General features: G+C 67.0%; 39 protein-coding genes (2 of these 39 running past the window's edge). 15 read left to right on the top strand and 24 right to left on the bottom strand.

Annotation, left to right across the window (positions count from 1 at the left end; genetic code table 11):
- A protein-coding gene (locus ACVKN3_RS17220) for a tetratricopeptide repeat-containing diguanylate cyclase (RefSeq protein ID WP_354516795.1) crosses the window boundary here: on the top strand, positions 1-1,197 show its 3' portion. Its footprint begins 633 nt before the window's first position; 1,197 of the gene's 1,830 nt are visible here — the last part of the coding sequence; its start codon lies beyond the left edge, outside the window; the stop codon is at positions 1,195-1,197.
- Positions 1,194-2,975: a tetratricopeptide repeat-containing diguanylate cyclase gene (locus ACVKN3_RS17225; RefSeq protein ID WP_354516797.1), complete on the top strand. Its 1,782-nt coding sequence runs from the start codon at positions 1,194-1,196 to the stop codon at positions 2,973-2,975. Before ACVKN3_RS17220 ends, ACVKN3_RS17225 begins: the two co-directional genes overlap by 4 nt.
- Here the strand turns inward: ACVKN3_RS17225 and ACVKN3_RS17230 are convergent.
- The 4 genes from ACVKN3_RS17230 to paoA are packed head-to-tail and all read right to left on the bottom strand — an operon-like array spanning position 2,938 to position 7,505.
- Positions 2,938-3,717, bottom strand: coding sequence for a YkgJ family cysteine cluster protein (locus ACVKN3_RS17230; protein ID WP_285403287.1), 780 nt, complete (start codon positions 3,715-3,717; stop codon positions 2,938-2,940). The genes ACVKN3_RS17225 and ACVKN3_RS17230 overlap by 38 nt on opposite strands.
- Before the next feature lie 6 nt (positions 3,718-3,723).
- A complete protein-coding gene (paoC, locus tag ACVKN3_RS17235; RefSeq protein ID WP_354516799.1) occupies positions 3,724-5,922 on the bottom strand; it encodes an aldehyde oxidoreductase molybdenum-binding subunit PaoC in 2,199 nt (732 codons plus the stop codon).
- Between the two features lie 3 nt (positions 5,923-5,925).
- Positions 5,926-6,876 carry an FAD binding domain-containing protein gene (locus ACVKN3_RS17240; RefSeq protein ID WP_354516801.1) on the bottom strand — a complete coding sequence of 317 codons (951 nt, stop codon included), beginning with the start codon at positions 6,874-6,876 and terminating at the stop codon, positions 5,926-5,928.
- Positions 6,873-7,505, bottom strand: coding sequence for an aldehyde dehydrogenase iron-sulfur subunit PaoA (paoA, locus tag ACVKN3_RS17245; protein ID WP_354516881.1), 633 nt, complete (start codon positions 7,503-7,505; stop codon positions 6,873-6,875). The genes ACVKN3_RS17240 and paoA overlap by 4 nt, the downstream gene beginning before the upstream one ends.
- 255 nt (positions 7,506-7,760) lie before the next feature.
- Between paoA and ACVKN3_RS17250 the strand changes: the two genes are divergently transcribed.
- On the top strand, positions 7,761-8,528 hold the full coding sequence (locus tag ACVKN3_RS17250) for a DNA/RNA non-specific endonuclease (RefSeq protein WP_354516803.1): 768 nt from the start codon (positions 7,761-7,763) through the stop codon (positions 8,526-8,528).
- Positions 8,529-8,604: 76 nt separating this feature from the next.
- Here the strand turns inward: ACVKN3_RS17250 and ACVKN3_RS17255 are convergent, their stop codons facing one another.
- The 7 genes from ACVKN3_RS17255 to ACVKN3_RS17285 all read right to left on the bottom strand — a co-directional run bounded on the left by ACVKN3_RS17255 (position 8,605) and on the right by ACVKN3_RS17285 (position 24,396).
- A complete protein-coding gene (locus tag ACVKN3_RS17255) occupies positions 8,605-8,871 on the bottom strand; it encodes a DksA/TraR family C4-type zinc finger protein (protein ID WP_285403296.1) in 267 nt (88 codons plus the stop codon).
- On the bottom strand, positions 8,849-9,007 hold the full coding sequence (locus tag ACVKN3_RS17260) for a hypothetical protein (protein ID WP_354516805.1): 159 nt from the start codon (positions 9,005-9,007) through the stop codon (positions 8,849-8,851). Before ACVKN3_RS17260 ends, ACVKN3_RS17255 begins: the two co-directional genes overlap by 23 nt.
- A gap of 65 nt (positions 9,008-9,072) precedes the next feature.
- On the bottom strand, positions 9,073-10,755 hold the full coding sequence (locus tag ACVKN3_RS17265; RefSeq protein WP_354516807.1) for a ShlB/FhaC/HecB family hemolysin secretion/activation protein: 1,683 nt from the start codon (positions 10,753-10,755) through the stop codon (positions 9,073-9,075).
- Between the two features lie 53 nt (positions 10,756-10,808).
- On the bottom strand, positions 10,809-20,621 hold the full coding sequence (locus ACVKN3_RS17270) for a YDG domain-containing protein (RefSeq protein WP_354516809.1): 9,813 nt from the start codon (positions 20,619-20,621) through the stop codon (positions 10,809-10,811).
- A gap of 210 nt (positions 20,622-20,831) precedes the next feature.
- Positions 20,832-21,650, bottom strand: coding sequence for a copper resistance protein B (locus tag ACVKN3_RS17275; protein WP_354516811.1), 819 nt, complete (start codon positions 21,648-21,650; stop codon positions 20,832-20,834).
- Positions 21,647-23,335: a copper resistance system multicopper oxidase gene (locus ACVKN3_RS17280; RefSeq protein WP_354516813.1), complete on the bottom strand. Its 1,689-nt coding sequence runs from the start codon at positions 23,333-23,335 to the stop codon at positions 21,647-21,649. Before ACVKN3_RS17280 ends, ACVKN3_RS17275 begins: the two co-directional genes overlap by 4 nt.
- A gap of 92 nt (positions 23,336-23,427) precedes the next feature.
- Positions 23,428-24,396 carry a fimbrial protein gene (locus ACVKN3_RS17285; protein ID WP_354516815.1) on the bottom strand — a complete coding sequence of 323 codons (969 nt, stop codon included), beginning with the start codon at positions 24,394-24,396 and terminating at the stop codon, positions 23,428-23,430.
- Positions 24,397-24,534: 138 nt separating this feature from the next.
- On the opposite strand from ACVKN3_RS17285, the gene ligD reads away from it, so the two are divergent.
- Both ligD and ACVKN3_RS17295 read left to right on the top strand, forming a co-directional pair.
- A complete protein-coding gene (gene ligD / locus ACVKN3_RS17290) occupies positions 24,535-27,159 on the top strand; it encodes a DNA ligase D (RefSeq protein WP_354516817.1) in 2,625 nt (874 codons plus the stop codon).
- Positions 27,160-27,239: 80 nt separating this feature from the next.
- Entirely contained in the window at positions 27,240-28,136 is an 897-nt protein-coding gene (locus tag ACVKN3_RS17295; protein ID WP_285403312.1) for an acyltransferase, read from the top strand.
- A 27-nt stretch (positions 28,137-28,163) separates the two neighbouring features.
- Here the strand turns inward: ACVKN3_RS17295 and ACVKN3_RS17300 are convergent, their stop codons facing one another.
- The gene (locus ACVKN3_RS17300; RefSeq protein ID WP_354516819.1) at positions 28,164-29,249 is read right to left on the bottom strand and encodes a PepSY-associated TM helix domain-containing protein; all 1,086 of its coding nucleotides are present in this window, start codon (positions 29,247-29,249) and stop codon (positions 28,164-28,166) included.
- Positions 29,250-29,411: 162 nt separating this feature from the next.
- Between ACVKN3_RS17300 and ACVKN3_RS17305 the strand changes: the two genes are divergently transcribed.
- From ACVKN3_RS17305 to ACVKN3_RS17315, 3 genes are read left to right on the top strand one after another with little or no spacing between them, the layout of a single operon-like run.
- A complete protein-coding gene (locus tag ACVKN3_RS17305) occupies positions 29,412-29,909 on the top strand; it encodes a hypothetical protein (RefSeq protein ID WP_036138928.1) in 498 nt (165 codons plus the stop codon).
- Positions 29,910-29,929: 20 nt separating this feature from the next.
- Positions 29,930-30,760 (top strand): DUF72 domain-containing protein, encoded by an 831-nt coding sequence (locus ACVKN3_RS17310; RefSeq protein WP_354516821.1) that lies wholly within the window; start codon positions 29,930-29,932, stop codon positions 30,758-30,760.
- Between the two features lie 27 nt (positions 30,761-30,787).
- Positions 30,788-31,435, top strand: coding sequence for a DUF6348 family protein (locus tag ACVKN3_RS17315; RefSeq protein WP_285403319.1), 648 nt, complete (start codon positions 30,788-30,790; stop codon positions 31,433-31,435).
- On the opposite strand, the gene ACVKN3_RS17320 is transcribed toward ACVKN3_RS17315, so the two are convergent.
- Both ACVKN3_RS17320 and ACVKN3_RS17325 read right to left on the bottom strand, forming a co-directional pair.
- Positions 31,410-31,862, bottom strand: a complete 453-nt coding sequence (locus ACVKN3_RS17320) for a putative toxin-antitoxin system toxin component, PIN family (RefSeq protein WP_285403320.1) — start codon at positions 31,860-31,862, stop codon at positions 31,410-31,412. The genes ACVKN3_RS17315 and ACVKN3_RS17320 overlap by 26 nt on opposite strands.
- Before the next feature lie 4 nt (positions 31,863-31,866).
- Positions 31,867-32,874, bottom strand: coding sequence for an LLM class flavin-dependent oxidoreductase (locus ACVKN3_RS17325; protein ID WP_354516824.1), 1,008 nt, complete (start codon positions 32,872-32,874; stop codon positions 31,867-31,869).
- A 193-nt stretch (positions 32,875-33,067) separates the two neighbouring features.
- Here ACVKN3_RS17325 and ACVKN3_RS17330 point away from each other — a divergent pair, with 193 nt between their 5' ends.
- The gene (locus tag ACVKN3_RS17330) at positions 33,068-33,769 is read left to right on the top strand and encodes a pirin family protein (protein WP_354516826.1); all 702 of its coding nucleotides are present in this window, start codon (positions 33,068-33,070) and stop codon (positions 33,767-33,769) included.
- A 70-nt stretch (positions 33,770-33,839) separates the two neighbouring features.
- Here ACVKN3_RS17330 and ACVKN3_RS17335 read toward each other — a convergent pair whose 3' ends face one another.
- Positions 33,840-35,801 (bottom strand): LTA synthase family protein, encoded by a 1,962-nt coding sequence (locus ACVKN3_RS17335; protein ID WP_354516828.1) that lies wholly within the window; start codon positions 35,799-35,801, stop codon positions 33,840-33,842.
- Positions 35,802-36,047: 246 nt separating this feature from the next.
- On the opposite strand from ACVKN3_RS17335, the gene mprF reads away from it, so the two are divergent.
- The 3 genes from mprF to ACVKN3_RS17350 all read left to right on the top strand — a co-directional run bounded on the left by mprF (position 36,048) and on the right by ACVKN3_RS17350 (position 40,223).
- Positions 36,048-38,630: a bifunctional lysylphosphatidylglycerol flippase/synthetase MprF gene (gene mprF, locus ACVKN3_RS17340; protein WP_354516830.1), complete on the top strand. Its 2,583-nt coding sequence runs from the start codon at positions 36,048-36,050 to the stop codon at positions 38,628-38,630.
- A gap of 20 nt (positions 38,631-38,650) precedes the next feature.
- A complete protein-coding gene (locus ACVKN3_RS17345) occupies positions 38,651-39,427 on the top strand; it encodes an AcvB/VirJ family lysyl-phosphatidylglycerol hydrolase (RefSeq protein ID WP_354516832.1) in 777 nt (258 codons plus the stop codon).
- A gap of 628 nt (positions 39,428-40,055) precedes the next feature.
- Positions 40,056-40,223, top strand: a complete 168-nt coding sequence (locus ACVKN3_RS17350; RefSeq protein WP_285403330.1) for a hypothetical protein — start codon at positions 40,056-40,058, stop codon at positions 40,221-40,223.
- A gap of 61 nt (positions 40,224-40,284) precedes the next feature.
- Here the strand turns inward: ACVKN3_RS17350 and ACVKN3_RS17355 are convergent, their stop codons facing one another.
- The 6 genes from ACVKN3_RS17355 to ACVKN3_RS17380 all read right to left on the bottom strand — a co-directional run bounded on the left by ACVKN3_RS17355 (position 40,285) and on the right by ACVKN3_RS17380 (position 44,497).
- On the bottom strand, positions 40,285-40,587 hold the full coding sequence (locus ACVKN3_RS17355; RefSeq protein WP_354516834.1) for a hypothetical protein: 303 nt from the start codon (positions 40,585-40,587) through the stop codon (positions 40,285-40,287).
- 82 nt (positions 40,588-40,669) lie between these two features.
- Complete coding sequence (locus ACVKN3_RS17360) at positions 40,670-41,023, bottom strand: hypothetical protein (protein WP_354516836.1); 354 nt, start codon at positions 41,021-41,023, stop codon at positions 40,670-40,672.
- Positions 41,024-41,642: 619 nt separating this feature from the next.
- Complete coding sequence (locus ACVKN3_RS17365) at positions 41,643-41,951, bottom strand: hypothetical protein (RefSeq protein ID WP_354516838.1); 309 nt, start codon at positions 41,949-41,951, stop codon at positions 41,643-41,645.
- A gap of 723 nt (positions 41,952-42,674) precedes the next feature.
- The gene (locus ACVKN3_RS17370; protein WP_354516840.1) at positions 42,675-43,088 is read right to left on the bottom strand and encodes an SMI1/KNR4 family protein; all 414 of its coding nucleotides are present in this window, start codon (positions 43,086-43,088) and stop codon (positions 42,675-42,677) included.
- A 154-nt stretch (positions 43,089-43,242) separates the two neighbouring features.
- Positions 43,243-43,623, bottom strand: coding sequence for a hypothetical protein (locus tag ACVKN3_RS17375; protein ID WP_354516841.1), 381 nt, complete (start codon positions 43,621-43,623; stop codon positions 43,243-43,245).
- A gap of 100 nt (positions 43,624-43,723) precedes the next feature.
- The gene (locus ACVKN3_RS17380; RefSeq protein WP_354516842.1) at positions 43,724-44,497 is read right to left on the bottom strand and encodes a transporter; all 774 of its coding nucleotides are present in this window, start codon (positions 44,495-44,497) and stop codon (positions 43,724-43,726) included.
- A 201-nt stretch (positions 44,498-44,698) separates the two neighbouring features.
- Between ACVKN3_RS17380 and ACVKN3_RS17385 the strand changes: the two genes are divergently transcribed.
- The gene (locus ACVKN3_RS17385) at positions 44,699-44,881 is read left to right on the top strand and encodes a hypothetical protein (protein ID WP_285403341.1); all 183 of its coding nucleotides are present in this window, start codon (positions 44,699-44,701) and stop codon (positions 44,879-44,881) included.
- A complete protein-coding gene (locus ACVKN3_RS17390; RefSeq protein WP_354516844.1) occupies positions 44,844-45,698 on the top strand; it encodes a DUF6414 family protein in 855 nt (284 codons plus the stop codon). The genes ACVKN3_RS17385 and ACVKN3_RS17390 overlap by 38 nt, the downstream gene beginning before the upstream one ends.
- A 47-nt stretch (positions 45,699-45,745) precedes the next feature.
- Here ACVKN3_RS17390 and ACVKN3_RS17395 read toward each other — a convergent pair whose 3' ends face one another.
- A complete protein-coding gene (locus tag ACVKN3_RS17395) occupies positions 45,746-47,965 on the bottom strand; it encodes a glycoside hydrolase family 3 C-terminal domain-containing protein (RefSeq protein ID WP_354516846.1) in 2,220 nt (739 codons plus the stop codon).
- A gap of 131 nt (positions 47,966-48,096) precedes the next feature.
- Here ACVKN3_RS17395 and ACVKN3_RS17400 point away from each other — a divergent pair, with 131 nt between their 5' ends.
- The gene (locus tag ACVKN3_RS17400; protein ID WP_354516848.1) at positions 48,097-52,398 is read left to right on the top strand and encodes a DEAD/DEAH box helicase; all 4,302 of its coding nucleotides are present in this window, start codon (positions 48,097-48,099) and stop codon (positions 52,396-52,398) included.
- A 191-nt stretch (positions 52,399-52,589) separates the two neighbouring features.
- On the opposite strand, the gene ACVKN3_RS17405 is transcribed toward ACVKN3_RS17400, so the two are convergent.
- Complete coding sequence (locus ACVKN3_RS17405) at positions 52,590-54,866, bottom strand: family 20 glycosylhydrolase (RefSeq protein ID WP_354516850.1); 2,277 nt, start codon at positions 54,864-54,866, stop codon at positions 52,590-52,592.
- A 190-nt stretch (positions 54,867-55,056) separates the two neighbouring features.
- Positions 55,057-57,671: the 3' portion of a TonB-dependent receptor gene (locus ACVKN3_RS17410; RefSeq protein ID WP_354516851.1), read on the bottom strand. 118 nt of this gene lie beyond the right edge of the window; 2,615 of the gene's 2,733 nt are visible here — the last part of the coding sequence; the start codon falls outside the window, past its right edge — the gene reads right to left on this strand; the stop codon is at positions 55,057-55,059.

Genomic DNA, 57,671 nt, shown 5'->3' on the forward strand with positions numbered 1-57,671 from the left:
GAGCTGCTCAGCACGATCAGTACCTGCACGAACGACCATCAACCAGTGTTCGCGCATACCATGGCGCTTATCCTCATCGACCGCTTGCTTGAAGAGCACAGGCTGGACGATGCACTGGCGACGAACGAGCGGATCACGCCGGACGTACTGGCCACCGGCTATTACCAGCACGCGCTGAGCCTGGCCAGTCAGCGAGCGCAGATCTTCGAACAACTGGGCAAGTCGACCGATGCAAGGACCGCTGCACTGGATGCGGTGGCCATGAGCCATCCCGGTGATGTCAACGAAGCGCTCCGTATCTCCTATCGCGTGCTCTACACCATCGAAAAAGCACAAGGTCACCATGCCTCGGCACTGAATTACTACGAGCATTATGTCGTTCAGGACCAGGGATACCTCCGCGATGCCAATGTACGCAACGTCGCCTACGAAGCCGCCCGCCAGCACTTCCTCGCCGAAAAGCTCGAAACCGAAGGCCTCAGCAAGCAGAACAGCATCCTCCGCCTCCAGCAGGCGCTCGACGCCAAGGCCGTCGAAACCAGCCGGCTCTATATCGTAGTGCTCGGTTTGGCACTGCTGTCGATCGTGTTCTGGATGGTGCGCATCAAGCGGTCGCAGCTTCGCTTCAAGTGGTTGTCGGCGTGCGACGGTCTTACCGGCATCTTCCACCACCAGCATTTCATGACGGAAGCCGCGAGGGCGCTGCACGCCCTGGAAAGGCGCGGCGGCGCGGGTTGCCTGGTGTCGTTCGACCTCGACCATTTCAAGCAGGTCAACGATACGCATGGTCACGCCATCGGCGATGCGGTGCTGAAGCACGCGGTGGCGATTTGCCAGGCGCAGCTGCGTCGCCTGGATATCTTCGGGCGCCTGGGCGGAGAAGAGTTCGGCATCCTCCTGGTGGATGCGCCTTGCCTGCAGGGCTCGGTGATCGCCGGGCAGTTGCGTGCGGCGTTCGAGGCCTCGCCGCTGGTACTGGACGACCTCGTCGTTCCGTTTTCCGCCAGCATCGGGCTGGCCTGCACGGAGACGGTGGGCTACGACCTCTCGCAACTCTGTCGTGCTTCGGATGCCGCGCTCTACCAGGCGAAGCGCGCCGGTCGCAATCGGGTCGTGCTCGATGGCCACGCCGGCGACACCGGCAGCTTGCCGTTGCCCCTTCCCTTTCCCCATCCCACGCGCCACGGCATGGCATGACCCTGCGACGGGCATTCGCCACGCTGGCGTGGATGGGATGTTCGCTTTTCACCGCGGTATCGGCTGCGACGCCGGCGGCCGATGCTATCGACGCACGCCTGACGCACGCCGAGGCGATCCGCACGAAGGATCATCCACGCTTCCTGGCCATGCTGGGCGAGCTTCGGCAGGACGGCACGCATATGAACGCGGCGCAGTCCTGGCACCTGCGCTACATGGATGCATGGGAAAGCATGTTCGAAGGGCACTACCCCGAGTCCGAGGCCGTGTTCCGCGACGTCATCGTGCGCTCGGGCGACCCGGCCCTCCGCGCCAAGGCCACCGCGTTGCTGATGGACAACCTGGTGTTGCAAGGGCGCTATACCGACGCCTATGTGCAGGCGAACGAGGCCACCGACCTGTTGCCGGGCACCACCGATCCGCTGGCCCGCTTCACGCTGTTGTCCCATCTGTCGCAGACACTGAACTTCGCAGGGCAACACGACCTGGCCCTGAAATACGCACAGATGATGGTGCCAGCGACACCCGCCGGGGAAACGCCCTGTCCTGCACGCTATATGAAGGTGGCGGCGCTGGAAGGGCTCAGGCAACTCACGTCCCACAGCGACGAACTGACCGGCGCCATCGACGAGTGCACGAAGGACGGCCAGCCGGTCTTCGCCAACGCCCTGTCGCTGATCCTGGTGGACCGTTACCTGGACGAGCACGAACCGGCCAGGGCGATGGCGCTGCTCGACCGTATCGAGCCGGGCATCCGGGCCAGCACGTATTTCCCGGCGCTCGTGGCGGTGACCAAGCAACGCGCGCAGGCGTACCAGCAGCTGGGCAAGCTGGCTAAGGCACGTGAGTGGGCAAGCCGCGCCGTCGCGATGAGCCACCCCGGCGATGTCAACGAATGGCTGCGCGATGCCTACCAGGTGCTCTACGAGGTGGAGAAGGCCAGCGGCCATGCCGCTGCCGCCCTGGCGTACCACGAGCACTATGTCGCACAGGACCAGGGCTACCGGCGCGACGAGAGCGCGCGAACCCTCGCCTACGAGGCGGCGCGCCAGCACGTCGCCGCGCAACGCATGCAGGCTGCCAGCCTGCTCAGGGAAAACGAGATCCTGCGGCTGCAACGCGAGATGGACGGCAAGGCGCTGGAAACCGAGCGGCTGCGTATCGGGCTGCTGGTGCTCGTATTGCTGGGGGTGACCTGGGGGCTGGTGCGCTTGCGGCGCTCGCAACTCCGCTACAAACGGTTGTCGGCCCACGACGGACTGACGGATATCTTCATCCGCTCGCATTTCATCGCCGAGCTGAAGCGTAGCCTCGAGACCCTGAAACGGCGGTCCGTCCACGGTTGTTTCCTCGCGCTGGACCTGGATCATTTCAAGGCGGTGAACGACACGCATGGGCACGCCATCGGCGATGCCGCGCTGCGCCATGTCGTCACCGTATGCAAGAGCCAGCTGCGCTCGACCGACCTGTTCGGCCGGCTGGGTGGCGAGGAGTTTGGTATCTTCCTTCCCGGCACTACGCGGGAACGCGGCGGCGCCATCGCGGAGCGTATCCGCCTGGCGATCAACGCATCGCCGCTGACGTCGGAAGACGCCATCGTGTCCCTGTCGACCAGCATCGGCGTGGCCTGCACCGACGCCACCGGCTACGACCCCAAACGGCTCAGTCGCGCAGCGGACGACGCCCTCTACAGGGCAAAGCGGGAAGGCCGCAACCGGGTCGTCGTCGAGCCGGAGTCGCTCACGCCACCTCCGTCTCGAAGTACCCCAGGTAGCTGAGCCCCGCGGCGCCCATCGTGGCCGGCGTGGCGCACGACGAGCCCGAATCCAGCAACGCGCCCAGCGTCTGCGACCGGTTGCTCACCAGCTGCCAGGACATGTCGGTGGCCAGGCGCTCGTCGCCATCGCTGCCGAGGGTGTCGCTCAAGGCCGCCAGGGCCGCTTCACGCGACGGCGAGAAGATCACCATGCCCTCGTTGGACAACGCCGCCGTGGCGCAGCCCAGCGCGGCACACAGCTGGCGCTTGAGCACCGCGTCGTAGGCATCGGCATCCCGCGCGCAGACGATGGTGGCGGCCAGGTCCGCATTCGCCCAGCGGCCGTCGTCCGCAAGGATGGTGGTCTCGCCCTGCCACGCCTCGGGTGGGCAGAGCTTCACCGCCGGGTCCAGGCGGATGAACGGGTTCACCTCGGCCGGGTAGATCCGGCAGGTGGCGGGGCGCCGGTCGTAGATGCCACAACGCATGTCCGGTTGCAGGTTGGGGCACGGGCCGTCAAAGGAAGCCATCAGCGTGGCGATCACGCGCACCGGCAGGGTGCCGCTCATGGCCTCGAACGAGCGGCGCCGCTTGTGCATCGCGGGCAGGTTGTCCTCGGGAGGCTCGGACGGCCAGGGAATCGCCTCGCAGAACAGCTGCACGTCGTGCCCGTCGCGCAGCCAGCCCATGGCCTCCGCCAGGCTCAGCGGCAGACGCAGGCCATGGCAGCAGCGGCCGCACATCGTGCAATCGAACTGGACCATGCGGGGTCAGCCAACCGCCGGCAGGCGATCGAGCAGCTTGTCCAGCGTGACGGGGTAATCGCGCACACGCACACCGGTGGCGTTGTGCACGGCATTGGCGAGGGCCGCCGCCACGCCACACAGGCCCAGTTCCCCGACGCCCTTCGCTTTCATCGGCGAGGAGATGGGATCGGCTTCGTCGAGGAACACCACCTCCTGGTGCGGGATATCGGCATGCACCGGTACCTCGTAGCCGGCCAGGTCGTGATTGACGAAGAAGCCCAGGCGCTTGTCGACCACCAGCTCCTCCATCAAGGCCGCACCGACACCCATCGTCATGGCGCCGATGACCTGGCTGCGCGCGGACTTGGGGTTGAGGATGCGGCCGGCGGCACACACCGCCAGCATGCGCCGGACGCGGATCTCGCCGGTGGCGGCGTCCACGCCCACCTCGACGAAGTGCGCGCCGAAGGTGGACTGCTGGTACTTCTTGGCCAGGTTGCCGTATTCCATCTTGTCTTCGGCCACCAGTTCGCCGTCGCGTGCAGCCTGCGCCAACGGCAGGCTGCGGCCCCCGGCGGTGACCTTGCCGTCTTCGAACACGGCCGTGGCCGGATCCAGGCCCAGCTTGCCCGCAATGGCCTCGCGCAGTTTCACGCAGGCAGCGTAGACACCGGCGGTCGAGCTGTTGGCGCCCCATTGCCCACCGGAGCCGGCGGAGACCGGAAGCGAAGAATCGCCGAGCACCACCTTTACAGCCTCCAGCGGCAGCCCGAGCATCTCGGCCGCCGTGGCGGCGATGATCGTGTAGGTGCCCGTGCCGATGTCCGTCATGTCGGTTTCGACGGTGGCGTGGCCATCCGTACCCAGGCGCACCCGCGCGGCGGAGGTCATCACCAGGTTGTTGCGGATGGCGGCAGCCACGCCCATGCCCACCATCCAGCGGCCGTCGCGCAGGCTGCCCGGCGCCGTGCCACGCTTGCCCCAGCCGAACCGGTCGGCGCCGTCGCGCAGGCACTTCACCAACTGGCGCTGGGAGAACGGGCGCTGCGGATGTTCCGGGTCCACCTGGGTATCGTTGAGGATGCGGAACTGCACCGGGTCCATGTGCAGCTTCTCCGCCATCTCGTCGATGGCGATCTCCAGCGCCATCAGGCCGGACGCTTCGCCCGGCGCGCGCATGGCGTTGCCCTCGGGCAGGTCGAGCACGGCCAGCCGCGTGGCGGTCATGCGGTTGGCCCCGGCATAGAGCAGGCGGGTCTGCTGCACCGCCGTTTCCGGCCCGCCGCCGGGCAGGTCGCCGGACCAGCTTTCGTGGGCGATCGCCTGGATTTTCCCGGCGGTGTCGGTGCCGATACGGATACGCTGGATGGTGGCCGGGCGATGCGTGGTGTTGTTGAACATCACCGGGCGAGGCAACGTGACGGCCACGGCGCGCTTCGCCGCACGCGCGCCGAGCGCGGCCAGCAGGGCGTCGGCGCGCACGAACAGCTTGCCGCCGAAACCGCCACCGATGTAGGGCGAGATCAGCCGCACGTTTTCCTTCGGCATGCCCAGCGTGGTGGCCACGTCGCCCTTGCCCCAGGCGATCATCTGGTTGGATGTCCACAGGGTGAGCTTGTCGCCGTCCCACTTCGCGATGGATGCGTGCGGCTCCATCATGGCGTGCGCGTGGTCCGGCGTCGTGTAGATGGCATCCAGCGTCACTGGCGCCGCGGCGAACCCCGCCGCGAAGTCGCCGTGCGCGCTGTCCGCGTCGGCGTCGTCGGGCTTCACCGCGCCGGCCTTGACGGCCGCCAGGTCGAACTGTCCCGGCGTACGCACGTAGTCCACATGCACCAGCGACGCGGCCGCCCGCGCCTGCTCGAAGGTTTCCGCCACCACCACGGCCACGGCCTGGTGGTAGTGCTGGATCTCCGGGCCGCCGAGCAGCCGGGCGGTGTTGTACTTGCCCTTGCCCAGCTTGCCGGCATCCGCGGCGGTTACCACGGCCAGCACACCCGGCGCACCGCGCGCGGCCTGGGTATCGATGCCGGCGATGCGGCCACGCGCGATGGACGACGCCACGATGTAGCCGTAGGCATGGTCGGGCGTGGCAGCGTGCTGCTCGTACGCGTACGGCGCGGTGCCGGTGGTTTTCAACGGGCCGTCGATGCGGTCGTGCGGTTGGCCGACGACCTTCATGCGGTCGATGGGATTGGTAGTGGCGGGCGTGTCGAATTTCATGGCTCAGCCCTTTGCCTCGGCGAGTACCGCGCCGAGTGTGCGCTCGACCAGGGGAATCTTGAAAGCATTCTGTTCGGTCGGCGTGGCGCCGGCCAGCAGCTTCGCCGTAAACGCCTTGGCGCCCTGCGGCAGCGACGCCTCGGCCGCTTCCACCCGCCACGGCTTGTGCGCCACGCCACCCACGGCGACCCGCCCCGTACCGTCCTTCTGTACCACCGCGGCGACGGAGACCAGGGCAAACGCGTAAGACGCGCGGTCGCGTACCTTCTGGTAGATGTGCGTGCCGCCGGGCGGCCGGGGCAGGGTCACGGCGGTGATCAACTCGCCGGGCACCAGCGTGGTCTCGACCTGCGGCGTGCTGCCGGGCAGCGTGTGGAAATCCGCGATGGGAATCTGCCGGGTGGTGCCATTGGGCTGCACGGTCTCGACGCGCGCATCCAGCGCGCGCATGGCCACGGCCATGTCGCTGGGGTGCGTGGCGATGCACGAGGCGCTGCTGCCTATCACCGCATGCGAACGGCTGAAGCCGCCGATGGCCGCGCAACCGCTGCCGGGCAGGCGCTTGTTGCAGGCCTGGTTGGTGTCGTAGAAATAGGGGCAGCGCGTGCGCTGCAGCAGGTTGCCAGCCGTGGTGGCCTTGTTGCGCAGCTGGCCGGAGGCGCCGGCCACCAGCGCGCGGGTAAGCAGAGCGTAGTCGCGACGCACGCGGGCGTCCGCGGCCAGGTCGGTGTTGCGTACCAGCGCACCGATGCGCAGGCCGCCCTCCGGCGTGGCCGCGATGGCGGCCAGGTCCAGTCCGTTGACGTCGATGAGGTGCTCGGGCTGCTCGACCTCGATCTTCATCAGGTCCAGCAGGTTGGTGCCACCGGCGATGAAGCGGCTGTTGCGCTGGCGTACCGCGGCGGCCGCGGCGGCGGCCGGGCTGGTGGCGCGCTCGTAGGTAAAGGGTTTCATGCCTTGCTCCCGGCTACCTCGGCGATCGCCTCGACGATGTTCGAATAGGCACCACAGCGACAGATGTTGCCGCTCATGCGTTCGCGGATTTCCAGCGGGCTGGGGGTGGCACGCACGCCCAGGTCGCCGCTGACATGGCTGGGGATGTCGTCGCGGATCTCGTCCAGCACCGCCACGGCGCTGCAGATCTGGCCCGGCGTGCAATAGCCGCACTGGTAACCGTCGTGCCTGACGAAGGCCGCCTGCATCGGATGCAGGGCCTGCGGCGTGCCCAGGCCCTCGATCGTGGTGACCCGGGCGCCTTCGTGCATCACCGCCAGGCTGAGGCAGCTGTTGATCCGGCGGCCGTCGACGATCACGGTGCAGGCACCGCACTGCCCGTGATCACAGCCCTTCTTCGTGCCGGTGAGGTGCATGTGCTCGCGCAAGGCATCCAGCAGCGTGGTGCGCGTGTCCAGGGTAAGCGTCTGCGGCTTGCCGTTGACGTGCAGGGTAACCGTGGCGGTCACCGGGGGACGCGGCGCGGCAGGAGCCGCGGCCTTGGCGACCAGCGGCGGCACGGCGCCGGCGGAGGCCGTCGCGGCACTCAGCTTGAGGAAGCCGCGACGGGAAATCTTCAGTGTGTCTATCGTGTCCACTTGGGTGGGCCTGTAGTCTGCGTCGATGCGATCGACCGGGATGGCCTGCCTTGCCCGCCGAGGGTCCGGCGGAAGGTAACGCGGGATTCATAGCAAGAATCAAAGGAAACGGTGTGTGGATTTCATGAATACGAAGTGCGACCCAGGTCTCACTTCACGCCCGCGGGTGTCCCACTCCTGTCATGGATCGTGGCAACAATACCCGGGCTCGCGAGCAGGGGAACTGCCATTCGCTTGGGGAACATCATGCAAAACCGCTTTTTGAGTGCCGTTGCCGTCGTCATCTTCGCCGTCGCCGGCACGGTGCATGCGTCCGATACCGCCTGTCCGCAGTTCTTCCAGGGCCAGCAGGCCCCGGACCTGATCGACACTTCGCTGGCCGAGCGCACCACCGTGGTGTGCAACGACGCCTATGCGCTGATCGCCTCCGGCGTGACCAAGGGTCCGCTGTGGTCCGCGGAGCACCTGACCGCCACGCAGATCGCCAATGCCAAGAACACCCCGCGTACCGACGCTTTCCATCCGGAAACGGCCATTCCCGCGGAAGACCGCTCGCAGCTGGCCGACTACAAGGGCAGCGGCTACGACCGCGGCCACATGACCCCGTCGGGTGACGAGCCCAACGCCACCGCACAGCGCCAGAGTTTCTCGCTGGCCAACATGGTGCCGCAGGACCACCTGCTGAACACGGGCAAGTGGGAGCGCATCGAAACCAGCCTGCGCACCATGGTGACCAACGACGGCGAAGCCTGGGTCGTGACCGGCCCGGCCTTCGACGGCCCGACGCCCAGCACCATCGGCGCTGATGCGGTCATCGTCCCGAACTACACCTGGAAGGCGGTCTACATTCCGGCGGAAGGCGGTGCGGCCGTGTGGCGCTGCAGCAATGTCGATGCGACGGTGTGCACGGTGATGTCGGTCAAGGCGATCACGGACGAGACCGGTATCGACCCGTTCCCGGCCCTGAGTGCCGCGATCAAGCAGAAAGCCATCTCGCTGCCGCTGCCGAACTGACGTTCGTCGGGGAAACGGCCGTACCGGCCTGCCTGGGCGATCCATCGATCCGCCCGGGCAGGCCGACACCCAAACACTAACGCAACTGGCTGTCCTTGCTGCCGCGCCGGTTGTAGCCGGTGGCCACGGCCTCGCCGCGGTCGGCCTTCTCCTGACAGGCCACGCACAGGCGAACCCCGGGGATGGCCTTGCGCCGACCCTCGGGGATCGGCGCATCGCATTCCTCGCAGTGCGTCAGGCTGGGCCCTTTCGGCAGATGGCTGCGCGCCCGCTTGACCGCATCCTCCACGGTGGCGTCGATCTGGTCCTGTACGGCGGTATCACCCGCCCAGCCGGTCGCCATGGCGATTCTCCGGTTCGGGGCGGTGTTGTGGATCACCGGAGCCGGTGGTGACCGGTTCCTCCGGTGCGCCGGGCGTGCGGTGCTGGGGGTCGCCCGAACCCGTGGTGGGCTCGTCGTCGGGATCGCGCTGGTGCATGGCGGTGCTCCACGAGGCAGGACGCCCAGCAGACCACCTACCCCGTCAACAGCGCGTCCAGCCCGTCAGAAGCCCTTCTGCACCTGCACCCAGGCGCGGACATCGTGCGTCTGCCCGAGGATGGCCGGCCGCGCCCCGATCGGATGCGCCACATCGGCGCTGACCGACCACTGGTCGTCGCCCAGCCAGCGCAGGCCGAGGCCGGCATCCTGCATGTGCACGCTGTTGGTACCCGGCGCGAACGTATCCTTGTAAATCGACACACGGCCGCCGTCGACGAAGGCCAGGGCCACCCAGTTGCCCGGCGCGCCAATGTTCAGCGTACGACGATACTCAAGGTTGACCATCTGTCCCTGAGTACCGGCGAGCGCACCGGTATCGTAGCCGCGCACGTTGTTCGCGCCGCCGAGATAGAACTGCTCGGCCGTGTCGACATTCCGGTTGGCCCACTGGCCCTGGAAGCCGACGTACAGCGCGTTGTTCTCGGACAGCTGCTGCAACCGCGCGATGGAGAACGAATACTTCAGGTAATGACCCTTGGTCCGCGCACTCACCGCATCGACGAATTCGGCGAACGCGTCGTCGAAGCCGAGCATGCCGTACGTGGCGGCCAGGTTGAAGTTGGTCACGCCGTGGGCGTCGCGCTGGTCGCCGGCAAGCGTCGCCGTCCAGCCCTGTGTGTGCCGCCGGGTCCGCACCGCGACCACGTCCACCATGTCGTTGAGACGGCGACGGTCGTAACCCAGCTGGCCGTACAGATTGCCCTGGGCGCTGCGGATGAAGGGGTGGCTGACGAACACGCTGGCCACCTGGGCCGTGCCATGCGCGTCGAGCACACGCAGGTCGCCCTTGAGCTTGTAATCGAGCGTGGACACGGCGGCACCGACCACGGTGCCCTGGCCGTTGAGCAGGTAGCGATACCCCACGCGCCCGTAATTCATGTTGGCGCCGGCGCTCAGCGCAGTCAGGTCCAGCACGTCGCCCTGGTGGAGCAGGCTGTTGACGCTGAACGTACCGGTGGCACGCACGCGGCCCGTGTAACGGTTGCCGTAGTCGTCCAGGGCCACCAGGCCGGTGTAGCGCGGCCGGTCGTCGGTACGCACCGCCAGGTCGGACGTACCAGGCTGATCGCCGGGCCGCAGCACCGAGGTTTCCGTCACGCCGGGCACGTCGCCGAGCAGGAGCAGGCTGCGATCGAAACCGTGCGTGGAGATCGGCATGCCCGAGGTGAGCGGGTCGAGCGTGGCCTGCAACGGTGCGTCGTGCGTGCGACTGTGGTTTTCCAGCGTGACCTTGCCCAGCCGCGCTTCCTGCACCGCGATGCGCACGGTGCCGCCGGACAGCGTTTGCGCCGGCACATAGGCCACGCTCAGCGGGTAGCCTTTTTCGCGATAGGCGGCGGTGATCTTCGCCGCCAGCGCCTGCAGCTGGGACAGCGTGAGATCGCTGCCCTCACCGGTCGCTACCAGGGCATGCAGTTCGGCAGCGGGCAGCAGCGTGGCCCCAGTGACTTCGATGGTGGTGACGTGAAACGGGGCGCTGTCCGCGGTCGCCACGGCGGCGGCAGGCGCCACCTCGAGGCCGGTGTCGTTACCCCGGGCGGGCTGCGGCGCCGTGGGCACCTGCCGCAGCAGGTCGCCAGCCTGCGGTGCGCGGGACGACTGCGCATGAACGCCGCCGGCAAGGGCGAAGAGGATGCACGCGCCCAGGAGGTTCACGGTGCGCGAGGGAAGCAAAGCAGTGTTCATCGATTGACCGGTACGAAGGGGTTGAATGGGGTCGGCGGTGGCGGTGCGATCCATCAGTGCATCGCATCCGCCGGCAGGCGCACGCCGCCTTCCACCACCTGGAGGGAAAGACCGGGCGTGAAATCCGCACGCTGCACGTTCTTCTCCACGGGCTGGCGCGTCTTCTTGTGGTTGCCCGAGTACTGGCCGACGGTGACATTGGAGGCCACGCCATACGGGGTGGCGATGGACTCCGGGTTCAGCACCGCATCGATCTGGGTCAGCGCAGTGGCGGACGCACCCTGCGACGCGTTCTGGTGGACGCTCGCCTGGGTCTGGGTGGTGGTGTTGAACGCGTAGTTGCCACCATCCGCGCCGCTTGCGGCGATATCGCTCACCTGCACCGACTTGCCAAGGCCGACTGTCGGATCGGCGAACGTCGCGCTGCCCGCCGCGAAGCCCACCTGGTCGCCCGGCAGGATGCCGTCGGCACTCAGGCGCACCGTGTCGTTGCGGCTGCCGTCGAAGAACTTGTCAGTCCCCTGCGCGGCCACCGTCACCGACCGCTTCACGATGCTGGCAGTGGTGAGCGGATTGAAGGACAGCACGTAGTTACCGGCGTCGCCACCGTCGATGCGCCCCGCCACGGTTACCGACTTGCCGCTAGCGGCGTTCTTGTCGACGAACTGGCCCAGCGTGGACAGGCGCACATCGTCACCCGCCACCACGCCACCCAGCGAACCGCGGGTGATGGCTGAGGCGTTGCCGTCGTACACCTTGTCGTCGGCCGTGACCGCCGCCGTGATGCCCAGCGGCGTCACCGTGGCGACGTCGCGGCCACCGGCCAGCGTGTAGTTGTCCGCCAGCGTCGCGCCGTTACCGGTCAGCGCCAGCGTGCCCAGCGATGCCAGCGGACGGTCGGTGACCACGTTGCGACTGGCCAGCACGCCGCTGCCGGAGAGCGTAAGCGACTCACCGGCGATGCCGTCGAGCACGCCACGCTCGCCGAACATGCCCGCGCCTGCGCCGGCGGTGCCGTCGTAAACACGGTTGCCGGACAGGTCGAGCACGACCTTGCGGATATCGGCCATGGTGGTCGTGTTGGCGGTGAGCGCGTAGTTGCCCGCGTCGGCACCGGTCAACTGCGCACCCACGTCGACACGCTTGCCGTTACCGGCATTCTTGTCCACGAACTGCCCCTGGGTCACCAGGCCCAGGTCATCACCGGCCAGCGTGCCGCCGAAGGTGCCATGCGTCTGCGCGGCCGTGCCACCGTCATAGGTCTTGCCGTCGGCGGCGATGGTGCCGGTGATCGCCAGCGGCGTGATGTCGCCGGTCGTCACCGTCGCGGTGTTGATCGCGTAGTTGCCCGCGTCGGTACCCGAGGCGGCGATGCCGTCCACCGTCACTGCCTTGCCGTTACCGACGTTCTTCGTGTCGTAACGCGTACTGGTGGCCGAGAAGGCGACCTGATCGCCCGACACGATACCCGTGGACGACAACGCGGCCGTCGCCAGCGTGTTGGCGTCATAGACCTTGGTGGAGCCGGTAGCGTCGACGACGATCTGCTTCGGCGTGATCGTGGCCGTGTGCGTGCCACCCAGCAGCGTGTAGTTGCCGGCGAGCGCGCTCCCGTTGCCCTGCAGGCCCAGCGTGCCCAGCGAGGTCACCGCCTTCTGCGTGCCGACGTTCTTGTCGCCGACGGCACCGATGCCCGACAGGGTCAGCGTGTCGCCGTTGATCCCGGCCACCTGCGCGCCGGGCCCGAAGCTATCCGCCGCCACGGTAGTGGAGCCGTCGTAGATGCGCGTGCCCTGCAGGCTGATCACGTAGGGCGTGATGGACGCCGTGGTGGTGGAGGCCGCGTTCCAGAGGTAGTTGGCCGCATCGGCTCCGGATGCCGCGATGCCCGACGTGGTCACCGTCTTCCCCGTGGTCGCGTTGGCATCGCTGAAGCGGGCGCCCGTGCTGCTGAAGGTGACCACGTCGCCACCAAGTACGCCGGCCGGTGCCAGCACCGTGGTCGCGGTATCGGCGCCATCGTAGACCTTGTCCGCGGCGATCGTGTTCACCTGGATCGCCGCACGGGCGATCGATGCCGTCGTGGTGGCGTTGGAGGCGATCGTGTAATTGCCGAGATCGCCGCCGCCGAGCACACCGGACACCGTGACCGTCTTGCCGGTACCTGCGTTCTTGTCGGCGAAGCTGCCGCTCGTGCTGGTGTAGCGAAGATCGTCGCCGGCGACCACACCCGACAGGCTGCCGTGCGTGGTGGCCAGGGCCGTGGTGTCGTAGGTGCGGCCATCGGCGACGATGCTGCCGGTGATCGCCTTGGGCGTAATACTGGCCGTGTGCGTGCCGCCGACCAGGGTGTAGTTGGTCGCGATCGAGCCGCCGGTGCCGGCCAGCGCCAGCGTACCCAGCGACGTCAGCGGCCTGGTGTTGCCCACGTTCTTGTCGGCCACTGCACCGGTACCCGACAGCGCCAGCGCATCGCCGTTGAGGCCGAAGACCATGCCCTGGAAGGACAGCACCCCCGCGGCGATCGCGTTGGAGCCGTCGTACACGCGGCTACCGACGAGGTTGATGACCAGGGGCGTGATGTTGGCGGTGGTGGTCGAGGTGGCGTTCCAGGTGTAGTTGCCCGCGTCGGCGCCGCTGCCTGCGATACCGCCGGTGGTCACCGTCTTGCCGTTGGCGGCGTTGGCATCGCTGAAGCTGGCGCCGGTGCTGGTGAAGTCGACGACATCGCTGCCGAGCACACCGCTCTTGCCGAGCGAGGTGACGGCGCCGGACGTGCCGTCGTATACCTTGTTGCTGGCCGTGGTGCCGACGACGATGGCGGCCTTGGCGATCGATGCCGTCGTTGTCGTATTGGCCGTCACCACGTAGTTGTTGCGGTCGGCGCCGGTAAGCACGCCGGAGACATCGACCGTCTTGCCGGTGCCCGCGGCCTTGTCGAGGAAGCTTCCCGTCGTGGACGCATACGACAGGCTGTCGCCGGCAATCACGCCAGCCAGGCTGCCGTGCGTGGTGGCGTTCGTCGTCGTGTCGTAGGTGCGGCTGTCCGCCACGATGCTGCCGGCAATGGCCTTCGGCGTAATGGTGGCCGTGGTGGTAGCGGTGGTGTTGACGGTGTAGTTGGCCGCGTCGGTACCCGATGCGGAGACGCCGCCGACCGACACGGTCTTGCCGACGCTTGCGTTCTTGTCGCCGAACAGCGCCGTGCCGTACGCGAAGTTCACCGTATCGCCGCCGAACACGCCGCCGGAAGCCAGGGTAACCGTCGCATTGAGGCTGGCATCGTAGACCTTGTCCACCCCCGTGGCCGCCACTGTGAGCGCATACGGCGTGATGGTGAGGCGATCCACACCGCCGGTCAGCGTGTAGTTGCCGGCGCTGGCACCGCCGTTACCGGTCAGCGCGAGGGTGCCTAGCGACAACGTACCCGTGCCATTGGCGGCCAGGTTGTACGTGCCCACGTTCTTCGCATGGGTTACGCCGCTGCCGCTCAACGTCAGCGTCTCACCATTGGCACCAGTCACTATACCGTTGCTTCCGAACAACGAGGCCGCCGCGGTGGCGGTGCTGTCATAGACACGGGTACCGGTCAGGCCGATGACGAACGGCGTGATATTCGCGGCCGTCGTGGTCGAGGTGTTGGACAGGGTGTAATTGGCCGCATCACTTCCGTTCGCGACGATACCGGTCAGTGACACCGTCTTGCCCGTGCCTGCGTCCTTGCTGTCGAAGACGTTGGTGCCGGCGCTGAAACTGACGTTGTCGTTGGCAGCGAGGTCGTTGCTGTACAGCGTCGCGGCGGAGGCGGTGGTACCGTCGTACACCTTGGTGACGCCCGTCGCGGCCACGGCGATCGCCTTGGCCGTGATGTCGGCACGCACGGTGGTCGGCTGCGAGACGGTGTAGTTGCCCATGTCACCGCCAGCGAGGCCGATGGCGGTGGTCACGACCTTGTTCGTGCCGACGTTCTTCGTGTCGAACGTGCCCAGCCCCGTGTTGGTCATGCTGACATCGTCGCTGCCGAGCACGCCGTCCAGGTGCGAGCCCTGCAGGGCCGCGTTACGGTTGCCGTCGTAGATCTTGCTCGTCGCCGTCGTGCCGCTGATGGTCAGTGCCGCCTTGCTCACGGTGTAGCGGTCGACGCCGCCGGCCAGCGTGTAGTTGGAGGCGAGGCCGGCATTGTCGGCAAGCGTCAGTCCGCTGTTATCGAAACCGGCCCCGTTGCGGTACACACCCACATTCTTGCTGTTCAGCGCGCCAGCGCCGCCCAGTACCAGCGACTCGCCCGCCACCAGGTTGCCGAGTGCCAGGGTGCCCGCGGCCGCGGTCGTACCGGCGTCGTACACGCGGCTGCCGGTCAGCGTGAGCACGCGCGGCGTGATGTCGGCCGTGGTGGTCGCGGAGGTGTTGCCCAGCGTGTAGTTGCCGGCGTCGCCGCCGCCGGCGGTGATGCCGGACACGGTGACGGTGCGACCGTTGGCTACGTCCTTGCCATCGAAGGTGCTGGAGCTGCTGCCGAAGGTCACGCTGTCGCCGGCAACCACGCCGGACGAGGCCAGCGCCGTCGTCGCCGCGGTGCCGCCGTCGTACTGCTTGTTCTGCGCGATGGCCGTGGCCGTGATGCTCTTGAGCGTGATCGCTGCCGAGATCCCGGTGGGCTGTATCACGACGTAGTTGGCGGCGTCGCTGCCGGTGACCTGCATGGCGGTGGTGACGTTGCGCGTGCCGACGTTCTTGCTGGCGAACGTGCCTGTCGTCGTGGTCGCGCCATCAAGGCTCACGGTGTCACTGCCGAGCACACCGGCCAGCTGTGCACCGCTGAGCTGCGCCACGGTGTTGCCGTCGTACACCTTGTCCGCCGCGGTGGTATTGATGACGGTGAGCGCGGCCGGGGTGATCGTCACCCAATCGATGCCGCCGGCCAGCGTGTAGTTGCTGGCGGTGCTGCCACCGTTACCGCCCAGTGCCAGCGTGCCGAAGTCGGCGAACGCGCGCTGCGCGCCCACGTTCTTCGTCACCAGGTTGCCGGAGCCGGTCAGCGTCAGTGTCTCGCCGTTGACGCCGGCCACGGTGCCGCCGCTGGTGAACAGCGACGCATCGGCATGCACGGTGGCGTCGTAGACGCGCGTACCCATGAGGTTGACGATGAACGGCGTGATCGTGCCCCGCGTGCCGCTGGCGGCGGTGGGCAGGCTGTAGTTGGCCAGGTTGGTGTTGCTGCCGGCGACGAAGTCCGAGACCGAGAGCGTGGAGCTCAGGCCGACGTTGCTGCCTGCGTTCACGTCGAGGTAGTTCGCCGTCGACGACTGCGGAATGGTCGCGCTCTGCATGCCGACGAAACCATTAAGCGTGTAGTCGGAAGCAAGCAGCGTGACGGAATTCGAACCGTCGTACGGCTTGGTCGGGTTACCAGTGATCGACGCGGTCACCGTGCGCTTGGCGATATCGGCAGTCAGACCACTGACCTGGTCCACGCGGTAATTGGCGGAACGGCTACCGCTCAGCCCCAGCCCGGAGACGGTGACCGCCTGGCCCGAGATGGCGTTCGCCGAGCGCACGCTGCCGCCGGCGCTGGAGGTATCCAGCGCCACGTTGCCCGCGTCGCTGGCGAACACACCGTGCAGGGCCCCGTTGCTCGTATCCAGGCCGATCGCGGTCGTGGCGTCGTAGACCTTGTTGACGGCCGAGACACCGCTGATCGACAGCGTATACGGACTGATGGTGGCGGTAAGGCCGGTCAACGGCTGCAACGCATAGTTGCCCGCTTCGCTGCCGGAGATCGAGAAGCCGCTCGGCGTTACGGCGATGCCGGTACCGGCATCGCCGGTGGCGAAGGTGCCGGTGGTGCCCTTGGCCAGCGTGACCTTGCCGGCATCGGTGTCGGTGGAGACCAGACCCAGCAGCGATGCCCCGGCACTATTGAGCGTGGCCGCGGCGGTCGTGTCGTAGGTCTTGTTCTGCGCCGATACACCAAGGATGTACAGCGGCGCAGCCGTGATCGATCCCGGGCCTTCGGCGGTGAAATCCAGCGTGTAGTTGGACAGGTCCGTACCCGCGTTGGCCAGATAGGACGTGGTCGCCATCTGCGCCGTGATGGTTTTCCCGGTGCCTACGTTCTTCGTATCGAACGCGACCAGCTTGGACGGCACGATCTGTGCGCCTTCGTTGTTGGCGAAACCGGAGATGGCGTAATCCGTGGCCGCCAGCGACATGTACGTGGTGCCGTTGTAGACCTTGGTCGGCGTGTTGATGATCGCCGCGGTCAGCTGCGCCGGGGTGATCTCGCCCGTGCCGTACGCCGAAGTCGGCAGCGGCGTGTAGTTGGACAAGCTGGTGCCGCCGTACGGGGTGTAGTCGCTGTCGGTCAGCGACACCGACACCGGTTGCTTGCCGACGTTCTTGCTGGCGTAGGTACCCGTGGTCTTGGTGATGTAGACGCCTTCGCCGGGCGCGAACGCCTTGGAGGAATCGTTCACCGTGAGGGTGTAATCGCCACTGCTGTTGGCGCTGCCGGCGATCGGGGTGGCAACGGTGGTGCCGTCGTAGGCCCGGGTCGGGTGCCCGCTGATCACCACCGACAGCGCACCCAGGTCGCGCGGGGTGATCGTGCCGTAGCCGCTGATGCTGGTCGGCAGCACATAGTTGGAGAGCAGCGTGCCGCCCGTGGCGGCGAAGTCGCCGCTACCCACGGTGGCCGTGACGCCGCGCGTGCCTACGTCCTTGTCGCTGTAGGTGCCGGCGGTCTGCGTCACCGTGGCGCCTTCGCCGGCGATGAACCCGTAGACCCGGTAGTTGTTCGTGTCGAGCGTCGCAGCCGTGGTGCCGTCGTACTGCTTCGCGGGGTTGCCGACGATGGTCCAGGTCAGCGGTGCCTGCGCGATGCTGCCGGCACCGACGACGGTGCTGTCGAAGGTGTAGTTGGACAGCGACGCGCCGTTGCCCAGCGTGAAGTCGGACCCTTCGAGCCAGGCGGTGACCGTGCGCGCACCGGCGTTGGCGCTATCGTAGGACGCCGACGATGCCTGCTTCACGCTGGCGGTCTCGCCCCCCTGAAGCCCGACCACCTGCACATTGCTCTCGGCGAGGTTGGCGGTGGTGGTGCCGTTGTAGGTACGCGTGGGGTTGTTGACGATGGACAGGTCGAGGCGGCGCGGCGTGATGTCCGCCGTCAGGCCGGCGGGCTGGGTGAGGGTGTAGTTGCCCAGGCTGTTGCCGGCCAGCGAGAAACCGCTCGCGGCCACGGCGATGCCGGTGCCGACGTTCTTCGTGGCAAAGTTGCCGGTGGCACCGGTGGTCACCAGCGAGATGGCGCCCTGGTCGGCGGCCACCAGGTTCATCAGCTGCGGGTTGGCGAGCGCAAGCGCCGCCGAGGTCGTCGCGTCGTACGCCTTGCCCGTGGCCGACACGCCCTGGATCGTCAGGGTGCGCGGCGTGATCGCCGCAGTGATGTCCGTCGGCAGCACGAGGTCGTAGTTGGAGGCCTTGTTGCCGGCCAGCCGGAAGCCGATGGCTCCCACCGCCTTGCCGTTGCCGACGTTGGCATCGGCAAACGCGCCGCTGCCGGCGGCGGTATCGAGCGTGGCATCCGCCGTGTCACCCGAGATCACACCGAAAATGGTGGCGTGCGAGATGTCGAGCGTGTCGGCCGTGCTGCCGTCGTAGGTCTTGTCGGTGCCGATCAGGCCGGACAGCTGGACCTTGGCCTTGTTGATCGTACCCATGCCCGTGGCGACGCTGGGCAGCACGTAGTTGGACAGCTTCGTGCCGTTGGCGGCCACGAAATTGGAGGCCACAAAGTTGGCGGTGACGTTGGTGGCGCCGGCGCTGGCCGCGTCGTAGGCCACGCTGTTGGGCTGGCTGAAGCTGATGCCCTCGCCCGACACCAGTCCGCTGGTCTGGTAGTTGCCGGCCACCAGCGTCGCGGTGCGCGTGCCGTTGTACGTCTTGGTCGGGTTGTTGACGATGGCGATGCCGAGCTGTCGCGGATCGATGACGCCGATGGCGGCGGTCCGTCCGGTGCCGGTCACGGTGTACCCATAGACGGGCACCGCACCCGTGGCGTCGGTGAACGTGTAGGCCGAGGTGGCCGAGGGTGCAGTCACCTGGATGCCGCTGGCCGCATCCTTGCCGGCGTAGGTGCCGCTCACGACAGCCATCGTGTTGCCGTCGACGAGGCCGGTCTTGCTGAAGTTGGCATCGGCCAGCGACGCGGACGTCGTGCCGTCGTAGGTTTTCTCCACCGTACCGGTCAGGCCGGTGATCGCCACGGTGGGCGCCAGCGCGTAGAGGAAACCGTTGCCCGCGCCCTGCACCGTGGTGCCGGGTGTCGCGTTGTACTGGATGAACTGCGGCGTGAGGCCGCCGCGGGTGTCCGTCGACGGGCTGGCGGAGTAGACGCGCCACGTGCCGGAGGCCGAGGAGAGCGCGGCGGAGCCCGCGTTGTTGACGAAGTTGTTCGCGGCCGTGAGCGTGACGCCCGCGCCACCGGCGATCGTGCCCGAGCTGCCCAGCGTGATGTTGCCGTTGCCGCCGTTGCCGTTGGCCTTGATGACCACGGTGCCCGCGCCGGTGATCGCGCTGTTGACGTTCACCGCGCGGTACGCGTCCAGCGTGAGCGTGGCCGAGGCGTTATTCCAGCTGATCGGGGCGTTGACGGTGATGTCACCGGCACCGGAGGCGTTCTGCACGCCGGCGCCGCTGGCACCCGTGGCGGTGGTCTGCTCGGTGACGCTGGTGCCGCCGTTGAGGGTGCTGGCTATCGTGCCGGCTGCCGTGCTGTCGATGGTCAGGTCGTACGGATCGACCAGCCACGCGCCCGCGGTGCCCTTGGGCGCGGCGGCGGTGATGGTGGCCGCGCCGATGTGGGCGAAGGCGCCGGACGTCTCGATGCTGCCGCCGTCGCCGCCGTGCGGGGCGCTGGCGTCCAACGTGCCGGCCACCTCGACATGGCCGGCGGCCATACCGCCCAGCAGGACGATCTGGCCGTGGCGGTTCTCGACCGTCTGCGCGCGTACCACGCCGGTGTTGTTCACCGTGCTGGCCAGCAGCGAATCCGCCGCGCCGGCGGTCATGAACACCCGGCCGCCATCGGCCTGCACCAGCTGGCGGTTTTCCACCAGGTTATCCAGCGTGCTGCGGTCCACCTGCAGGTGCATCAGGCGGCTGCCGTCGAAGGTCAGGGTCACGGCGCTGCCACCACCCATGGCCACCGTACCCAGCTGCGCCGACACCGTCCCCTGGTTGGAGACGGTATTGCCCAGCAGGGCGATGTAACCACCGCTGGCAGCACGCAGGCTGCCCTTGTTGACGATGCTGCCCTTGCCGTCGCCGCTGAAACGGCGCAACGAGGTTCCGGGAGCGTCGTCGGAGGTGTCGAGCGTGGAGGCCACCAGGCCGCCCACGTTCACCTGCGCGCCTTCCCCGAACAGCACGCCGTTGGGATTGATCAGCCACACCTGCCCGTTGGCGTTGAGGTGGCCGTAGATGTCGGACGCCTTGTTGCCGAGGATCCGGTTCACCGCGATGGCATCGCGGCCCGGCTGCACGAAGTTGACTGTTTCGTTCGCGCCGATGTCGAAGCTCTGCCAGTTCAGCGACAAGCGCTGGCTGGTCTGGTTGACTGTCGTGACCGCGCCGTCCTGGTGGATCACACCGGTACCCGCTGCCACCTGGCCGCCCGTCTGGCCGGCATGCGCCACGCCGGCGCCCAGCGCCAGGGCGATGGCCAGGGCGATCGACGACGCTCGCGGACCGATTGTCCGGGTCGTCGTACCCGGCACGGCGGGGCGGCTGCCACGAGCGAGCTCACTGGCGGCCACCCATTGCGAGGTGGCGACGTTCCAGCACAGGCGATAGATACGATTCATTTCGGGCAACCTTGGTTTCGGGGCGCATGCACACGCAGGGGCGCACCCGGCAAGGAAGCCGAGCAGAACGACGGATATCCGGGAGCCCCCCTGGACTCGGCGCGGCTCGTTCGAACGAGTCAGCGCCTTTGCGGCAATATTAAGTTACGAATGTGATCCACGTCACAAATAAATTGTGAAGGCATCCAAAAGCCAGGATTTATACCCGGATCAAAACCACAGGCGGATGCCGGCCACCCATCGTCGATCGGTGACACGACGCCCCTGGCCGGCGGCCAGATCCGCCGTGCCGCCCGTCAGGTGTTCCCAGGCGATGCCGACGTAAGGCGCCACCGAGCGGCGGATTTCGTAGCGGAGCCGCAGGCCTGCTTCGACACCCGACACGCCCGCGCGGATACCGCGAGCCTTGTCATCCTTGCCGTACGCGTTCACTTCGATCTCGGGCTGCAGGATCAGCCGCTGGGTGAACAACAGTTCGTATTCCGCGCGTAAGCGTGCGGCCGTGCGCCCGCCGGGGCCCGCGTAGGCGGTGGCCTCGATCTCGAACCAGTACGGGGCGAGTCCCTGCACACCCGCAGCCAGCCAGTTACGCTCCGGTCCCGCCCCGATATCGTGACGGACGCCCAGTTGGGCATCCCAGAAGGCGGCTACCGCGTGGCTCCACGCGAGCGTGGCGTCGCCGCTGGTGGAACCGTCGGCGCGATCGCCCTCGCTGCGAAAGGCCAGCTTGTCGCGGTCGTTGCCGTACCAGCCCTGGGCCTCCCACGACTGCCCATGCGCGCCCTGGCCCGCGAACGATTCCAGGCGGTCCAGCAGCAGCGTGCCCGCGGACGCGTTATCGTCCATGTCCATCATCGACATGCCATGCGCGGACATCGGCGCTACCCCGTCGGACCAGTCGCCGCTACGCGCGGTGGCCGGCGCGCTACCGCCCTGCATCGAGCCCATCGACATGTCGCCCATGCTCGATTGCGCCTGGACCAGGCACGGGGCGAGGGCGAGCAGCGACCCCACGATCCACCGCGTCACGAGACCACCACCTCGCGGAACATGCCCGCCTCCATGTGGTAAAGCATGTGGCAGTGGAACGCCCAGCGCCCCGGGTTGTCCGCCGTGACGGCATAGCTGACCTGTTGCGCCGGCTGCACGTTGACGGTGTGCTTGCGCACCTGGAAGGTGCCCGAGGGCGATTCGAGCTCGCTCCACATGCCGTGCAGGTGGATCGGGTGATTCATCATCGTGTCGTTGACCAGCGTGACGCGCAGTCGCTCGCCGGCGCGAAAGTGCACCGGCCTTGCCGCGGAGTACGGCAGCCCGTCGAACGACCACGTGTAGCGTTCCATGTTGCCGGTAAGGTGCAGCTCGATGCTGCGCCCGGGCTCGCGCGTATCCAGCGCACCACCGAGCGTATGCAGGTCGGCATAGGTCAGCACGCGATGGGGACGCTCGCGCAGGCCGACACCGGGATCGTCGAGGTTGGTGCGCGGCATGTCCACCCGCATGTCCACAGCCGGGCCGTACTCGGACCGCGCGTGCTCGGCCATGACCATGTCGCCGCCCTGGTCGGCGTCGTCCGCCATGGCGCCCATCATGTCGCGCATGGCCAGCCGGGGCCGAGGGTCCAGCGGCGGCACCGGTGCGATCATGCCCTGGCGCGGCGCCAGGGTGGCGCGCGCGTAGCCGGAGCGGTCGATGGACTGCGCCACGATGGTGTACGCGCGATCATCCGTGGGCGTGACGATGACATCATAGGTCTCGGCCGCCGAGAGGCGCAGCTCGTCCACCTCGACCGGCACCACGTCTTGCCCGTCGGCAGCGACCACGCGCAGGCGCAGCCCCGGGATGCGCAGGTCGAAGATGGAGTTGGACGACCCGTTGACGACACGCAGGCGCACGCGCTCACCGGGGGTGAACAGGCCGGTCCAGTTGGCGGCGGGCGGCGCACCGTTGATCAGGTAGGTGTAGGTGGCACCGGAGACATCCGCCAGGTCCGTCATGTTCATGCGCATGCGGTTCCACATGCGGCGCAGGGCCATGGCATCGCCGAAACCCTTCTCGCGCGCGTCGCGCAGGAAGTCGCCCACCGTGGGGCGACCGGTGTTGTAGACGTCGCTGCGCGTGCGCAGTTTCGCGTAGACCCGCTCCGGGTCTTCGTCGGTCCAGTCGCTGATCAGCAGGACGTGGTCGCGCTCGGCCGCATGGCGTTCGCGGTCCCTGGGTGCGATGACGATGGCACCGTACAGTCCGCTCTGTTCCTGGAAGCGGCTGTGCGAGTGGTACCAGTAGGTGCCCGACTGTTTCAGCGGAAAGCGGTAGGTGAAGCTGCCGCCCGCGGGAATGCCGTCGTAGCTCAGGCCCGGCACGCCGTCCTGGTCGGCCGGCACGACCAGGCCGTGCCAGTGGATGGACGTCACGACGTCCAGCCGGTTGTGCACGCGCAGCTGCACCGTGTCGCCTTCTTTCCAGTACAGGGTAGGGCCGGGCACGCCGCCATTGACGGTGACGGCGCGACGCGCGCGGCCGGTGAAGTCCACCGCCGCCTCGCACACGTCAAGATCCATCGTGCTGCCGCGTAGCGGCGCCACCGGTGCCATTGCGCGGGTGGCGGATACGGGCCGAACGATGCCGGCACCTAAACCGATGCCGGCGACGGTCAGCCCCTGCACGAAACGGCGGCGGGGCAGGTGCACGGCGGGAGCAGCGGGACGGCGCATGGGCGGGGGCTTCGTGGCGATCGAAGGACCAGCCTAGCCACGGCGGGCGCTTGGCGACAACTCTGGACGTGGCTCCGCGCGCCGCCGCGGGGTTATCGGTAGGCGACGTTGACCGTGATGCGAGTGTTGGCGGTGCCTGGCACCAGCGCGGCACCCGTGGTGCGGTAGCGGGCGCGGAAACCGAACGCCTGCCCCTCGCTCGGTGCGGGCAACACCAGGGGCGCGGGATCGTTGGGGATGGCCTGGACATCGGGATCGACACTGCGCAGTTCCACCGCCACCCCGCCCGCCGCCCCGGGCCCATCGAGCTGGAACAGCGACGCCTGCCGCGCATCGGGCGTGCCACGGAAGGTCATCAGTATCTGGGTGGCACCCGTGCAGCCGGTGACCACCAGCGACTGCGTAGCCCATGCGCTGCTGCCGGCCACGGCGAGATCGCGCGCATCCACCTTCCCCAGGGCGAACACCAGCCGCTTGGCGGCGAAGGCGCAGGTGGGGCGTTGCGGCTCGACGCGGCCCTGAACGAGGTCGACCCGGACCTGCGCGTGGTCGTCGTAGCCGGCGTGGGCCAGCGTGCCGTAGAGGAGGCTGCCGCCGTCGGGAATGGGTCCCGTCTTGATCAATTGCACGCGGAAATGCGCGCTGGTCAGCTGGGCCTTGAAGGTCCAGGGAATGAATTCGCGCTCTGGCAGTACGCGCTCACCATAGTTGCTGTTGTAGAAGTAGACGCGGATGCCCACGCCGGGAAGGTTGGTGGCGTGGACGTTATCGCCCCCCGCGGCCGGCGTGTTGAACAGGGCCAGGCTGCCCGTTCGCCTCGGCTTGACGCATTTGAAGGCGGGCGAACTCCAGGCGGCCGTGGTTCGTTCGGCGATCACCGCGCCGACGGGCGCATCCGCCGCGACGGACACGGTGCCGAAGGACAACGGCTGCGCGATGCCCTGCGAGGGATGCGACAGGCAGCCCGCGAAGGCTTCCGGCGAGACGACGAGGCAGGCGAAGGCGAAGGAGACAGTAGCGAAAGGGGCGAGGACGAAAGCAGGAGCAGGACGGGTCGACATGGGTGCACCGCGTGGAAGAGGGCTCCCGTAACTGTGCTCGCGTGCCCCGGGCCACCCCATACGACGGTTCTGAAATCGGGATGTCGGCGTTCCGCTCGCTGCACGGCTCATTCACCGGGGCTCACCAATGATCCAGGCATGAGCCTGCACGAGTACAAGCGCAAGCGGAACTTCGGGCGCACCCGTGAACCCGCGCCGGAAGACTCGGCACGCGGCGGCCGTGCCATCTTTGTGGTGCAGCTGCATCACGCATCGCACCGGCATTTCGATTTCCGCCTGCAGGTGGGTGACGCCCTGCGCAGCTGGGCGGTGCCCAAGGGGCCCAGCTACGACCCGAAGGTCAAGCGCCTGGCCGTGGAAGTCGAGGATCATCCGGTGTCGTACGCGGACTTCGAGGGCGACATCGACGAAGGTTACGGCAAGGGCCACGTCGACCTGTTCGACAAGGGCGTCTGGGCCACGCGTGGCGATGCGGAAGCCCAGCTGGCCAAGGGCCACCTGGAGTTCGAACTGTTCGGCGAACGCCTCAAGGGCCGCTGGCACCTCGTCCGCAGCGGCAGGAAGGAGCGCCAGCCGGCGTGGTTCCTGATCAAGGCTGACGACGCCTATGCCGGCGAGGTGGAAGCCGACGACCTGCTCGACGCCACGATGCGCGAAAGCACCCGGCGGGCGGCGAAGACACCCGCCACCCGTGCCGCCGCGAGCCGCTCCACGGCGCGCCGGAAGGCCACGCCCACGACGCGCCGCGTCTCCGTGGCTACCCTTGCCAAGTCGGCGGCCTCGCTGGACGGCGCGCGCAAGGCCAGGGCGTCGGGCGACTTCTTCCCCCCGCAACTCGCCCGGCTGCGCGAATCCCCACCGCAGGGCGAGGCGTGGCTGCACGAGGTGAAATGGGACGGCTACCGCATCGTGGCCGCCGTGGCCGACGGCGCCACCCACCTGTGGTCGCGCAACGGCCTGCCGTGGAACGATCGCGTGCCGGAGATCGTCCAGGCGATCGATGCGCTGGGCCTGGACAGTGCGCGGCTGGACGGCGAACTGATCGCCCTGGACAGCGAGGGCCGCAGCGATTTCAACGCACTGCAACGCACGTTGTCGGGCGAGGCGCATGCCCCGCTGGTGTACATGGTGTTCGACCTGCCTTACCTGCAGGGCCATGACCTCAGCCGCGTGCCGCTGATCGAACGCAAGGCGCTGCTCGCGCGCATGCTCGCCCATGCGCCGGCCCACCTCAACCTCAGTTCGCATACCGTGGGCCACGGCGACGACGTGTTCGCCATGGCGATGGCACAGAAGCTGGAAGGCATCGTCGCCAAGCGCGTCGACGGTGGCTATCGCGGCGGTCGCGGCGACGACTGGCAGAAGATCAAGCGGCTGGAGAGCGACGAATTCGCCGTGGTCGGCTACACCCCGGCCAAGGGATCGCGGCTGTCATTCGGTTCGCTGCTGCTGGCCCGCCCCGATCCGCACGGCGGCTGGACGTACGCGGGCCGTGTCGGCACCGGCTTCACCGACGCGATGCTGCGTGAACTGGGCGACACCCTTGCCAAAGGTGGGTCGAAGACACCGACGGTCCGCATCGATGCGGTGGACCCCATGCTCCGCGGCGCCCTGTGGGTACCGCCCACCGTGGTGGCCGAGGTGTACTACCGCGGCATCGGCAACAAGGATCTGCTGCGCCAGCCCAGCTTGAGGACACTGCGTATGGACAAGTCACCCGACGACCTTCGCGACAGCGATCGTGCCGCGCCGAAAGCTACCCGCACGAAGGCCGCCGCAAAGAAGGCCACCGCCAAGAAGGCCACGAAGCCGTCCACGCGGGCGACGGGGAAACCGGCAGCGAAGCGACGCACCGGCCATGCCCCTCCTCCGGCCGCCGATCCCGATACCGTCGTCATCACGCATCCGGATCGGAAGGTGTTCCCTGCCGACGGGCTGACCAAGCAGGACGTCGTGGATTACTACAAGACCGTGATGGCGTGGCTGCTTCCGGGCATTCACGATCGCCCCACGTCCACCATCCGTTGCCCCGGCGGTATCGATTCACCCTGCTTTTTCCAGAAGCACGTCATGGCGGGCCTGGACCACGTCGGGGTCGCGCGACTGAAGGAAGAAACCGGGGCCACCGCGGATTACCTCTACCCGCGCGATGCGGCGGGCGTGATCGAGCTGGTGCAGTTCGGTGCCGTGGAATTCCACCCGTGGGGCTCGCACGTGGACGATGCCGACCGCGCGGACCGCGTGGTGTTCGACCTGGACCCCGGCGACGGCGTGGCCTGGGCGCGCGTCGTGGCGGCGGCGCGCATGACCCGGGGCTTCCTGGCCGAACTGGGCCTCACCTCGTTCGTACGCACCACCGGTGGCAAGGGCCTGCACGTGGTGGTGCCGTTGCGTCCCGGCGCGGGCTGGAAGGAGGTCAAGGCGTTCGCGCGGGGCTTCGCCGACGCGCTGGCCGAGGCGCATCCGCTGGAGTTCGTCGCCACCGCCGCCAAGCGGCTCCGGAAGGACAGGATCTACGTCGATTACCTGCGCAACGGGCGGGGCGCCACCGCCGTGGCGTCCTATTCGCTGCGGTCCCGCCCCGGCGCGCCGGTGGCCGTGCCGTTGCGCTGGGAGGAACTGGGCAAGGTGCGCTCCGGTGCGGCGTTCGATATCCACTCGGTGCCCAAGCGCCTGGCCCGGTTGAAGAAGGACCCCTGGGACGGGATCGACGCGCTTCGCCAGGACCTCGCCGCCGTCAACCGCAAACTCGCCGGCAAGTGACCCACCCGGACCTGCGCGGGGTCACTTACCCACGGGCGTGCACGGGGTAAACTGCGGCATCCTCACCAAGCCGGCCCTTCATGCTCGCCTCGCTTCCCGCCTTTCTGCGCATTCCCCTCGCCTGCCTGCTGCTGCTCGTCAACACGGTGCTGCACGTCACGCCGTTGCTGCTGCTGACGGTGATCCGCCTCATCGTGCCGCTGCGCGGGTTCCGCCACGCCGTGTCGCGCGTGCTGGTAGGGATCGCGGAAAGCTGGCTGGGCGTGAACGGCTGGATGTTCGGCGTGTTCACCCGTACGCAATGGCGCGTGGAAGGCGACCAGGACCTCAGCCCGCGCGAGAACTACCTCGTGGTGTGCAACCACCAGAGCTGGGTGGACATCCCTGCGCTGCAGAAGGTGTTCAACCGGCGCATTCCGTTCATGCGTTTCTTCCTCAAGAGCCAGCTGATCTGGGTGCCGCTGCTGGGGCCCGCCTGGTGGGCGCTGGATTTTCCGTTCATGAAGCGGCACTCGCGCCAGGAGATCGAAGCGCGTCCGGAACTGCGCGGCAAGGATCGTGAAGCCACGCGTCGCGCCTGCGAGAAATTCCGTCACCTGCCCGTGGCGATCATGAACTTCACCGAGGGCACCCGCTTCACCCGCACCAAGCACGATGCGCAGGGCTCGCCTTATACGCACCTGCTCCGCCCGAAGGCGGGCGGCGTGGCGTTCGTCATCGATGCCATGGGCGAGGCGATCCGCCAGATCCTCGACGTGACCATCGTCTATCCGGACGGCCCCACCTCCATGATGGACATGATCGCCGGCCGCATCCGCGAGGTACGCGTGCACATTCGCCGGTTGCCCATTCCCGCCGCCATGCGCGGCGACTACGAGGGCGACGCCGCGTTCCGCGCGCAGTTCCAGGCGTGGATCAACACGCTGTGGGCCGAGAAGGATGCACGCATCGCGGCCACGCTGGCCGCGCAAGGCTGATCGCGCGCCGACCGGCGGCGTCCGCGGTCAACCCGTGGCGGCGGGGCGTTTCAGCCGACGGCGCCAGAACAGCACCCCGGTAACCAGCAGGAAGGTGGGCAGCAGCCCGCCGACACAGGCCACGATGCGCCATGTCAGGCCACCCACAGCGGCGGAATGGATCGGAAACAGGGCGTTGGCCAGCCGGCTGCCGGTGCCCAGCGTCGTGGCGTCGTCGCCCCCCAGCAGCGTGGCCGTCCGCGGATCGATCCACAGGGCGCTGCGCCCGGCGGGGTTCCATTCGCCGGGGCGACGGATGCGCGCCACCACCGTGCCGTTGTCCTTCGAGGGCAACATCAGCCGGGTGATCGCCGCATCGGGCGCAGCGGCCTGGGCCGCCACGAGCACGGCCGCCCAGTCCACCGGCCCCTGCACCGGCGCGGTTTTCGGCGGCCGGGGGCGCGCCGGCTCGGCGAAGGCCGCCGCCAGCCCGTTACGCACGGCGCCCCGGTACGCCATCGTGGTGCCGGTACCGATCATCACGATCAGCAGGGGCAGGGCGACGACACCCACCGCGCGATGGAAGCTCGCCCAGCGCAGCAGCGGCGGCTGGGTGTGCGGCCGGATGTGCCGCAGCGCGCGCTGCCGGCCGGGCCAGTACAGCCAGACGCCCGAAAACAGCATGAACAGCCCCGTGCAGGCCACCACACCGAGCACCGTTTCACCCAGCTCACCGCCGAGCAGGTGCGTATGCCAGTCCAGCAGCACCAGCAAGGGGTCGCCGGCCTGCGGGCGCCGCAGCAGGAGCGCGCCGGTGGTGGCGTCGTAATACGCACGGTTGCCGCCACGTTCCTGGGCCTGCCATACGGGAAGGTCATGATCGGGCAGCGACACCCCGCGCCACCCCCTGGCGGCGGGAGTAGCGAGCATCGCGGACAGCGAGTGGCCCTGTGTCGCCAAGTCTGGCAGGGGACGCGCCACCAGGGTGGGGTGCATGGCCGCGAATAGCGGTTGCTCGAACAGCAGCACGCTGCCCGACAGGGTCACCAGCGCCAGGAGCAACCCCAGCGTGAGGCCCAGCCACAGGTGCAGCGTCTTCAGCCAGCGGCGTAGCCGGCGCGGGTGAGCTGCCATGGTGTCGGTCCGACGGGGCGGGAAAGGCGGCCATCGTAAGTGCGAATGATTCTCGAATCAAACACCACCAACACGCGGGAACCCGGTGATTGACCCTCCCGTCACACCGGGTCGACCCCACGGGCGGAAGGATGGCCAGCCCACGTGCCCGAGGAACATGCGATGAAGACCCGCCACGTTTACAGCACGTCCGGTCTGGATCAGGCACGCGCAGCCATGCGCGCCGCCCGCGATGCGGGCATTCCGGACGCGGACCTGTCGCTCATCGCGCGGCACGACATCGAGCTGGATGCCATTCCCGAGCACCGCAAGGACGAGCACTCCGACTTCGCCCCCGCTGCCGCGCGTGGGCTGGCCGAAGGTGGCGCCACCGGCATCCTGGCCGGCCTGGTCGCCATGGCGATCCCCCCGCTGGGCGTGACCATCGCCGGCGCGGTGGCGGCGGGTGCGGCGGGCGCCCTGGTCGGCGCATGGACCAGTGCGCTGATGGGCGCCTCCGCACCGGACCCGGTGCGCCAGAAATTCGAGGGCGAGATCGAGGCGGGCCGCATCCTCGTGGTGGTGGACGGCGAGGGCGATGCGCTGGAACGGTCGCAGCGCGAGATCCGCGCCACCGGCGCCATCGACCTGCCGTTCGAGCAGCCCACCGCGCTGAGTTGACCCTTCCGGAGGCTCCGACCATGGCGACCCGACGTTCCCCCGCGACGCCGCGGGCCTCCGGCCATGTCCGCACGGGCATGGGTGGCTGGACCTACGTGCCCTGGCGCGGGCTGTTCTATCCCGACGACCTGGTGCAAAAGCGCGAGCTGGAGTACGCCAGTCGGCAGGTGTCCACCATCGAGATCAACGGCACCTACTACCGCTCGCCCGGGATCGATATCTACCGGCGCTGGGCGGCGGAGACCCCTGACGGGTTCGTCTTCTCGGTGAAGGCGCCACGGCACATCGTGCAGAGCCGCGCGCTGGCGGGCACCGGCGAGCGCATCGGCCGGTTCCTCGACGGTGCGGTGGGCCTGGGCGATCGACTGGGCCCCGTGCTCTGGCAGTTCCTGCCGACGCGGCGTTTCGATCCCGACGACATGACCGCCTTCCTCGACCTCCTGCCCGACCGCCACGGCGGCCTGGCCCTGCGCCATGCCGTGGAAGTGCGCCACGACAGCTTCATGGACCCGGCCTGGCTGGCCCTGGCGCGCCAGCGCGGTGTCGCCACCGTGTTCACCGACTCGCCCGACCATCCGTCGTTCGCCGACCTCACGGGGCCCTTCGTGTACGCGCGTCTGATGCGCAGCCGGGCGACGGAGACGAATGGCTATCCCGCCAGGGAGCTGAAGGCATGGGCGTCGCATGCGAGCGACTGGCAAGCCGGCGGCGATCCGACCGACCTGCCACACGTGTGCGAGGCGCTGGCGCCCGGCCCAGGCCGCGACGTGTTCGTGTATTTCATTTCCGCCGCGAAGGAACGCAACCCCGCTGCGGCTGTCGCACTCGGCAAGCGCGTCGAAGACGCATAATCCTCCCATTCCCCCACCGGACGACCCATGGACCGTCTTATCCAGAACCACCTGATCGACCTTTTTGCCGAACACGCGATCCCGCTCGAGCCCGACGAAGACTGGCTGCTTACCGAAGGCGACGATTACCCGGCGCTGCGCGGCATCTGGCACGAGGGCAAGGAGGGCGGCATGGGCCGCCTGGACATCGATATCGTCCTCGACGAGGAACGCACCATCGAGGAAAGCTTCGGTGGCAACGGCGGCGGCAAGGCCGGTTGCCGCGACGCGCTGGACAGCTTCGCGCGCAACGATTTCTACGTGGTGCTGGCGGCCTGCTGGCACACCGTGGACAAGGACAAGCTGGACGTGCGCGAGGTGTCCGCCGGCACGCAGCGCTTTACCCTCTACGTGGGCGATTTCACGGTGCGCGGCGAGAAGGACGCACCCGTGGAGATTCCCGAGGAAGGGTTTTCCGCACTGGAGGCCGCGATCGCCACGGCCCCGCTGACCGGCGACGTGCACTGGATCCGCGTGTTCTACGGCAACGTGGGCGACGGCAGCAGCAAGATCGAGGTGCTGCTGGACAACGAGCCGTGGGCCGCGGGGCACAAGGCCATCGCCTCCGTGGACTGGCCACGGCACGACCACTACTACAGCCTGCGCAACCTCATCGCGCTGGTTCCGCGGGACTAAGGCCAGGCAGGGGTTCCGGCGCCCAGTCCTGCGGACGCAGGATCCGGAACCCGCTGTCGCGCGCGGCGCGTCGTGCCAGCTTCAGCACTTCCGCATCGCGCGAGAACAGGAGACCCGCGCCGGCGGTCGACGCCAGCTCCAGGAACTTCTGGTCGTCCGGGTCGCGGCAGCGCGGAAGCCGCGTGGCCGTGGCTTCATGCGGCAACAGCGTGACCAGGCGATCGAACGCGGCCGCTGCGGCGGCCCGGCGCGGGGGGTCCAGCTTCAACGCAGGGTAGTCGAGCACCTTCAGCCACTCGTCCCGGCAATCCGGACGCGTCACGGCATGCAGCGTGCCCGACACCATGGCCCCGACCAGCGCCGCCGCGTTCGGGTCGGCAAAGACGAACGCATCCAGGCACACATTGGTGTCGAGCACGACGCGCACGCGCTCAGGCCGCGACGCGTTCGGCCAGGGCAGCGCGTTGCTCGGCCACGAGGGTGTACGAACGCTTGCGCGCCTCGTGATCGAAGACCTGCGCCGTGATGATCAGCTCGTCGGCGCCCGTGCGCGCGATGAACGCGGCCAGGCCGTCGCGCACGGTGTCGGGCGAGCCGACCACGGCGCAGGACAGCGCATGGTCCACCTGGGCCTTCTCCATGGACGTCCACACGCCGTCCATCGAGTTCACCGGCGGCGGCAGCTGCCCCGGCGCGCCGCGGCGCAGGTTCCAGAATGCCTGCTGCTGCGACGTGAACAGGCGACGGGCCTCCGCGTCCGTATCCGCGGCGACCACGTTGATGCCGAGCGCCGCGTAGGGCTTGTCCAGCACCTCGGACGGCCGGAACATGTGCCGGTACACTTCCAGCGCCTTCATCATCATGTCCGGCGCGAAGTGCGAGGCGAAGGCGAAGGGGAGCCCCAGGTGCGCCGCCAGCTGGGCGCTGAACAGGCTGGAGCCCAGCAGCCACAGCGGCACGTTGGTATCCATGCCGGGCACGGCGCGCACGGTCTGCCCGGGCCGCTGCGGGCCGAGGTACATCTGCAGTTCCTGCACATCGTCGGGGAAGCGGTCGTCACTGGGGCCCATCGAGCGGCGCAGCGCGCGTGCCGTGCCCTGGTCGGTGCCGGGTGCACGGCCCAGGCCCAGGTCGATCCGCCCCGGGTAGAGCGACGCCAGCGTGCCGAACTGCTCGGCGATCACCAGCGGTGAGTGGTTGGGCAGCATGATGCCACCCGAGCCCACGCGGATGCTGTGCGTGCCCTCGGCGATATAGCCGATCACCACGGCCGTCGCCGCGCTGGCGATACCGGTCATGTTGTGGTGCTCGGCCAGCCAGTAACGGTGGAAGCCCAGCGACTCCGCGTGCCGGGCCAGGTCGCGCGAGTGGCGCAACGAGTCGCCCGGCGTGGAACCACGCGCTACGGGGGAAAGGTCCAGTACCGAAAACGGAATCATCCGAGCACACCTCGACAATAAGGGGGGCGGACGAACCGCCGATGATTCCAGATGGGCGGCGGACGCCCGGATTGCAACCCACGGGCTCACCACGGAAACAGTCCGTTCCGGCCAGCGATGCGCCGTGGCGCGCGCGGAGGAGGAAAATGCACCCATCCACTCATCCAGTCCGGTATTGCCGGGGGAGCACGACATGATCGACATTCGCCGCTTTGCCACACTCGGTGGCGCGAACCACGGCTGGCTCGATGCGAAGCACCATTTCTCGTTCGCGTCCTACCGCGACGAGGCACGCATGGGCTGGGGCGCGCTGCGCGTCTGGAACGACGACACCATCGCCGCGGGCACCGGCTTTCCGGCGCACCCGCACTCGGACATGGAGATCATCACCTATGTGCGCGAAGGCGCCATCACCCACGAGGACAGCCTGGGCAACAAGGGCCGCACCGAAGCGGGCGACGTGCAGGTGATGAGCGCCGGCACCGGCATCCGCCACGCGGAGTACAACGCGGAAAACGAGACAACGCGCATCTTCCAGATCTGGATCATTCCCGACGGCGAGCGCAAGGCACCGTCCTGGGGCACCCGTCCGTTCCCGAAGGGAGAGCGCTCGGGCCAGTTCATCACGCTGGCCAGCGGCATGCCGGGCGACGGCGACGCCTTGCCGATCCGCACCGATGCCCGCGTGCTCGGCGCCAGCGTCAAGGCGGGTGAGACCATCGAGTACGCCCTGGGCGAGGGCCGCTATGCGTACATGGTGCCGGCCTTCGGTTCGGTGCAGGTCAACGGGCAGGTGCTGGACAAGGGCGACGGCGCGGCGATCCGCGACGAGACGCGGCTGAGCATCACGGCGACGACGGATGCGGAGCTGGTGCTGGTCGATACCGCGGCGTAACCGGCTCGGCAGGCATGCCGTGGATCGTGACGACCCACGGCATGCGTAGCCGTACCGCGGCCTGGCCTGGCTAAGGCGTGGCCGCCGTCTGGTGCGGCGCGCCGTGCTTCATCAGGCCCTTGGTGAACAGATAGGCCGCCGACTGGTAATAGGTGATCGCGGCGTCCGCATCGGCCTGGTTGACGGACGTGACGGGCGTGGCATCGCCCGTATCGCGTTGCGGCAGCATCTGCTTCACCGGCTGGCGCGGCACCAGCGAGGTCAGCGTGTCGCCGCGCAGGTAGCCCAGCTCCTGATAGGTGCTGATGAAGGCGCGCTCGCGCCCGGGCTCCAGCTTGAACAGGTCGTAGCCGTAGAAGCGCGACGTGTAGCTGAAGTGCAGCAGGCCCAGCACGGTCGGCGGGATGTCGATCTGGCTCATCAGGCGATCCACGCGCCCCGGCGCGATGTGCGCGGGGGAATAGATGTACAGCGGGATGTGGTAACGATCCACGGGCAGGCTGGTCTTGCCGGCGCTGGTGGCGCAATGGTCCGCGGTGATGACGAACACGGTGTCCTTGAACCATGGCTTGGTCGCCGCGCGTTTCAGGAAATCGCCCAGCGCCCAGTCGGTGTAAGCCACCGCGGCGGTGCGACGCCCCTGCGGCAGTGACACGCGTCCTTCGGGGAAGGTGAACGGGCGATGGTTGGACGTGGTCATCACGTGCCCGAAATACGGCTTGCCCTTCGCGTAAGCATCGTCCATGCGCTTGATCACCAACGAGAACAGGTCCTCGTCGGCCACGCCCCAGACGTTCTCGGTATGGATGTCCTTGCTGTCGATGGCGTTGCGGTCCACCGCCGTGTAGCCGTTGCTGGCGAAGAAATGGTTCATGTTGTCGAAGTAGCCGTAACCCCCATAGAGGAACTCGGAGGTATAGCCCTTGCCGTTGAACACGTCGGCCAGCGACCAGAGGTTCTCGTCGTCCGGGCGCTTGACGATGGATTCGCCGGGCGTCGGCGGCACCGAGAGCGCCAGCGCTTCCAGCCCGCGCACCGTGCGCGTGCCGTTGGCGTACAACTGGCTGAAGAACAGACTTTTCGACGCCAGGGCGTCGAGGTTGGGGGTCAGGTGCTTGTGCTTGCTGACATCCAGGCCCTCGACGTAATCGCCCGACAGGCTTTCGACGCTGATCAGCACCACGTTGAGCTTCTGCTCCGTACCGTCGCCGGCGATGCGCCGCGTGATGTCCATCGGATCGTCGCTGGCGAACGTGGCGTCCGGCGTCGTCAGCTGCTTGCGCAGGTTGGCGAACATGGCCGTATCCGGCAGGGTCGGGTAGTACTTCGCATAATCCAGCTCGTTTTCGCGGAACGCGGCGACGAACTGGTACGGGCCGTTGCCGGCCAGTTCGTTCACGTAGTTATTGTCCGAGCGATCCTTCATGGTGCCATCGACGGCGAAACTGACCACCACGGTAAGCACCAGCCATACGGCCACCACGAGGCTGCGCGCGCCGAAACGCGAGCCATCGTCACGCGCGGCGAGCATGCGCCGGCTGAAGAACACCACGGCGACGGTCGCGGCCAGCAGCATCAGCGACCAGGTGACGATCGGGTACGACTCGCGGATGTTGCCGACGACCTCGTGGGTGTAGACCAGGTAATCCACGGCGATGAAGTTGAAGCGCGCGCTGAACTCGCCCCAGAACACCAGCTCCGCCGCGCCGAGGTAAAGCACGACGAAAGCGAGAATGAAACAGAAACCGAGGAAGATGCGGTGGCCCCAGCGGGACACATAGGCGCGACGGGGCAACAGCCAGAGCACCAGCAGCATCGGCCAGGCAAAATAGACGTACTCCACCACGTCGTAGCCGAAGCCGACCAGGAACAGGTAAAGCCACTTGCCCGGGCTCGGCGGTATCTCGTGCCCCGTCTTGACCAGCAGGATGAGACGGACGAGGAACGCCACGCCCACGAACAGGATGCCGTACCAGACCAACGGCCGGAAGCGCTGGCGCAGCGCACCGGGGGCCGACGAAACAGAAGTCATGACGCCTCGCAGGAAAAGGCCGGTCGCCTATACGCCCGGGTTCGAGCACGAGGGTAAGCAGGTGGGCTTACGTAAGGCTTTCCCGAAGCTTAGATTGAGCTTCGGCCCCGAATGTCGGCTATCGTGGCCCCGTAGGAAAAGCCGATCTGCCGCGCGAACGCGCCTTGTGGCACCCTACCCGGCCTTACGATCCATATCTGTGGGAGCCACGGCACCGTGGGAGAAGAAACGAGGGCGGAGCTCCCGATGAACGACCAGCCGCTAGCCGGCAAGCCTGCGCTCTATGTGACCCTGTTCCGTCGCGCTGGCGGTCCCCTGCTGTCCGTCGTGCTGCTGTGCCTGGCGCTGTGGGCGCTCAAGGCCATGGCCAGCGAGGTGACCTATCGCCAGATCGGCGGCTATGTGCATGCGCTGCCCAACAGCGACATCGCCCTTGCCATCCTGCTGACCGGCGCCGGGTTCGCGGTGATGACGCTCTACGACTGGTTCGGCCTGGCCAGCGTGGGCAAGCGGCTGCCGGCCCCCCGGGTCGGCCTGATCTCCTTCATCAGCTATGCGTTCTCCAATGCGCTGGGCATGTCGCTGCTGGTGTCCGGGTCCATCCGCTACCGCTTCTACGTGCAGGCCGGGCTGACCCCCGGCGAGATCGCCCGCGTGGTGCTCTACACCACACTCAGCTTCTGGCTGGGCCTGGCGGCGATCACGGGCGTCACCCTGCTGCTCGTGCCGATCCCGCCCGAGGTGCCCCTGTCGGGCCTGCGGATTCCGCTGGCGATCGTGCTGTCGCTGGTGCCGCTGGCGTGGTTCGTGGTGTCGCTCACCGTGCGCCGGCCCATCCGCCTGTGGCGCTGGGAGATCGCCACGCCCACGCCCGCCATGGCCGCGCGGCAGATCCTGATCGGCGCGCTGGACTGGGGCCTCGCCTCGGGAGTGCTCTACGTGCTGATGCCGGAGGCGATCTCCGGCGGCTTCGGCCACTTCCTGGCCATCTTCGTGCTGGCCCAGATGGCGGGCCTGATCAGCCACGTACCCGGCGGCCTGGGCGTATTCGAGGCGGTGATGCTGGCCGGCTTTGGCGCCACCGGCAACCACGGGCTGGAAGCGCCCATCCTCGGCTCGCTGGCGGCGTTCCGCGCGGTCTATTACCTGCTTCCGCTGGGCGTGGCCACCGTGCTGGTGATCTGGCGCGAGATACGCGCACTGCGCCACGCGGCCATGATCGCCCCCTGGTTCAGCGGGTTGCTGCCGCCGTTCTTCGCCGGCCTGACCCTGGTCGCCGGCGCGGTGCTGCTGTTCTCCGGCGCCACGCTGGCCATTCCGGGCCGCATGGAGATCCTGCGGGGGTTCGTTCCGCTGCCGCTGGTGGAGGTATCGCATTTCCTCTCCAGCGTGGTCGGCATGATGCTGCTGATCCTGGCCCGCGGCCTGCAACGACGGCTGGACGCCGCCTACGTGCTGACGCTGGTGCTGCTGCTGCTCGGCGCCATCCTTTCGATGCTCAAAGGCATCGACTACGAGGAAGCCACCCTGCTGTCGCTGCTGGCCCTGGCCCTGGCGCCGGCCCACCGGCACTTCTATCGCCGGGCCTCGCTGTTCCGTGCCAGCTTCTCGCCGGGCTGGGTGCTGGCCATCGGTGCGGTGCTGGCCTGCTCCACCTGGCTGGTGTTCTTCAGCTTCAAGCACGTCGAATACAGCAACAACCTCTGGTGGGAGTTCAGCTTCCACCATGGCGGCGCGCCCCGCGCGCTGCGTGCGCTGGTCGGCGCTACCGCCGCGCTGCTGCTGTTCGGCCTGGCCAACCTGATCCGCCCGGCACGCGCCCGCCGCACGCGCCCCGGCGACGCCGAACTGGCCCGCGTGCTGCCCCTGGTCAAATCGTTCGACTCCGCCCAGGCCCATCTGGCGCTGGTCGGCGACAAGATGCTGCGCTTTGCGCCGGACGACCGTGCCTTCATCATGTACGACGTGGAAGGACGCAGCTGGGTGGCCATGGGCGACCCCGTGGGCACCGACGAGGACGCCCGCCGCGAACTGGTCTGGAGCTTCCGCGAAGAATGCGAGCGCGCCGGCGGCTGGCCGCTGTTCTACCAGGTGCGCCCGGCCGACCTGGACCTCTACCTCGACGTGGGCATGAGCCTGCTTAAGATCGGCGAGGAAGCGCGCGTCCGCCTGGAGACCTTCAACCTGGACGGCAAGTCGAAGAAGACGCTGCGCGGCACGGTCAACAAGCTGCAACGCGACGGCCTGCGCATGGAGATCGTGCCCGTGGAGGACGTGCCCGCGCTGCTGCCCCGCCTGAAGGTCATCTCCGATGCCTGGATGGGCGACAAGAAGGTACGCGAGAAGCGCTTCTCGCTGGGCCTGTTCGATGAACGCTATCTATCCCGCACGCCGATGGCCGTGGTGTGGCAGGGCGACCAGCCGGTAGCCTTCGCCAACATGTTCCTTACCGCGTCGATGGAAGAAGCGTCCGTCGACCTCATGCGCCACCTTCCCGAGGGCCCTTCCGGCATCATGGATTTCCTGTTTATCGAGCTGATGTCCTGGTCCAAGGCCCAGGGCTACCGCTGGTTCAACCTCGGCATGGCCCCCCTGTCGGGCCTGCAGAACCGTCGTACCGCGCCCCTGTGGAGCCGCTTCGGCGCCATGGTGTTCGGCCGCGGCGAGCGCTTCTACAACTTCCGTGGCCTGCATCGCTACAAGGAAAAGTTCGACCCCGAGTGGGAGCCGCGCTATATCGCGGTGCCCGGCGGCATCGCGCTGCCGCTGGCGCTGGCCAACGTGGCCAGCCTCATTTCCGGTGGCCTGGGTGGAGTGGTGCGCCGGTGAGCAAGCCAAAGAAGAGGAACGTGCTGCGTATCGTGCTGTCGTGCGTGGCCGGTGCCATCGTGCTGGCCCTGCTGGCCTGGCACCCCTGGACCCACGCATCGATGGAGAAATCCACCGTGGAGCTGCCGGCACTGGCCGCAGCGCCGGCCGGACAGGAAGACCTGCTGGTGGTCATCTATTCCGGCGACGGCGGCTGGTGGGATCTGGACCAGCGCCTGGGCGCGGTGTTCACCGGCCGGGGCCTTCCCGTGGCCGGGGTCAGCACCTTCAAGTACTTCTGGCGGTACCGCTCGCCGGAGGAATCCGCCCACGATCTGGACGGCCTGCTGGACCGCTATACCAAGCAGTGGAACAAGCAGCGCGTGCTGCTGATCGGCTATTCGTTCGGCGCGGACGTGTTGCCCACCATCGTGGGCCGGCTGCGCCCCGACAACCGGGCGAAGCTGGCCCAGCTGGTGCTGTTGTCGGCCAGCCGCGACGTGAATTTCGAGATCGAACTCGAGGGCTACATGCAGCAGGGCTGGTGGACCACCCACACCCATAACTTCCTGCAGTGGCTGAACCCGGTGGTGCATACCGATGCCATCCCGCCCATCCTCGCGCTGGGCGGCCGGCCGCCGATGGCCTGCTACTACGGCACAGAGGACGCGGACGACAGCGGCTGCACCGATCCGAAGCTGCCGTGGTTCGTCACCGTGTACAAGAAGCCGGGCTCGCACCACTTCGACGAGAACTACGAAGCGCTAGCCACCGAGCTACTGCAGCGCATGCCGCCGAAGGCCTCCACGTCGCCTTAACTTTTTTTAAGGCGTCTGGCACGTTTTCGGCTGTCACGGAACCTTCACCGGCACGCCACTCAAACTTTCGTCTTTTCGGTGCAACTTGCTCGTAAGGCGGGGAGTCCGACTGGAGAAGGTTTATGCGACGCACACCGGGAAAACGCGATTACGGCTCCTCCGACTGCGCCCACTTGCGCAGCCTGGCCAGCCGCGGTCTGCCGCCTTCCTCGCCCCAGGCGAGGCCCGCAGGCAGCAAGCACAAGGATCGACCGGAGGGCAGCCGTGTCGCTGCACCGGGCCTGCAGAATCGCGGTAAGCGCGCTTCTACGTAAGTCTGAGCTGGCCCTCTTGTAGGGAAAATAGCAGCCAACTTTAAGAATCCTCCTATATCCGTCATCGGACCAGCCAAGGAAGATAGCGTTACGCCCACCGGCCCACACCGGCGGGCCAACGTATCGCCGATGACCGATCCGACGGCAGGATGCCGTCTGTCCCTAGAATCAGGATCGATCCCCCCCTTCATCGGCGGTGACGCTGCGCCGGCTTCGCCGGGCCGCGTCCTGGTGGTCTGACCACCCGACCCAGGGACGGTCGTCATGGCCCTCCGCGTGAGCGCGAGGGCCATGTTTTTTTGTAGCATGGCCCGATGGGCTGCTTACCGATTCCCCTCTTCGCGCTGCTCGGCTTCGGGCTGGGCTACCTGATCGACGATCGTCCCGGCTCGCTCTGGGGCGGTGGCGTGGGTCTGGTGATCGGATTGGCCGGCACGGCGCTGGTCATTCGCGCGATGCGGCGGGCGAACCGACCGGGCTAGGCCGTGGGTCCACGATGCCTGCCGGGTTTCAGTGATTCGTCAGCGACGCTGACGATGCCGGTCAGGCCTGGCGCGACCCTGGGGCGGCGACGGTCGCTTCGGCATGCGCCTGCCGAAGCTGATCGGGCGAGCCCGGCGGAATCCACGATGCCAGCACGGCAGGCGCCTCGGCGTTGGCCGGGGCCACGGAGACTTGCACCGCTTCGACGATATCGCGCGTCGCTCCGGTTACGCGCAGCATGACGGTCAGGGCGTTGCCTTGCTTGGTCCAGCCGACGAGGTTGCTCGGGAGGACATGGCAAGCGGGCTGGCCACCGTCGAAGAGGGTAAGGACCCCTGAGTCGATCTCATCCATCTTATGCACGGTTCGCTTCCTGACAGGGGCCGCCCGGTGGGCCATGGGCTATTTTCTCAGGAGGGGTTGGCTTACGTCTGTCAGGGGAGGACTACACAATTTCGGTGTGTTTACGCGTCCTCAAAAGAGCTACTGCAACGAATGGACATGCCGATACAAGCGCAACTACACCAAAGAGTATTCCGACGGGAAGTATGTAGTTGATACGGGCGACGGCTGGCATGAACATTAAAGCAAAGGCTGTAGACCCCATGAGCCACCACGTCGGAGCAAAGATGAATTCGGCGACGACAATCGCCATAAAGGCAAGGTAGATCTCTATGAGCATGACGAAATCCGGATAGCTCAAGTACCACATGAATCGGTAGGCGTAGACGAGGTAGTGAACGACGAACGAGATTGCCAATGCCAGGCTGGCCTTCCATGGAAATCTTTGGATTTGCATTGCCTTGAACATCCTTCGTGATCTGAAGCCAGACCGCTCCCTCGATGGTCGATGGTCGATGGTCGATGGGTATCATCGCAGCGCATCTGACGAATCGCGAGAGCGACCGGAGATAATCTACCTCATGGGCCGGATGCTACGCCGACAGCCGCCATGACACCCAAAAGGGCTCCGATGGCCGCGAAAAGCGCGCTGGTCACATGGCGACGCATCGCCTGGCGCCTAATCGAAAGCAGCCGTGACTTTGCCAGACGAACGCCAACACCGTCTTCCGGGCGACTGAAGTGCTTAGGCCTGAATATGTAGTCGAAGCGAATCGACGGGGAAGAATCGATATCCAACCACTCGCCGTGATCGCGAGCGATCCTTTGTGCTTCCCTCACAACCCGCTGAACGCGAGAGAGGTTCCATAAGCCGTAAGCGATGCCAGGTGCGCTTCCAAGAAAAAATCCGTATGCCCCGTAGTCAGGCGCACTCATGACCGATACCACAACAGTGCAGTGAACAAGGAAGACTCATGGAGGTGAGTGAAATGGAAAACGGCCGCGCTCTTTTACACCAGGTTTTTTGACATAGCGACTCGATGTAATGCGGCAAAGACGTTGAGGGCATATATGGATTACGCCAACTTGAAGCTGACCATACCGGCAGGCCAGACAGGCTTGTAAGCCCGCTCATCCAGACGGCGATATCCCGCTGTTAGCGTAGCGAACCAGGACTCCCTACCGTATGCCAACCGGAGTGCGTCGAAGCAATTCATCGGTTCGTGGATCTCGATGAAGATATCGCACTCCGCCGCTCCAACATCGTGACCGTCAATCTCGCCATATTGACCGATGACAGCGATCAGTGACTCTTCGATGGCGATAAGCTGATCGAAGTCCGGAAGGTTCGGTTCACACCACTGGAGCACGAGCTGGGATTTCATCACTGACACGTCCTCGCTTCAACGGAACCGCAAGCGAACCAGCGAAACCGGATCTCCTCATGCGGCATAGGTGAGCAAGACGACTAGCGCCGCAAGCTCCACCATGAAGAAGGATACTAATCGTATGACTAGGATGTCGTGCCCCTTCCGACACAGCTTGTAAGCAGCCAAGAAATTCGCAATTGGCCACGCAATAAAGAAAACATAGCTCACCAAGGACCCTTGCCTGAAGATCAGTGCCGACAGAACGTGACCCAGCACGATCATCGGAAGCCACAACAGGATCAGTAGAACATTCTTCATGATCGATGTACGGGCACCTTGGATGTCCGGAGGTGTGCGGCCACTCATAGTGTGCTGCGATGGAATGAATGGCTCGACTAAACCTCAAACATCCTGTCGATCAAGTCTTCCAGTAAGACCCCATCGCTGTTGGGATAATAGCTCTCGTCCAGACCAAGCGTATCAAAACATCTTCGCATGCTTCGCGAAACTCGGACAAGGCGTAGCCTGTTCCCTCCAACACGAGGTCGGGGCCGGCGACAAGGAATGAGGGAAGTAACGTCATCGTTTCTTCCGACGTCTTCAGAAGCTCGTATTGCCTCTGGCTGATTCGCACTCTCATTCTTTACTTCTCGTTGCTATAAAAACAGCGTTTGAACAAAGCTTACAGATCGTCGCGTTCAGCGAGCACAGACGGCGAGGCTGGCCCTCAAGAAAGGTTCACTCAAACAACCTGCCCTTGTAAAGCACACGGAGGAACTCCGCCATACTGGAACCCACCGGCAGCGCCTCCTTCCAGTCCATCCCGATGAAAGGAACAATGACCAACGACCGCTTAGACGACGGACGAAGGTCGTAGCCAAAGCCCTCACCCGCGCCATTGGAACCAATGAGAAAAAGGCCGGGTACGTAGGTGGCAACTTCATACTCACGGTTGAACGGAACAAGTTCCTCGAGTGGCCATAGCACCAGGTAACTCTTCCCCACGAATCCATCACCGCCGTTTCGTTTTGCCATGAAGCAAAGATAGTCTTCCGGCAGGCCAACGGGCGCTGCTTTCAGCAACTCCACCGGAATGCCGTTTTCGGAAGGACCTTTATCGATCCACTCATGAAGGTAACGCTCGAAGGCCATGACAAACCTCGCACTAACAACCGTCTCAACAGCTGGACTTCGATCCAGGCATGCTTGACGCATATCAAAGAACAAGACGACGAATAGTACAAATGGCCACAACCAACGCATCGCTCATGCAATCCAGATGCGCTGCCGAAGGGATCGAGCCTTCCTAGTGCCGCGTCACGGCTATGGCAACGACCACCCGCGAGGCGCTCACGAATGAATCCGCCCAAACCGAAATGACCACGCTGCCGGGCGACAGCCGATATTCGAGGGCGCGATCCACTTCTGCAGTACCGATCGCTACGACTCCACCCGGCACGGCCAGGGTATGGGTCGCAGCCAGATGAAGCCCGGTAGTGACCACTTCTTCTGTCGTCAATGAAACCTCGACCTCGCCATCGACGTAGGGGTCGACCGCGATCGACAGACAGGAATCCGTCGCGGCAACCAATTCACCCTCTACGTATTCAGGGACTATCGCTTCCCTGTTCGTTGGATCGACAACGAAGAGGATGCCGTGATCTACGCTCAAGCTGACACTTTCCATTTCTGCTCCATAGCGAAAGTCGAAGAACTCGCCCTCCGTGCACGCGCGAGCGTTTCTCATCTCGCGATGTTCCGCCAGCACTCCTGCTTGACTGTGTACGTTAACGCTTTCCGCCAAAGTACACCGACACGCCCAGACCCGCGACCACCGAAGGCCCACAGCTACCGATCCGGTGCAACGCATAGGCATCCAGCTGCGCATGGTCACCGATGGTGTACGCCACGCCACCGCCCGCCTGCACTTCGTTGCCGTCTTCGGCGTCATGGATGGCATCCGCCTCCAGGTAGGCCATCCAGTTCTCACCGAACTTGCGCCCGAAGGTGGGTGCCAGTGTCCAGCTGTTGCGACCCTTCAGGCGGTCCACGTTGGCATACAGGGTGTTCTGATGGGTCTCGTCGACCTGCCACTGGCCGGTGGCACCCAGGCTGACTTCCCGGGCGCCGTTGCCGAAGTCCTTGTCGCCATTTGCGAACGTGACATTACCCAGCGCCGCCCAGCTGAAGTTACCGCCATCGCTGGATCCACCGGGGGCGATCTTGAGGCCGACGCTGGTGTCGCCGTGGCCCACCGCGTGCCGGCGTGAACCCATGCCGCGCTCTTCCAGCCGGTTCCAGGCCGAGCCGGCCACCTGCAACTCCGCCGGTCCACCCAGACCGATGCGGATGACGCTGTCGGCCGTATAGGTGCGATCGAGGTAGCCGTCCTGGCGTTGCCGCTGGTACGACGGCAGCCCTTGCTCCAGGGCCAGTGTGCCAGCGGGCAGCACGCTGGTGGCGAAGCCGGCACCGGGGCGGTCGAAGTCGGGCGGATCGGCGAAAGCCGGCGTGGCGATGGCGAGGAGTAAAGCGGCGGTGAGGGCAGGGCGTAGGTTCATGCGGGCATTGTGCCTGCGGAGCGTCATTACGGCGTGGACGACCGCCTGCGCTCTTTATGGCGGGGCGGCCGAGCCGTGCCCCTACGCCAAATCGGTGATGTCGCCCATCTGGCAAAATGTGAGCGACCTGGTGCAGTGACTTAAACTGTCCGTCCGTTAAGCCGCAGTGGGTCGAACGAGAGGTGTCAGATGAGTAGCTACATGGAGAAGATCGTTGGCGATACGAGTGCTGATGAGAATGGCGCCAAGGCCGGCGGCAGTACTTTGTCGGAGGCCGTGAGCGCGATTGCCAAGCGTATGGCCGAGCACGAAAAGGAAATGACGCGCATCAAGGGAGACATACAGCGTGGCGCAAGAGCTGGGAAGGGACGCTTCCGTCTTTGATTTCGTCTATGTCGACCACGCCCGCCTCGGTTCCCTGCTCGCTCAACTAAGCGACGATGGCGTTGTCATCGCGGCACGAAAGACGTCATCGCACACGGGCTCCAACGCAGGGAAGATAAAATTTGCTGCCGCTATCGTCAGCGTCGACGGCACGACCAATGACTCGGCTACCGAGACCCTGGAGCGCTCGTTCGACACTCGCTGCCTTCTGCCCGGCAATGCGCTCCATGTCTTGCAGGAGTCGGGCATGCTGCACGCGGGTTTGAACTCCCCGCTGGGCAGCATCGTCCACATCAAGGGCAAGCTGACCATACGGGACATCGAACTAGCGAAGCAGTTGTGGGCGCCCCTCGCAAGGCTGCTTGTCGCCGATGAGCCGCCGGGCAAGCGCAAAGCCAAGCAGATAGGCCTGGACATGGCGGGGCGAACCTTGAAGCAACTCCCGCCCGCTGTGCAGTTCAGCCTTCAAACACACGATTGCCTCGAAGCTTGGGGCGTTCTTGGCGATATCGACTCGACGCTCGACACCCATGCACTGGGGTTGAAGCATGGCTCGGTGATCCAAGGGGAATGGCATCTCGTTGGGGTGCTGGATGCCGAGCCCGACCGGCCGCGCTACGGACCTGTGCTGGACGATACCGGCTTGATGGGGACAATGGCCCCCATCTTTGACGAACTCCGGAAGCTCGTCGGCCGTCCTGTCAGCGCCCATGGCGTTACGCCGCTGGCCATTTTTCGACCGTGCGAGTCGGTCGATGCGGCGCAAGCGAGAAAACGCAACGACGCCGCGATGATGGTAGGCCCTGGCATCCGCTGAAGATTCGTACCCCAGCCGCCCATCATCGCGTTGTCACCCGCCAAATCTCAATTCGCCGCTTTAAGCACCGGGAAGCTCTCCGCCACCGTCACCGTCTTCTCGCCGGCGATGTCGGTAGCCGAGCGGCCCAGGCGCACGGTGTAATTGCCGGGGGCCACGCGCCAGCGCTTGCCGTTCGCGTCGTAACGCGCCAGTGCCAGCGGCTCCAGCGGGATGTCGACACGGCGGCTGGCACCGGGCTTCAGTGCCACCTTGCTCCAGCCCGCGAGGCGCTTCGTCGGCGCACCGGGGGCAGTCACGTAGATCTGCGGCACGTCGGCCGCGGCGACCTTGCCGGTGTTCTTCACCGTGACGTGGGCGACCGGCTGGCCCTTGGCGTCCTTGTCCACCGCGAAGTCGCTGTAGTCGAAGCGCGAGTAGGTCAGGCCGTAGCCGAAGGCGAACAGCGGCTCGCGGTGGGTCTTCTCGAACCAACGGTAGCCGACGTCGGCGCCTTCGATGTTGTAGTCGATGGTGTCGGCGGGCGCGTCCTTGTTGGCCAGGCCGGCCGCCTGGATCGTCGGGCGCGGCAGCTGCGACTCGTCCTTGGGCCACGTAACCGGCAGGCGGCCCGATGGCGAGACTTCGCCGTAGAGCAGGCGCGTGATGGCATCGCCACCGCCGGAGCCGGGGAACCAGGCCTGCAAGACGCCGCCGACCTGGTTAAGCCAGGGCATCTTCACCGCGCCGTTGGTTTCCAGCACCACCACCGTGTGCGGGTTGGCCTTGGCGACGGCGGCGACGAGCGCATCATCTGCGGGCGCCAGCGACATGTCCGGTGCGTCGTACGATTCGGCGGCCCATTTGGACACGAAGACCACCGCCACGTCGGCAGCCGCGGCGGCCTTGGCAGCGGCGGCCGGGTCCGTGCCGGCATCGAAGCTGACCTTGTCACCCAGCTGCTTCATGAAGGTGAGCGGTGCCGACGCGTGGTAGCGCACGGGGCCGGGCCAACCGGTCGGCTCGAGACCCGGTACCGGGTCGCCGCCTTCGTCGGTGACGGTGGAGGAACCGCCACCGGCGAGCACGCCCTTGTCGGCATGCGCACCGATGACCACCACCGACTGGCCCTTGCGCGACAGCGGCAGCAGGCCGCCTTCGTTTCGCAGCAACACGGCACCGGCCTCCAGGGTGTCACGTGCGATGCGGCGGTCGGCGACGTAGGGCACCGGGGTCACGACCTTGGTCGGAATGGGATCGTCGATGACGCCGTGGGCGAACAGGCTGCGCATGATCCGCTTCGCCATGTCGTCGAGGCGGGCCTTGGGTACCTCACCGGAGGCCACGGCCTTGCGCAGCGGCTGGTCGAAGTACAACTCCTTGTCGAACACCTCGCCCGCCGACTCCTGGTCCATGCCGGCCAGTGCCGCCTTGCCGGCGCTGTGCACGCCACCCCAGTCGGACATGACGAAGCCCTTGAAGCCCCATTCCTGCTTCAGCACCTGGTTGAGCAGCCAGTCGTCCTCACCGGCGTAGGTGCCGTTGATGCGGTTGTACGCGGACATGACGGAGCCCGGGTTGCCGTGGCCGATGGCGATCTGGAAAGCCAGCAGGTCGGACTCGCGCATGGCGACCGGGTCGATCTCGGCGCTGTGCGTGTTGCGGCCGGTCTCCAGGTCGTTCATGGCGAAATGCTTCACCGTGGCGACGATCTTCGCTTCCTGGATGCCTTTTATCGCGGCGCCCACGATCGTGCCGGCCAGCACCGGATCTTCGCTGGCATATTCGAAGTTGCGGCCGTTGCGGGGGTCGCGTACCAGATTGACGCCACCAGACAGCAGCACGCCGTAACCCTTGCCGCGCGCCTCGCCGCCGATCATCCGGCCGCCGGCGTGAGCCACCGTGGTATCGAAGCTTGCTGCGGTCGCCAGGCCGGCCGGCAATGAAATCGCACCCTTGCCGTCGATGCCGGGCTTGTTGACGCCCAAGCCAGCGTCGGTCTCGTTGATGGCAGGCAGCCCGAGCCGGGGCAGGGCAGGCACATAGCCCGCGCCACCCACCGCGCCCTCGGGCACGCCGTGCTTGTCGCTGGCCAGGCCGAAGTCCGAGCGGATAATACGGAACTTCTCATCGTCGTTCATCGCGGCCACCAGCAACTCCGCGCGGCGATCCGGCGACAGCGAGCGATCCATCCAGGGGCGGGCAGGCGGCGTGGCCGCGCCAACGGAGGCGGTGAGGCCCGCGGCGACGGCAAAGGCGAGGGCGGAGCGGCGCAGGGTAGCGGACATGATCTTCCATTCGATCCGGGGGACAGGCCTACACCATCGCCAAGTAACGGTTTCATCGCAACCCACGAGACCCGTACGGCGTAAGCTGAAACCTTGACCGTCCTGCCTCGCGACCCCAGTTAAGTGGTTCAATGAATTCACAAAAGTCGACGCCGCTCGCCGCGTTCCATCCCGCCGTCGCCGGCTGGTTCGCGCAGACCTTTCCGGCGCCCACCGAGGCGCAGGTGGCCGCGTGGCCGGCGATCCGCTCCGGGCGGCACACCCTGGTGGCCGCGCCGACGGGCTCAGGCAAGACCCTGACCGCCTTCCTTTCCGCCATCGACATGCTGGTACGCGACGGGGTGCGCGACGGCGGGCTGAGCGACCGCACCGTCATCCTCTATGTATCCCCGCTCAAGGCCTTGTCGAACGACATCCGGATCAACCTCGAGGCCCCGCTGGCCGGCATCCGCGAGCAACTACGCCAGCAGGGCCTGCCCGACCTGGAGATCCGCACCGCCGTGCGCACGGGGGATACCCCGTCGTCCGAACGCGAGCGGATGAAACGGCGACCGCCACACATCCTGGTCACCACGCCCGAGTCGCTTTACGTGTTGCTCGGCTCGGCCTCGGGCCGCGCCATGCTGAGCCATGTGCGCGAGGTGATCGTCGACGAGATCCACGCCGTGGCGGCGAGCAAGCGCGGCAGCCACATGGCGGTGTCGCTGGAACGGCTGGAAGCGCTGGCCCAGCGACGCATCACGCGCATCGGCTTGTCCGCCACGCAGAAACCGATCGAGAAGGTGGCCGCCTTCCTTACCGGCGGCGCCACGGACGACTGCGTCATCGTCGACATCGGCCACGCGCGTCGGCGCGACCTGGCACTGGAGGTGCCGCCCGTGCCGCTCGAGGCCGTCATGTCCAACGACATGTGGGAGCTGGTCTACAACCGGCTGGCCAACCTGATCGAGCAACATCGCACCACGCTGATCTTCGTCAACACGCGGCGCATGGCCGAGCGGCTGTCGCGCCACCTGTCGGAGCGGCTGGGTCGCGACGCGGTGACGGCGCACCACGGCAGCCTGTCGCGCGAGCAACGCCTGGATGCCGAGCAACGCCTGAAGGCGGGCCAGTTGCGCGCGCTGGTGGCCACCGCATCGCTGGAGCTGGGCATCGACATCGGCGACATCGACCTGGTCTGCCAGATCGCCTCGCCGCGCTCCATCGCTGCCTTCCTGCAACGGGCCGGACGGGCCGGCCATGCCGTGGGCGGTACGCCGAAGGCTCGGCTGTTCCCGACCTCCCGCGACGATCTGGTGGAATGCACCGCGCTGCTGGACTGCGTGCGCCGTGGCGAACTGGACGCGCTGATCATGCCGCACCAGCCGCTGGACGTGCTGGCGCAACAGATCGTCGCCGAGGTGTCGTGCCAGGAATGGGACGAGGACGCGCTGTTCGACCTGTTTCGCCGCGCGTATCCGTTCCGCGACCTGCCACGCGCGACGTTCGACGACACCGTGCGCATGCTGGCCGACGGTTTCACCACGCGGGTCGGGCCACGCGGCTCGTATATCCATCGCGATGCGGTCAACAAGCGCCTGCGCGAACGACGCGGCGCGCGACTCACCGCCGTGACCTCCGGCGGCACCATTCCCGAGACGGGCGACTACAACGTCGTGCTGGAGCCGCAGTCCACCGTGGTCGGTACCGTCAACGAGGACTTCGCAGTCGAGAGCCTGGCCGGTGACGTGTTCCAGCTGGGTAACCGCTCCTATCGCATCATGCGCGTGGAGATGGGCCGCCTGCGCGTGGAAGACGCGCAGGGCCAGCCGCCGAACATTCCTTTCTGGCTGGGCGAGGCGCCCGGGCGCACGGACGAGCTGTCGATCGGCGTGTCGCGGTTGCGCACGGATATCTCGGCGAAGTTCGACCAGGGCGGCCGTGACGGCGCGCTGCGCTGGCTGATGGACGACCTGGGCCTGTCGCGAGCTGCGGCCGAGCAGATCGTCGACTACCTGTTCCGTGCACGCGCGGCACTGGGCGCGCTGCCCACGCGCGAGACGCTGGTGATGGAACGGTTCTTCGACGAATCCGGCGGCACCCAGCTGATCATCCACACGCCCTACGGCAGCCGCATCAACCGCGCCTGGGGTCTGGCCTTGCGCAAGCGGTTCTGCCGGAAGTTCAACTTCGAATTGCAGGCGGCCGCAACGGAAGACGCTATCGTGCTGTCGCTGTCCACCAGCCACAGTTTTCCGCTGGACGAAGTGGCCCGCTACCTGCATTCGAACTCGGCCGAGCATGTGCTGATCCAGGCCTTGCTGGATGCGCCGCTGTTCGGCGTGCGCTGGCGCTGGAACGCGACGACGGCGCTGGCACTGCCGCGGTTCACCGGCGGCCGCAAGGTCGCGCCGCAGTTGCAGCGCATGAAGAGTGAGGATCTGCTGGCCACCGTGTTCCCGGACCAGGTGGCCTGCGCCGAAAACCTCGTCGGCGAGCGCGAGGTGCCCGACCACCCGCTGGTCAAACAGACGCTGGAAGACTGCCTGCACGAGGCGATGGACAGCGAAGGCCTGCTCACCATCCTGCGTGGCCTGGAAGCGGGCACCATCGCCATGGTCGCGCGTGACCTGGCCACGCCCTCGCCACTCGCGGCGGAAGTACTCAGTGCCGCGCCGTACGCGTTCCTCGACGATGCGCCGCTGGAAGAACGGCGGACGCAGGCCGTGCAGTCGCGCCGCTGGAACACCGCCGAAACGGCGGACGACCTGGGCCGGCTGGACGCCGAGGCCATAGCCTCCGTGCGCGAGGAGGCCTGGCCGGAAGCACGCAGCGCGGACGAAATGCATGAGGCGCTGGTGCAGCTCGGCGCAGTCACGGCCGACGAAGCCGCGCGCGAGCCGGGCTGGAAAAAGCTGTTGTCCGCCCTGGCGAAGGATGCCCGCGCCACCGCGATGACGATCGGCGGCACGACGCTGTGGATCGCCGCGGAGCGTTTGCCCGCGTGGCAAGCGGTGCATCCACAGGCCACACTGATGCCGGCCATCGTGGCGCCGGCGGACTACGCGGCCCAGGCCTGGACGGCCGACGCGGCGCTGATCGACCTGGTGCGCGGACGCCTGGGTGGGCTCGGCCCGGTGCCGGCCGCCCTGCTGGCGACGTCGCTGGGCGTCGCCGTGGGCGACGTGGAGGCTGCGCTGACCTCGCTCGAAACCGAGGGCTATGTCATGCGCGGGCCGTTCTCGCCTGGTGTCACCGGGACGGAATGGTGCGAGCGCCACCTGCTGGCCCGTATCCACCGCTACACGATCGGTCGGCTGCGGCGCGAGATAGAGCCCGTGGCGCCACGCGACTACCTGCGCTTCCTGCTCGACTGGCAGCACCTGACCCGCGCCACGCAGGTGGCCGGCCCCGATGCGCTGGCCGGCGTCATCGCGCAGTTGGAGGGTTTCGAAGCCGCTGCGGGTGCCTGGGAAGCGGAACTGCTGCCCGCGCGCGTGGGCGACTACGGCATCGGCTGGCTGGATGACCTGTGCCGCGCCGGACGCGTGGTGTGGAGCCGGCTGCGTCTGGGCACGGGCAGCGGCGGGCCGGTACGCGCCACGCCCATCGTGCTGCTGCCGCGGCGGCAGTTGCCGATCTGGTCCGCCGCCGTGCCGTTTGCCGAAAGCGAAACCGCGTTGTCGTCGCGTGCGCAGGCCGTGGCCGACGCACTGCGCGACGATGGCGCCCTGTTCTTCGACGAGATCGCCACGACCACCCGCCTGCTACGCACGGAACTGGAAGACGCGCTGGGCGAACTGGTGGCGGCCGGACGCGTCACTGCCGACAGCTTCGCCGGCCTGCGCGCGCTGTTGCTGCCCGCCGCCAAGCGTAACGGCAGCCGTCAGCGACGCAGCCGCCGGCACATGCTCAGCGGCATCGAGGACGCCGGGCGCTGGGCGCTCGCGCGGCGCCCTCGTGACGAGCGCAACGACGCCGACGGCCTGGAGCACATCGCCCGCACGCTGCTTCGGCGTTACGGCGTGGTCAGCTGGAAGATCCTGGAGCGCGAGGCCAGCTGGCTGCCGTCGTGGCGCGAGTTGCGGCGCGTGTACCACCGCCTGGAAGCCCGTGGCGAGATCCGCGGGGGCCGCTTCGTCGACGGTCTGGTCGGCGAGCAATTCGCCCTGCCCGAGGCCCTGCCGGCACTTCGCCAGATCCGCCATCGCGACCACGACGGCGATATCGTCTGCATCGCCGGCACGGACCCGGCCAACCTGGTCGGCGCCATCATCGCCGGCGCCAAGGTGCCCGCGGTGATCGGCAACCGTATCGCCATCCGCGACGGCGTGCCGCTGGCCGCCATGATGGCCGGCAAGTTCGTCGCGCTCACACCCCTGGAAGGCGACGACGAGCGCGACGCCCGCAAGGCCCTGCAACGCCATGCGACATTCCCCGCCGCCTACGCCTGATCCGCCCACCGCCTACCTACCGCCACAGGTAGGAGCGCACGATGTGCGCGAAAAACAACAACGCGGCGACGCGGCCCCCCCCACCGGGCGATCCCACCGTTCAACCTCATCGTTCGACGGTGCGCGTCATCGTGCGACGGTGCGGCACGCTTATCGCGCACATCGTGCGCTCCTACATGGATGCTTGCTTCTTAACGCAGTTGTACATCCCCGATCACCCATAGCTTCGGGCCGGGCTTGCCGGTGATGACGAAGCAGAGGTCGTGCGTACCGTCGCGCTTGGGCAGCGTGCCTTGCAGGGTGGCGCGGCCGTCCTTCGCCTTGGCCAACGGCAGTGTGGCGAGTTTCGGGCCCGTGCAGGTGTCCTGATGGACCTCGATCTCGCCGGCCGCCGAGCGCGCCTTGCGCGCCACGATGCCGGCGGCGTCCTTCCACAGGGCGTAGTTGTAGGGCAGGCGGTCGACCGTGATGTCGATGCCATAGCGACCGTCGAGGTTCACGCCTTTCCACATCCAGCAGGTGTCCATGATGTCCACCTTGTAGACCGGGCGCACACCGTCCACCGCGTTGACCGCGGATAGCCGCAGCGCCAGCTTGTCGGTGCAGGTGTCGAGTCCGTCGCTGGTGCGATGCAGGAGCGACGCCGCGTCGATGCTGCGGTCGCGTGGGCCGGCCAGGCCAAAGCCGTTCTGGAACGTATTGGCGCGCACGGTCGTCGGCAACGCCACATCGAACGGCGCGGTGTACGCGGTGGACTGCGAGGTGGGTGCGGTGCCGTCCGTGGTGTAGCGAATCGTGCCGTAGCCGCTCTGGTTGGACAAAGTGACGCGTGCCTTGCCGTCGGCCGTGGCTTCGCTGGCGATCGCCACGGCGAACACGCCGTCGGCCGGCACGATGCCCGCCGCGCGGTAACGCGCCATCTGTGCGGGCAGCCGCGCGATGAAGCTGTTCCAGTCGGCCTTGGGCGACCAGGTGCGCTCGGCCACCGCCGCCATGCGCGGAAAGATCGCATGCTGCGTGCTGTACCAGTCCGGCAGGTATTCGGTGAACACGGTGACCTGCTCGCCGAGCACGTGCTGCGCCTTGTCCGGCGCGATGCCAGCGGGCACGGGGTCGAAGTCGTAGATGGTTTTCAGCGTCTGTCCCGAAGGACGCCCTGCCGGTTCGTCGGGCAGCGTGGACTGCAGGCGATCCAGGTACAGCGTGGGCGACGGCGCCATGACCACGTCGTGCCCGGCATTGGCAGCCTTGATCGCGCCGGCGGTACCGCGCCACGACATGACGGTGGCGCTGGCCGGCACCTTGCCGTCGAGGATCTCGTCCCAGCCGATCAGACGACGGCCGTGCGCTTCCAGGTAATCGCCGATGCGCGCGACGAACCAGCCCTGCATTTTCTCTTCATCGGTGATGCCCAGGGTCTTCATCCGTGCCTGCACGGATTTCGAGTGTTCCCACTCGTCCTTGGCCGCCTCGTCGCCACCGACATGGATATACGTGGACGGGAAGATCGCCATCACCTCGTCCAGCACGTCCTGCAGGACCACGAAGGTGGCGTCGTCGGTGTTGAACAGCGCGGTGTTGACGCCCCAGTCGGACGACACGGTCAACTTCTTGCCGTTGCCCAGCTTCGGATACGCAGCGACAGCGGCCTGCGCATGGCCTGGCATCTCGATTTCCGGTACGACGGTGATGTGTCGCTCGGCCGCATAGGCGACGATCTGCTTCGCTTCGTCCTGCGTGTAGAAGCCGCAATACGGTGTATCGGCACTACCGGTCAGCGCGATATCGGGGCCGACCGTCTTGCGGCAGGCACCGATCTCGGTCAGCTTCGGGTATTTGGTGATCTGCAGCCGCCAGCCCTGGTCGTCGGTGAGGTGCCAGTGGAACGTGTTGAGCTTGTGCATCGCCATCTGGTCGAGCAGGTGCTCGATCTCGCTCACCGACTGGAAGTGTCGGCTGGAGTCGAGCATCAGGCCGCGCCATTCGAAGCGCGGCGCATCGACGATATGCAGGCCCGGCACGCCGGCCTGGGCGGCGGGGTCGGTCAGCAGTTGCGCATAGGTCACCGCGCCGTAGTAGAGACCGGTCTCGTCGTTGGCGGCGATGCGCACACCGTTGCCGTCCACATCCAGCGTGTAGGCTTCGCGGCCCTTGATCGCCGCGCTGGTGGCCAGCACGATGCCGCCGCCGCGCGGCTTGCCTTCGACGATGGCGAGCGTTATGCCACGCGCCTGGCGCACCCACCCCTGCAACTGGGCGGCCACGTGCCGTGCCGCGGTATCGCCCGGCGCCACCGTAATGGCGGCCTTCGGATCGAGCGTGTAGCGCCCCGGCAGCCGCTGCATGTGCGCGGGCTGCGGGATGAGGGAAAGCGGCGTGTCGTCGATGGGGCCCACATTGCGCTTGGGTGGCTGCTGGGCACAGGCGCTGAGGCCGGCGACCAGGACGAGCAGGAGGGTACGGCGCATCGATGACTCCGAAAGGTGCGGGAAACGGCATCGTCGATTGTGGCGAACGCCGATGCCGGTGGAAAGTGGAGGCGAGCCTCGGGGAAACGTCACCCAAAAAAACGGGCCCGATACGTCGCGTCGTCGGGCCCGAAGGGGAATGAAGCATCAGGGTGGCGGCCATCCATGGCCGCGGAAGATTTACCGCCGATCAGAGGTCGAAGTGCACCGAAGCCATGTAGCGGCGGCCCGTGGTGTACTTGGCGACCGGCAACGACGTAACCGTGAGGTACTGCTTGTACGTCTCGTTGGTCAGGTTCATGCCGGCCAGGGTGAACGACACGTTCTTGTTGAGCTTCCAGCCCAGCGTCGCGCCCAGGTCGCCGTAGTCGGCCGTCGTGGCCGGCGGCGCACCGGCGATGTAGCCGCCGGCCAGGTACTTGCTGCGCCAGTTGTACGTGACACGGGCACTGAACGGACCCATCTCGTAGTATGGGCTGAGCGAGTACGCGTTCTTCGAGTTGTACGGCAGCGATCCGCCGGAATCGAGCGTGCCCTTGGCGTAGGTGTAGCTGGCCGTGGTGCCGAAACCGGTGTCGCCGAACGCCTGCTGGTAGCTGATGCTGCCGCCGCGCACCTTGCCCGAGCCGGTGTTGCGCGGCCGGCTGATGGAGTACGTGCAGAAGCCGTCGGCCGTGCACAGGCCCTGCGCCACCTGGCGGGCGAACGTGGTCGGATCGTTGACCAGGCCCGAGTTGAACTGCCGCTCGTTGGCCGAATCGACCACGGTGTAGTTGTCGATCTGCTTGAGGAAGCCGGTGACCGCGACATACGACTGCGGCGCGAAATACCACTCCGCGGACAGCGAGTAGTTCTTCGACTTGTAATCCTTCAGGTCCGGGTTGCCGCCCGAGCCGGTCAGCACCGAGTCGTTGAGGAACAGGTTGTTCACCTGCATGTTGTACGGCGGGCGGGCGATGACCTTAGCCGCCGCGGCACGCAGCACCACTTCGTCGGTGAGGTCGTAGGCCACGTTGAGGCTGGGCAGCCAGTTCTTCGACGTGCGCGACGAGGTCTGCCACGAACCGGCCGGGGCCGGCAGCACGGGTGCGCCGCTGTAGTTGAAGCCGGTGCCATCGGTCTTGGTGTCCACGTAGCGGATACCGATATTGCCGTGGAAGCCGCCGCCGGCGAAGTTGCCCTGCACATAGGCCGCGTTGGTCTTCTCCAGCAGCTTGTACGTGCCGTTGAGGTACGTGCCAGGGTCCTCGTTGCCGCCGTTGGTGTTGCGCACCCAGGCGTACTGGGCGTTGCGGTCGGGCATCACGTGGCTGGCGGAGCCGTCCAGGCCACCCAGCGAATCCAGCGTGTCGGTGTAGCCGCCGAAGCCGAGGTCCTGGAGGTTGGTCGGTGCGTTGCCACCGTAGACATGCGCCTGCATGCCTTCTTCGTGACGGTTCCAGCGGTAGCCCACGGCCACTTCGTTGAAGAAGCCGTCGAAGTACTTCGAGAAGTCCAGCTGGCCGTACGTGTCACGCGACTGCGCCGAGTAGTCGCCGTAGTTGCCGGGCCAGCCGCCCAGGCCGGGCACGTCGCCCATGTGCCAGTTGGCCGGGTTGCGCGCCGCGGCCGGGCTGTCGAAGTTGAAGCCCTTGTTGATGTCCCAGGTGTAGCCGCCCGCGTAGACCGGCTCCATCACCGCCTGGGAGATGTTGTCGTTGCGCGCCTTGCTGTAACCCGCCGCGCCCGCCAGCTGCCAGCCATCCCCGTGGAAGGTGGACTTCAGGTCGTGGGCCACGGTGCGGACCACCGACTTGCGGATGTTGCTGTCGAAGGTGTTCTGCGCAATGGCCGGGCAGGCCGGATCGTCGTTGCCGCAGACATGGCCGCCGGTGACGACGCCGTTCGGGCCCTGGTTGAAGCTGGTCACGTTACCCGGCGTGGCGCCGGTGAACGGATACAGCGACTGGTTCCAGTTGTCGAAGTTCTCGCGCACGAACAGGTTGTTGATGTCGATGTCCCAGTTGTCCGTCGGACGGATCTGGAAGCCGAGCGTGGCGGTGTCGCGCTTGCGCTTCTGCTGGAACCACGCCGAGTTGATCTCGTCGGGCACCTTGGCGTTGGGATCGAGCGAGCCGTTGGCGATGCCGGCCGCGACCGCCGGGCTGGCCGCCCACTTGGACACCGGGCTGTAGCTGAAGATCTCGAAGCCCTGCCGGTCGATCTTCTCCTCGTAATGCTGGATGGAGGTGACCATGCCGAAGGTGTTGGCATCGTTCTTCCAGCTGTACAGCGCCGAGCCGTTCGGGCGCGTGCCCGGCGTGCCCTGGTCGTTGTAGTTGAGGCCGAACGAACCGCGCACCGTGTTGGCGGGCAGGTCCAGCGGCTTGAGCGTGTGCAGCAGCACGGTGCCGCCCAGGCTGCCTTCGGTCAGGCGTGCCTCGGGCGACTTGTACACTTCCAGGCGGCCGACGATTTCCGGAGCGAGCATGGTGAAGTCGAAGCCGCGGTTCGGCTGCGCGCCGTACTGCCACGGCGTCTGCGACACCGGCTGCCCGTTGAGGAAGGTGAGGTTGAGGCTGGGGTCGGTGCCGTCGATCGACACACGGTCGCCCTGGCCGAACTGGCGGTCGATGGTGACGCCGGGAATCTGCGTCATCGCCTCGGCGACATTGGTATTGGGGAACTTGCCGATGTCTTCGGCGGTGACCGCCTCGACGATGGCGTCCGCGTTGCGCTTGGTGTCCAGCGACTTTTCGAGGCTGGCCCGGATGCCGGTGACGGTGATGCCCTCGAGCTGCGCCGCCTTCTCGGCGTCCGCTTTTT

The organism is Luteibacter sp. PvP120, from assembly GCF_054055715.1.

What these genes read in the sequence shown, in the direction of transcription:
- ACVKN3_RS17225 (WP_354516797.1), top strand. Translation starts at nt 1,194, where the DNA reads ATGACCCTGCGACGGGCATTCGCCACGCTGGCGTGGATGGGATGTTCG.
- ACVKN3_RS17230 (WP_285403287.1), bottom strand. Translation starts at nt 3,717, where the DNA reads ATGGTCCAGTTCGATTGCACGATGTGCGGCCGCTGCTGCCATGGCCTG.
- paoC (WP_354516799.1), bottom strand. Translation starts at nt 5,922, where the DNA reads ATGAAATTCGACACGCCCGCCACTACCAATCCCATCGACCGCATGAAG.
- ACVKN3_RS17240 (WP_354516801.1), bottom strand. Translation starts at nt 6,876, where the DNA reads ATGAAACCCTTTACCTACGAGCGCGCCACCAGCCCGGCCGCCGCCGCG.
- ACVKN3_RS17250 (WP_354516803.1), top strand. Translation starts at nt 7,761, where the DNA reads ATGCAAAACCGCTTTTTGAGTGCCGTTGCCGTCGTCATCTTCGCCGTC.
- ACVKN3_RS17255 (WP_285403296.1), bottom strand. Translation starts at nt 8,871, where the DNA reads ATGGCGACCGGCTGGGCGGGTGATACCGCCGTACAGGACCAGATCGAC.
- ACVKN3_RS17260 (WP_354516805.1), bottom strand. Translation starts at nt 9,007, where the DNA reads ATGCACCAGCGCGATCCCGACGACGAGCCCACCACGGGTTCGGGCGAC.
- ACVKN3_RS17265 (WP_354516807.1), bottom strand. Translation starts at nt 10,755, where the DNA reads ATGAACACTGCTTTGCTTCCCTCGCGCACCGTGAACCTCCTGGGCGCG.
- ACVKN3_RS17270 (WP_354516809.1), bottom strand. Translation starts at nt 20,621, where the DNA reads ATGAATCGTATCTATCGCCTGTGCTGGAACGTCGCCACCTCGCAATGG.
- ACVKN3_RS17280 (WP_354516813.1), bottom strand. Translation starts at nt 23,335, where the DNA reads ATGCGCCGTCCCGCTGCTCCCGCCGTGCACCTGCCCCGCCGCCGTTTC.
- ACVKN3_RS17285 (WP_354516815.1), bottom strand. Translation starts at nt 24,396, where the DNA reads ATGTCGACCCGTCCTGCTCCTGCTTTCGTCCTCGCCCCTTTCGCTACT.
- ligD (WP_354516817.1), top strand. Translation starts at nt 24,535, where the DNA reads ATGAGCCTGCACGAGTACAAGCGCAAGCGGAACTTCGGGCGCACCCGT.
- ACVKN3_RS17295 (WP_285403312.1), top strand. Translation starts at nt 27,240, where the DNA reads ATGCTCGCCTCGCTTCCCGCCTTTCTGCGCATTCCCCTCGCCTGCCTG.
- ACVKN3_RS17300 (WP_354516819.1), bottom strand. Translation starts at nt 29,249, where the DNA reads ATGGCAGCTCACCCGCGCCGGCTACGCCGCTGGCTGAAGACGCTGCAC.
- ACVKN3_RS17305 (WP_036138928.1), top strand. Translation starts at nt 29,412, where the DNA reads ATGAAGACCCGCCACGTTTACAGCACGTCCGGTCTGGATCAGGCACGC.
- ACVKN3_RS17310 (WP_354516821.1), top strand. Translation starts at nt 29,930, where the DNA reads ATGGCGACCCGACGTTCCCCCGCGACGCCGCGGGCCTCCGGCCATGTC.
- ACVKN3_RS17315 (WP_285403319.1), top strand. Translation starts at nt 30,788, where the DNA reads ATGGACCGTCTTATCCAGAACCACCTGATCGACCTTTTTGCCGAACAC.
- ACVKN3_RS17325 (WP_354516824.1), bottom strand. Translation starts at nt 32,874, where the DNA reads ATGATTCCGTTTTCGGTACTGGACCTTTCCCCCGTAGCGCGTGGTTCC.
- ACVKN3_RS17330 (WP_354516826.1), top strand. Translation starts at nt 33,068, where the DNA reads ATGATCGACATTCGCCGCTTTGCCACACTCGGTGGCGCGAACCACGGC.
- ACVKN3_RS17335 (WP_354516828.1), bottom strand. Translation starts at nt 35,801, where the DNA reads ATGACTTCTGTTTCGTCGGCCCCCGGTGCGCTGCGCCAGCGCTTCCGG.
- mprF (WP_354516830.1), top strand. Translation starts at nt 36,048, where the DNA reads ATGAACGACCAGCCGCTAGCCGGCAAGCCTGCGCTCTATGTGACCCTG.
- ACVKN3_RS17350 (WP_285403330.1), top strand. Translation starts at nt 40,056, where the DNA reads ATGGGCTGCTTACCGATTCCCCTCTTCGCGCTGCTCGGCTTCGGGCTG.
- ACVKN3_RS17360 (WP_354516836.1), bottom strand. Translation starts at nt 41,023, where the DNA reads ATGCAAATCCAAAGATTTCCATGGAAGGCCAGCCTGGCATTGGCAATC.
- ACVKN3_RS17365 (WP_354516838.1), bottom strand. Translation starts at nt 41,951, where the DNA reads ATGAAATCCCAGCTCGTGCTCCAGTGGTGTGAACCGAACCTTCCGGAC.
- ACVKN3_RS17370 (WP_354516840.1), bottom strand. Translation starts at nt 43,088, where the DNA reads ATGGCCTTCGAGCGTTACCTTCATGAGTGGATCGATAAAGGTCCTTCC.
- ACVKN3_RS17375 (WP_354516841.1), bottom strand. Translation starts at nt 43,623, where the DNA reads ATGGAAAGTGTCAGCTTGAGCGTAGATCACGGCATCCTCTTCGTTGTC.
- ACVKN3_RS17380 (WP_354516842.1), bottom strand. Translation starts at nt 44,497, where the DNA reads ATGAACCTACGCCCTGCCCTCACCGCCGCTTTACTCCTCGCCATCGCC.
- ACVKN3_RS17385 (WP_285403341.1), top strand. Translation starts at nt 44,699, where the DNA reads ATGGAGAAGATCGTTGGCGATACGAGTGCTGATGAGAATGGCGCCAAG.
- ACVKN3_RS17395 (WP_354516846.1), bottom strand. Translation starts at nt 47,965, where the DNA reads ATGTCCGCTACCCTGCGCCGCTCCGCCCTCGCCTTTGCCGTCGCCGCG.
- ACVKN3_RS17400 (WP_354516848.1), top strand. Translation starts at nt 48,097, where the DNA reads ATGAATTCACAAAAGTCGACGCCGCTCGCCGCGTTCCATCCCGCCGTC.
- ACVKN3_RS17405 (WP_354516850.1), bottom strand. Translation starts at nt 54,866, where the DNA reads ATGCGCCGTACCCTCCTGCTCGTCCTGGTCGCCGGCCTCAGCGCCTGT.